The organism is Cupriavidus sp. GW822-FHT02D05 (genome assembly GCF_058802485.1).
This window is the reverse complement of sequence record NZ_JBXAOE010000002.1, coordinates 341,659-397,250: the sequence shown is the minus strand read 5'-3', so window position 1 is coordinate 397,250 and position 55,592 is coordinate 341,659. Positions and strand designations below refer to the sequence as shown.

General features: G+C 66.8%; 55 protein-coding genes (2 of these 55 only partly in view). 35 read left to right on the top strand and 20 right to left on the bottom strand.

The genetic code is table 11. The features are described 5' to 3' along the window. Positions 1–467, bottom strand: partial view of a single-stranded-DNA-specific exonuclease RecJ gene (gene recJ, locus AC1RQK_RS04250; protein ID WP_492807784.1) — the 5' portion only. It extends 1,231 nt beyond the left edge of the window; the window shows 467 of its 1,698 coding nt (coding positions 1–467); its start codon is at positions 465–467; its stop codon lies beyond the left edge, outside the window. Positions 468–494: 27 nt separating this feature from the next. After that, complete coding sequence (locus AC1RQK_RS04245) at positions 495–1,619, bottom strand: hypothetical protein (protein ID WP_492807782.1); 1,125 nt, start codon at positions 1,617–1,619, stop codon at positions 495–497. A gap of 160 nt (positions 1,620–1,779) precedes the next feature. Between AC1RQK_RS04245 and AC1RQK_RS04240 the strand changes: the two genes are divergently transcribed. The 4 genes from AC1RQK_RS04240 (at position 1,780) to AC1RQK_RS04225 (ending at position 7,182) form a co-directional block, all read left to right on the top strand. Next, positions 1,780–3,030, top strand: a complete 1,251-nt coding sequence (locus AC1RQK_RS04240) for a lipoprotein-releasing ABC transporter permease subunit (RefSeq protein ID WP_492807780.1) — start codon at positions 1,780–1,782, stop codon at positions 3,028–3,030. Beyond that, positions 3,023–3,772 carry a lipoprotein-releasing ABC transporter ATP-binding protein LolD gene (gene lolD, locus AC1RQK_RS04235; protein WP_416048080.1) on the top strand — a complete coding sequence of 250 codons (750 nt, stop codon included), beginning with the start codon at positions 3,023–3,025 and terminating at the stop codon, positions 3,770–3,772. Before AC1RQK_RS04240 ends, lolD begins: the two co-directional genes overlap by 8 nt. Positions 3,773–3,788: 16 nt before the next feature. Then, the gene (locus AC1RQK_RS04230; RefSeq protein ID WP_492372682.1) at positions 3,789–4,670 is read left to right on the top strand and encodes a TatD family hydrolase; all 882 of its coding nucleotides are present in this window, start codon (positions 3,789–3,791) and stop codon (positions 4,668–4,670) included. A 73-nt stretch (positions 4,671–4,743) separates the two neighbouring features. After that, positions 4,744–7,182 (top strand): DNA internalization-related competence protein ComEC/Rec2, encoded by a 2,439-nt coding sequence (locus AC1RQK_RS04225; protein ID WP_492807778.1) that lies wholly within the window; start codon positions 4,744–4,746, stop codon positions 7,180–7,182. On the opposite strand, the gene AC1RQK_RS04220 is transcribed toward AC1RQK_RS04225, so the two are convergent. Beyond that, the gene (locus AC1RQK_RS04220) at positions 7,094–8,032 is read right to left on the bottom strand and encodes a MurR/RpiR family transcriptional regulator (protein ID WP_416048083.1); all 939 of its coding nucleotides are present in this window, start codon (positions 8,030–8,032) and stop codon (positions 7,094–7,096) included. The two genes, AC1RQK_RS04225 and AC1RQK_RS04220, sit on opposite strands and share 89 nt — an antisense overlap. Positions 8,033–8,350: 318 nt before the next feature. Here AC1RQK_RS04220 and edd point away from each other — a divergent pair, with 318 nt between their 5' ends. The 12 genes from edd (at position 8,351) to ftsB (ending at position 21,291) form a co-directional block, all read left to right on the top strand. Continuing rightward, positions 8,351–10,237 carry a phosphogluconate dehydratase gene (gene edd / locus AC1RQK_RS04215; RefSeq protein WP_492807776.1) on the top strand — a complete coding sequence of 629 codons (1,887 nt, stop codon included), beginning with the start codon at positions 8,351–8,353 and terminating at the stop codon, positions 10,235–10,237. 188 nt (positions 10,238–10,425) lie between these two features. Next, entirely contained in the window at positions 10,426–10,935 is a 510-nt protein-coding gene (locus AC1RQK_RS04210) for a gluconokinase (RefSeq protein ID WP_492372697.1), read from the top strand. 263 nt (positions 10,936–11,198) lie between these two features. Beyond that, positions 11,199–12,671 carry a circularly permuted type 2 ATP-grasp protein gene (locus tag AC1RQK_RS04205; RefSeq protein WP_492372679.1) on the top strand — a complete coding sequence of 491 codons (1,473 nt, stop codon included), beginning with the start codon at positions 11,199–11,201 and terminating at the stop codon, positions 12,669–12,671. A gap of 95 nt (positions 12,672–12,766) precedes the next feature. Continuing rightward, positions 12,767–13,720, top strand: coding sequence for an alpha-E domain-containing protein (locus AC1RQK_RS04200; protein ID WP_441633667.1), 954 nt, complete (start codon positions 12,767–12,769; stop codon positions 13,718–13,720). 40 nt (positions 13,721–13,760) lie between these two features. Continuing rightward, positions 13,761–14,585, top strand: a complete 825-nt coding sequence (locus AC1RQK_RS04195) for a transglutaminase family protein (protein WP_492372678.1) — start codon at positions 13,761–13,763, stop codon at positions 14,583–14,585. A 142-nt stretch (positions 14,586–14,727) separates the two neighbouring features. After that, positions 14,728–15,549: a proteasome-type protease gene (locus AC1RQK_RS04190; protein WP_193692133.1), complete on the top strand. Its 822-nt coding sequence runs from the start codon at positions 14,728–14,730 to the stop codon at positions 15,547–15,549. A gap of 21 nt (positions 15,550–15,570) precedes the next feature. Continuing rightward, positions 15,571–16,392, top strand: coding sequence for an alpha/beta fold hydrolase (locus tag AC1RQK_RS04185; RefSeq protein WP_492807773.1), 822 nt, complete (start codon positions 15,571–15,573; stop codon positions 16,390–16,392). Positions 16,393–16,541: 149 nt separating this feature from the next. Then, positions 16,542–18,194: a CTP synthase gene (gene pyrG, locus AC1RQK_RS04180; RefSeq protein ID WP_043344927.1), complete on the top strand. Its 1,653-nt coding sequence runs from the start codon at positions 16,542–16,544 to the stop codon at positions 18,192–18,194. Positions 18,195–18,223: 29 nt separating this feature from the next. Next, positions 18,224–19,096 (top strand): 3-deoxy-8-phosphooctulonate synthase, encoded by an 873-nt coding sequence (gene kdsA / locus AC1RQK_RS04175; RefSeq protein WP_174422820.1) that lies wholly within the window; start codon positions 18,224–18,226, stop codon positions 19,094–19,096. Between the two features lie 90 nt (positions 19,097–19,186). Beyond that, complete coding sequence (locus AC1RQK_RS04170) at positions 19,187–19,477, top strand: DUF1330 domain-containing protein (RefSeq protein WP_006160203.1); 291 nt, start codon at positions 19,187–19,189, stop codon at positions 19,475–19,477. Between the two features lie 104 nt (positions 19,478–19,581). Further along, positions 19,582–20,871 carry a phosphopyruvate hydratase gene (eno, locus tag AC1RQK_RS04165; protein ID WP_043344931.1) on the top strand — a complete coding sequence of 430 codons (1,290 nt, stop codon included), beginning with the start codon at positions 19,582–19,584 and terminating at the stop codon, positions 20,869–20,871. 81 nt (positions 20,872–20,952) lie between these two features. Further along, the gene (gene ftsB, locus AC1RQK_RS04160) at positions 20,953–21,291 is read left to right on the top strand and encodes a cell division protein FtsB (RefSeq protein WP_174422818.1); all 339 of its coding nucleotides are present in this window, start codon (positions 20,953–20,955) and stop codon (positions 21,289–21,291) included. 123 nt (positions 21,292–21,414) lie between these two features. Here ftsB and AC1RQK_RS04155 read toward each other — a convergent pair whose 3' ends face one another. The 3 genes from AC1RQK_RS04155 to AC1RQK_RS04145 all read right to left on the bottom strand — a co-directional run bounded on the left by AC1RQK_RS04155 (position 21,415) and on the right by AC1RQK_RS04145 (position 23,543). Beyond that, entirely contained in the window at positions 21,415–21,816 is a 402-nt protein-coding gene (locus AC1RQK_RS04155) for a hypothetical protein (RefSeq protein WP_492372675.1), read from the bottom strand. Between the two features lie 126 nt (positions 21,817–21,942). Then, a complete protein-coding gene (hslO, locus tag AC1RQK_RS04150; protein WP_477133026.1) occupies positions 21,943–22,971 on the bottom strand; it encodes an Hsp33 family molecular chaperone HslO in 1,029 nt (342 codons plus the stop codon). 47 nt (positions 22,972–23,018) lie between these two features. Then, positions 23,019–23,543, bottom strand: a complete 525-nt coding sequence (locus AC1RQK_RS04145; RefSeq protein WP_416048089.1) for a gamma carbonic anhydrase family protein — start codon at positions 23,541–23,543, stop codon at positions 23,019–23,021. Between the two features lie 131 nt (positions 23,544–23,674). On the opposite strand from AC1RQK_RS04145, the gene AC1RQK_RS04140 reads away from it, so the two are divergent. Further along, the gene (locus AC1RQK_RS04140; RefSeq protein ID WP_492807771.1) at positions 23,675–24,595 is read left to right on the top strand and encodes a ferritin-like domain-containing protein; all 921 of its coding nucleotides are present in this window, start codon (positions 23,675–23,677) and stop codon (positions 24,593–24,595) included. Here the strand turns inward: AC1RQK_RS04140 and AC1RQK_RS04135 are convergent. Together AC1RQK_RS04135 and AC1RQK_RS04130 are read right to left on the bottom strand one after the other, a co-directional pair. Beyond that, complete coding sequence (locus AC1RQK_RS04135) at positions 24,568–24,924, bottom strand: YmdA family protein (RefSeq protein WP_492372673.1); 357 nt, start codon at positions 24,922–24,924, stop codon at positions 24,568–24,570. The two genes, AC1RQK_RS04140 and AC1RQK_RS04135, sit on opposite strands and share 28 nt — an antisense overlap. Positions 24,925–25,480: 556 nt before the next feature. Further along, a complete protein-coding gene (locus AC1RQK_RS04130) occupies positions 25,481–27,214 on the bottom strand; it encodes an acetate--CoA ligase (RefSeq protein WP_492807769.1) in 1,734 nt (577 codons plus the stop codon). A gap of 150 nt (positions 27,215–27,364) precedes the next feature. Between AC1RQK_RS04130 and AC1RQK_RS04125 the strand changes: the two genes are divergently transcribed. Next, positions 27,365–28,258 carry an alpha/beta fold hydrolase gene (locus tag AC1RQK_RS04125; RefSeq protein WP_492372671.1) on the top strand — a complete coding sequence of 298 codons (894 nt, stop codon included), beginning with the start codon at positions 27,365–27,367 and terminating at the stop codon, positions 28,256–28,258. Between the two features lie 27 nt (positions 28,259–28,285). Here AC1RQK_RS04125 and AC1RQK_RS04120 read toward each other — a convergent pair whose 3' ends face one another. Then, entirely contained in the window at positions 28,286–29,398 is a 1,113-nt protein-coding gene (locus AC1RQK_RS04120) for an NAD(P)/FAD-dependent oxidoreductase (protein ID WP_492807767.1), read from the bottom strand. Between the two features lie 214 nt (positions 29,399–29,612). On the opposite strand from AC1RQK_RS04120, the gene AC1RQK_RS04115 reads away from it, so the two are divergent. From AC1RQK_RS04115 to AC1RQK_RS04080, 8 genes are all read left to right on the top strand, one after another. Then, entirely contained in the window at positions 29,613–30,458 is an 846-nt protein-coding gene (locus AC1RQK_RS04115; protein WP_416048095.1) for a 3',5'-nucleoside bisphosphate phosphatase, read from the top strand. A gap of 141 nt (positions 30,459–30,599) precedes the next feature. Next, on the top strand, positions 30,600–31,223 hold the full coding sequence (locus AC1RQK_RS04110; protein WP_492372669.1) for an L-threonylcarbamoyladenylate synthase: 624 nt from the start codon (positions 30,600–30,602) through the stop codon (positions 31,221–31,223). A 48-nt stretch (positions 31,224–31,271) separates the two neighbouring features. Then, positions 31,272–31,937, top strand: a complete 666-nt coding sequence (locus AC1RQK_RS04105) for a site-2 protease family protein (RefSeq protein WP_492372668.1) — start codon at positions 31,272–31,274, stop codon at positions 31,935–31,937. An 88-nt stretch (positions 31,938–32,025) separates the two neighbouring features. Further along, positions 32,026–33,228: a tryptophan--tRNA ligase gene (locus AC1RQK_RS04100; protein ID WP_492807766.1), complete on the top strand. Its 1,203-nt coding sequence runs from the start codon at positions 32,026–32,028 to the stop codon at positions 33,226–33,228. Further along, positions 33,225–33,821, top strand: a complete 597-nt coding sequence (locus tag AC1RQK_RS04095; RefSeq protein ID WP_492807764.1) for a class I SAM-dependent methyltransferase — start codon at positions 33,225–33,227, stop codon at positions 33,819–33,821. Before AC1RQK_RS04100 ends, AC1RQK_RS04095 begins: the two co-directional genes overlap by 4 nt. 150 nt (positions 33,822–33,971) lie before the next feature. Then, positions 33,972–34,856, top strand: a complete 885-nt coding sequence (dapA, locus tag AC1RQK_RS04090; protein WP_492372665.1) for a 4-hydroxy-tetrahydrodipicolinate synthase — start codon at positions 33,972–33,974, stop codon at positions 34,854–34,856. A gap of 45 nt (positions 34,857–34,901) precedes the next feature. Further along, positions 34,902–36,110 carry an NlpB/DapX family lipoprotein gene (gene bamC, locus AC1RQK_RS04085; RefSeq protein WP_492372664.1) on the top strand — a complete coding sequence of 403 codons (1,209 nt, stop codon included), beginning with the start codon at positions 34,902–34,904 and terminating at the stop codon, positions 36,108–36,110. A gap of 79 nt (positions 36,111–36,189) precedes the next feature. After that, positions 36,190–36,978, top strand: coding sequence for an MBL fold metallo-hydrolase (locus AC1RQK_RS04080; protein WP_492807762.1), 789 nt, complete (start codon positions 36,190–36,192; stop codon positions 36,976–36,978). Positions 36,979–37,075: 97 nt separating this feature from the next. Here the strand turns inward: AC1RQK_RS04080 and AC1RQK_RS04075 are convergent, their stop codons facing one another. Further along, the gene (locus AC1RQK_RS04075; RefSeq protein WP_492372662.1) at positions 37,076–37,309 is read right to left on the bottom strand and encodes a hypothetical protein; all 234 of its coding nucleotides are present in this window, start codon (positions 37,307–37,309) and stop codon (positions 37,076–37,078) included. 199 nt (positions 37,310–37,508) lie between these two features. Continuing rightward, positions 37,509–38,717 carry a JmjC domain-containing protein gene (locus AC1RQK_RS04070; protein WP_492807759.1) on the bottom strand — a complete coding sequence of 403 codons (1,209 nt, stop codon included), beginning with the start codon at positions 38,715–38,717 and terminating at the stop codon, positions 37,509–37,511. An 11-nt stretch (positions 38,718–38,728) separates the two neighbouring features. Here AC1RQK_RS04070 and AC1RQK_RS04065 point away from each other — a divergent pair, with 11 nt between their 5' ends. Beyond that, positions 38,729–39,262, top strand: a complete 534-nt coding sequence (locus AC1RQK_RS04065; protein ID WP_441633715.1) for an FKBP-type peptidyl-prolyl cis-trans isomerase — start codon at positions 38,729–38,731, stop codon at positions 39,260–39,262. A 94-nt stretch (positions 39,263–39,356) separates the two neighbouring features. Here AC1RQK_RS04065 and AC1RQK_RS04060 read toward each other — a convergent pair whose 3' ends face one another. Together AC1RQK_RS04060 and mutS are read right to left on the bottom strand one after the other, a co-directional pair. Beyond that, complete coding sequence (locus tag AC1RQK_RS04060; RefSeq protein ID WP_492372660.1) at positions 39,357–40,409, bottom strand: hypothetical protein; 1,053 nt, start codon at positions 40,407–40,409, stop codon at positions 39,357–39,359. Next, positions 40,406–43,120: a DNA mismatch repair protein MutS gene (mutS, locus tag AC1RQK_RS04055; protein ID WP_492807757.1), complete on the bottom strand. Its 2,715-nt coding sequence runs from the start codon at positions 43,118–43,120 to the stop codon at positions 40,406–40,408. The genes AC1RQK_RS04060 and mutS overlap by 4 nt, the downstream gene beginning before the upstream one ends. Positions 43,121–43,426: 306 nt before the next feature. Between mutS and AC1RQK_RS04050 the strand changes: the two genes are divergently transcribed. Beyond that, positions 43,427–43,852, top strand: a complete 426-nt coding sequence (locus AC1RQK_RS04050; protein WP_492372658.1) for a universal stress protein — start codon at positions 43,427–43,429, stop codon at positions 43,850–43,852. Positions 43,853–43,861: 9 nt separating this feature from the next. On the opposite strand, the gene AC1RQK_RS04045 is transcribed toward AC1RQK_RS04050, so the two are convergent. Continuing rightward, entirely contained in the window at positions 43,862–45,829 is a 1,968-nt protein-coding gene (locus AC1RQK_RS04045) for an APC family permease (RefSeq protein WP_492807755.1), read from the bottom strand. Here AC1RQK_RS04045 and AC1RQK_RS04040 point away from each other — a divergent pair. Beyond that, positions 45,828–45,953 carry a hypothetical protein gene (locus AC1RQK_RS04040; protein WP_492372656.1) on the top strand — a complete coding sequence of 42 codons (126 nt, stop codon included), beginning with the start codon at positions 45,828–45,830 and terminating at the stop codon, positions 45,951–45,953. The genes AC1RQK_RS04045 and AC1RQK_RS04040 overlap by 2 nt on opposite strands. 42 nt (positions 45,954–45,995) lie before the next feature. Here the strand turns inward: AC1RQK_RS04040 and pdxR are convergent, their stop codons facing one another. Further along, a complete protein-coding gene (gene pdxR / locus AC1RQK_RS04035; protein WP_492372655.1) occupies positions 45,996–47,471 on the bottom strand; it encodes a MocR-like pyridoxine biosynthesis transcription factor PdxR in 1,476 nt (491 codons plus the stop codon). Between the two features lie 155 nt (positions 47,472–47,626). Here pdxR and AC1RQK_RS04030 point away from each other — a divergent pair, with 155 nt between their 5' ends. Continuing rightward, complete coding sequence (locus AC1RQK_RS04030) at positions 47,627–48,343, top strand: pyridoxamine 5'-phosphate oxidase family protein (RefSeq protein ID WP_492807752.1); 717 nt, start codon at positions 47,627–47,629, stop codon at positions 48,341–48,343. 14 nt (positions 48,344–48,357) lie between these two features. Continuing rightward, entirely contained in the window at positions 48,358–48,525 is a 168-nt protein-coding gene (locus AC1RQK_RS04025; protein WP_492372653.1) for a hypothetical protein, read from the top strand. 39 nt (positions 48,526–48,564) lie between these two features. On the opposite strand, the gene AC1RQK_RS04020 is transcribed toward AC1RQK_RS04025, so the two are convergent. Further along, positions 48,565–49,386, bottom strand: a complete 822-nt coding sequence (locus AC1RQK_RS04020) for an inositol monophosphatase family protein (protein WP_150983880.1) — start codon at positions 49,384–49,386, stop codon at positions 48,565–48,567. 137 nt (positions 49,387–49,523) lie between these two features. Here AC1RQK_RS04020 and AC1RQK_RS04015 point away from each other — a divergent pair, with 137 nt between their 5' ends. From AC1RQK_RS04015 to cysE, 3 genes are all read left to right on the top strand, one after another. After that, positions 49,524–50,525, top strand: coding sequence for an RNA methyltransferase (locus AC1RQK_RS04015; RefSeq protein WP_492372652.1), 1,002 nt, complete (start codon positions 49,524–49,526; stop codon positions 50,523–50,525). Positions 50,526–50,529: 4 nt separating this feature from the next. Next, positions 50,530–51,105, top strand: a complete 576-nt coding sequence (locus tag AC1RQK_RS04010; protein WP_492372651.1) for a PrpF domain-containing protein — start codon at positions 50,530–50,532, stop codon at positions 51,103–51,105. Between the two features lie 212 nt (positions 51,106–51,317). Beyond that, on the top strand, positions 51,318–52,061 hold the full coding sequence (cysE, locus tag AC1RQK_RS04005; protein ID WP_006163142.1) for a serine O-acetyltransferase: 744 nt from the start codon (positions 51,318–51,320) through the stop codon (positions 52,059–52,061). A gap of 42 nt (positions 52,062–52,103) precedes the next feature. Here cysE and AC1RQK_RS04000 read toward each other — a convergent pair whose 3' ends face one another. The 4 genes from AC1RQK_RS04000 to AC1RQK_RS03985 form a co-directional block, all read right to left on the bottom strand. Further along, entirely contained in the window at positions 52,104–52,892 is a 789-nt protein-coding gene (locus tag AC1RQK_RS04000; RefSeq protein WP_492372650.1) for a UDP-2,3-diacylglucosamine diphosphatase, read from the bottom strand. Between the two features lie 83 nt (positions 52,893–52,975). Then, positions 52,976–53,476 (bottom strand): peptidylprolyl isomerase, encoded by a 501-nt coding sequence (locus tag AC1RQK_RS03995; protein WP_150983882.1) that lies wholly within the window; start codon positions 53,474–53,476, stop codon positions 52,976–52,978. A 32-nt stretch (positions 53,477–53,508) separates the two neighbouring features. Continuing rightward, positions 53,509–54,093: a peptidylprolyl isomerase gene (locus AC1RQK_RS03990; RefSeq protein WP_006163145.1), complete on the bottom strand. Its 585-nt coding sequence runs from the start codon at positions 54,091–54,093 to the stop codon at positions 53,509–53,511. A gap of 70 nt (positions 54,094–54,163) precedes the next feature. After that, positions 54,164–54,862 (bottom strand): tetratricopeptide repeat protein, encoded by a 699-nt coding sequence (locus AC1RQK_RS03985; protein WP_492372648.1) that lies wholly within the window; start codon positions 54,860–54,862, stop codon positions 54,164–54,166. Positions 54,863–55,117: 255 nt separating this feature from the next. Between AC1RQK_RS03985 and cysS the strand changes: the two genes are divergently transcribed. Beyond that, positions 55,118–55,592, top strand: partial view of a cysteine--tRNA ligase gene (gene cysS / locus AC1RQK_RS03980; protein WP_492807749.1) — the beginning only. The gene runs 914 nt beyond the window's last position; only the first 475 of its 1,389 coding nucleotides appear in the window; the start codon lies at positions 55,118–55,120; the stop codon falls past the right edge of the window.

Genomic DNA, 55,592 nt, shown 5'->3' with positions numbered 1-55,592 from the left:
ACCACGTCGATGCCGAGCGCATTGGCCGCCGCCACGCCGTCGACGCTGGCGATGCCGTTGTCCACCGTCACGATCACATCAGGCTGCTGCTTGGCGGCCAGGGCCACGATCTCCGGGGTCAGGCCGTAGCCGTACTCGAAGCGGTTGGGCACGATGTAGTCGATGCGCGCCCCCAGCATGCGCAAACCGCGCACGCCCACCGCGCAGGCGGTGGCGCCGTCGCAGTCATAGTCCGCCACGATCAGCAGGCGCCGGCCCGCGGCGATGGCGTCGGCAAGGTAGGTGGCCGCGTGGTCGATGCCTTTCATGGCCGCCGGCGGCACCAGGCCGGGCAGCTCGGTGGCGAGCTCGGCCGGCTCGCGCACGCCGCGTGCCGAGAGGATGCGCGCCAGCGTGGGATGCAGGCCGAACCCGGCCAGCTTGCCAGCGTGCTCGGTGGAAAAAGAGCGAACAGCGATTTTTGTCATTGCGGGGTCTTGCGGAAAACCAGGGGATCAGGCGGCATAGGCGAGGTCGGACAGCAGCGCGCGCCAGTCGCCGCGCTGGCCCAGGCCGCGCCAGAACTTGCGCAGGTCGGCGCGGCGCACGGTGAACTCGGCGTAGTGGTTGTCGCCGGACAGCATGAGCGTGACCGCCTGCAACTGCCCGGCTTCGAGGGCGGCCAGGGCGGGCGCGAACCATTCGGCGTCGAGCGTGTGCATGCGCTCGATCCACAGGCCCCAGTCCTGGGCGATATGGGACTCGATGGCGTCGTCCAGCAGTACCATGGCGCTGCCCTGCATCGCCTGGATTGCCTTGAAGCACGGGGGCTGGGGCTGGCATGCCGCGCCGCCGGCCAGCGCCACGCCGCGCAGGAAGGCGTCGCCGGTCAGTACCGTGTCTGCCAGGCGCGGCACCGGCTGCAGGGTGCCGCCGCCGTGGAGCCAGACCGAATTGACGGAGAACTCTCCCGCAGCTTCCCTGGCCTGGTTCACCGGATGGTCGTACCAGGTCATCTGGATTTCGTTCTGGATCCGGCGCCAGTCGCGGGCGCGCTCGCCGGCCTGCATCCACACATCGATATTGCGGCCGGTGGCCCGCAGCGGGCTGGCGGCCACAAGTGGCCCGAACACGGCTTGCGGGATGTACCAGCGCGCCGGGTGCGGTGTTTCAAGCACAATGCCGGATTCCTGCAGCAGCGCCGCCACTGCGGCGTGCAGGGCGGCGGACTCCTCGGCCCGGATATGCAGCTGAGCCGGGTCGATCAGCACCAGGTGGTCGCGCGCGGCATGGATATGCACCGGCTGCAGGCAGGCCCAGGCCTGGCCATCGTCCGCCGTGGCACCGTTGCCGGCGGCGGTCGTGTCGGCCAGGCGCATGTACGGGGCGCTGGGCACACGGGCCGTGTCGAGCCCGGCGCGCCCGGCCAGCCAGCGCTCATGCGGCAGCGCGCGCAGGAAGGGGTCGTCGTGCCGCTCGCGCGGGCCGGGGCTGGCGCGCGTGAGCAACTTTCCCAGCGCCGGCAACTCCAACTGCCGCAGCAAGGCTTCGAGCATGGCGTCGTTACCCCCACCGTCGGCGTCGATCGCGGCGCCGGGCGGGACAGAAAAGGGCACAATCAGGGTCAGGTGCGTCATCATGGTGCCGAGATTGTAAACTTGCGGCTGGCTGGCGGCGGAAATATCGTCCCCGGCCCGGTTGCGACAGTGGCGCGAGCGGCGCCCCGGGTGTGCGGCCAGCAAGTCATCAGCGGCGTCGGCGGTGTGGCGCCGGCGTTTCTCCTTAACAACAGGAACCCTCTTGAACTTTCCTTACGAGTGGCAGATCGGTTGGCGATACACCCGCGCAAGCAAGCGCGCCAGCCGCAACACCTTTATTTCCTTTATCTCGATGATTTCCATGCTCGGCATTGCGCTGGGCGTGGCGGCGCTGATCGTGGTGCTGTCGGTGATGAACGGTTTCCAGAAAGAAGTGCGGGATCGCATGCTCTCCGTGCTGTCGCACATCGAGGTGGTCGGCCCCGGGGCGCTGCCCGACTGGCAGAAGACCGCCGCCGAGGCGATGCGCAACAAGGAAGTGATCGGTGCTGCGCCCTATGTGGCCGCGCAGGCCATGCTGACTCGCGAGGACGCCGTGCGCGGCGTGCTGCTGCGTGGGGTCGAGCCTTCGGAAGAACCCAAGGTTTCCGATATCGGCAAGCAGTTCCGGGGCGGCAGCATGGAGCGCCTGCTTCCGGGCGAGTTCGGCATCGCCCTGGGCAATGAGCTGGCCAACGCGATGGGCGTGCAGGTGGGCGACAAGGTCACGCTGGTGGTGCCGCAGGGCACCATCACGCCGGCCGGCGTGTTGCCGAGGCTCAAGCAGTTCACGGTGGTGGGCGTGTTTTCGTCCGGCCATTTCGAGTTCGACAACGCGCTGGCGCTGATCAATATCCGCGACGCCGAAGCCATGTTCCGCCTCGCCGGGCCCACCGGCGTGCGTTTGAAACTGACGGACATGCAGCGCGCCCCCCAGGTGGCCGACGAACTGGCCGGCACGCTCTCGGGCGAGCTTTACCTGCGGGACTGGTCCAAGCAGAACCGCAACTGGTTTGCCGCGGTGCAGACCGAGAAGCGCATGATGTTCATCATCCTGACGCTGATCATCGCGGTGGCGGCCTTCAACCTGGTGTCCACGCTGGTCATGACCGTGACGGACAAGCAGGCTGACATCGCCATCCTGCGCACCATGGGCGCCCAGCCGAGCTCGATCACCAAGATCTTTATCGTGCAGGGCGTTGCCATCGGCTTTATCGGCACGCTGGCGGGGGTTGCCGGCGGCGCCTTGATCGCCTTCAACATCGATGTGATCGTGCCCTTTATCGAACAGCTGCTGCATGTGCAGTTCCTGCCGCGCGACATCTATTTCATCAGCGAACTGCCCTCGGATCCCCGCGTGAACGACATTGCGACCATCGGTATCGTCTCCTTTGTGCTGTCCATCCTGGCCACGCTCTACCCAAGCTGGCGTGCTGCCCGCGTCAACCCGGCGGAGGCGCTGCGCTATGAGTGAAACCCTGATGCACGCCGCACCGGCCGGCAATGCCGCAGACGCCGCTGGCAAGGCCGGCTCGGATATGCCGGTGCTGCTGGCCGAGGGCCTGACCAAGCGTTTCCGCCAGGGCGGCCTGGACGTGACCGTGCTCAAGGGCGTGGATGTCCGGGTGGATGCGGGCGAGAAAGTCGCCATCGTGGGCGCTTCCGGTTCCGGCAAGAGCACGCTGCTGCATGTGCTGGGCGGGCTCGACAACCCCGACAGCGGGCGGGTCGCCTTGAAGGGCCGGCCTTTCACCGCGCTGCGCGAGAGCGAGCGCAATATCGTGCGCAACCGCGAGCTGGGCTTCATCTACCAGTTCCACCACCTGCTGCCCGAGTTCACCGCGCTGGATAACGTGGCGATGCCGATGCGCATCCGCGGGCTGCGCCAGCCCGAGGCGCGCGCGGCGGCGATGACGGTGCTGGAGCGCGTGGGCCTGGGCGACCGGGCGCAGCACCGGCCCGGCGAGCTGTCCGGCGGCGAGCGCCAGCGGGTGGCGATCGCCCGCGCGCTGGTGGGCGGCCCGGCCTGCGTGCTGGCCGACGAGCCCACCGGCAACCTGGACGACCATACCGCGGGCGGCGTCTACGACCTGATGCTGGAACTGTCGCGCACGCTGGGCACCAGTTTTGTGATCGTGACCCACGACCTCGACCTGGCCAGCCGCTGCGATCGCGTGCTGCGATTGCGCGATGGGCATATCCACCGCGAGCGCTGAACCAGCGGAACCCGCCATGTGGATCGATACGCATTGCCACCTCGACGCCGGCGAATTCGATGCCGACCGTGACACCGTTGCCGCCGCCGCTGCCACGGCGGGGGTGACGGGCATCGTGCTGCCGGCGGTGGCCGTGTCGAATTTTGCCGCGGTGCGGGCGCTGGCGCATCGCCACGCTAGCTGCGTCTACGCGTTGGGGATCCATCCGCTGTGCACGCCGGGTGCGGGGCAGGCCGACCTCGATGCGTTGCGCAACGAGGCGCAAGCCTCGCTGGCCGATCCGCGCTTCGTTGGCATCGGCGAGATCGGGCTCGATTTCTTCGTGCCCGGCCTTGATGCCGCGCACCAGGCCTGGATCTATGCCGAGCAACTCAAGATTGCGCGCGAGCTGGACTTGCCGGTGCTGCTGCATGTGCGCAAGTCGCAGGACCAGGTGGCGGCCCAGTTGCGCCGCATCGGCGTGCGCCAGGGTATTGCCCATGCTTTCAACGGCAGCGTGCAGCAGGCGCGGGGATTTATCGACCAGGGCCTCAAGCTGGGCTTCGGCGGCAACCTGACCTTCAGCCGCGCCAACCAGATCCGGCGCCTGGCGGCGGAGCTGCCGCTCGACGCCATCGTGCTGGAAACCGACGCACCCGACATCGCGCCCGCCTGGCTGTCCGACGACCAGTTCGGCGAGCAGCACAAGGCGCGCAACACGCCTGCCGAAGTGGCCGGCGTGGCGCGCGTGCTGGGCGAGTTGCGCGGGCTGGATGCCGCGCCGCTGGCGCAGGCGATGTGGCGCAACTCCGTGGCGGCCTTGCCGCGGCTGGGCGCGTTCGCGTCAACCATGTTTCCCCCGGCATTGCCTGCATTGGCCCCGGCCGAAACAATCGGCAACCAATCCGTTTCATCCTGACGAGTCTGGCGGCCGGTAACGGCCGTATAAGCAGACGCATCCGATATCCCATCTGCCCGTTGGGGGAGTCCGCATGCGTCTGTTCTTGCTCGCCTTCGTAGCGGGCTGCTGGTGGCTGCAGCAACAAGGCTCGCTGCCGCGTGGCGGCGCGGCGTGGGTGTTGGCGGCTGCCGGGCTGCTGGCGGCCGCGCTCGCGCTGTGCCTGCGCACGCGCCGGCCTGGCTGGGCGCGGGTGGCCTGGATCGTATTGTCGCTGCTGGCTGGTTTCGGCTGTTCGGCGTGGCGCGCCGAGGCTCGTCTGGCAGAGCGGCTGGCGCCTGGGCTGGAAGGGGTCGACCTGCAGGTGAGTGGCGTGGTGGCCGGGCTGCCGGCGCAGGCCGCGCGCGGCCAGCGCTTCGTGTTCGCGCTCGACGATGCGGCGGGCATGCCGCCCCGCGTCTTGCTGGGCTGGGACGATGCCCCGGCCGGCTTGCGCCCGGGCGAGCGCTACGTCTTCACCGTGCGCTTGCGGCAGCCCCATGGCCTGGCCAATCCGCATGGCTTCGATTACGAATTCTGGCTGATGGCGGCCGCGCTTGGCGCCACTGGCTACGTGCGCGATGCCATCGGCGAGCCGCAGGACGCTGTCGGCGAACGGCTCGCGTGGCGGATCGCGCGATGGCGGGCGCAGGTGCGCGATCACGTCTTGCAAAGCCTGCCAGCCGATGCCCGCTTCGCTCCGGTGCTGGCGGCCCTGGTGGTTGGCGATCAGCACGGCATCCAGCAGCGGGACTGGATCTTGTTCACACGCACCGGCATCGGCCACCTGATCAGCATTTCCGGCCTGCATATCACCATGATTTCCGGCCTGTTCTCCAGCTTCGTCCATTGGCTGTGGCGGCATTCGTTCGGGCTCGGGCGATGGCTGCCGCGGCCCTTGCCGCTGTGGTGGCCGGCGCGGCGCGCCGCGCTGGTGGGCGCGGTGATTGCAGCCCTCGTCTACGGCCTGCTGGCGGGCATGCAGGTGCCGGCGCTGCGCACCGTGTCGATGCTGGTGGTGGCGGCGCTGGCACTCTGGAGCGGGCGCACGCCGCCGGCCTCGCTGGTGCTGGCCTGGGCGGCGTTCGTGGCGATCGGGCTCGACCCCTGGGCTGTGCTGTCGCCCGGGTTCTGGCTTTCGTTCGGCGCGGTGGGCGTGATCTTCCTGGCCGCGGCGCAACCCGCCAATCAGTCCGCGCTGACGCGTTGGCAGCGTGTTCGCGCCAGCCTTGCGCAGGCGGCGCGCACGCAATGGTCCGTCACGATCGGGCTGGTGCCGCTGACCTTGCTGCTGTTCCAGCAGGTCTCGGTGATTTCGCCGCTGGCCAATGCGGCGGCGATCCCGCTGGTCAGCCTGCTGGTGACGCCGATGGCCTTGCTGGCGGCGGCGGTGCCCGCGCCGCTGGCGGGCTGGCTGCTCAGCCCTGCGCATCTGCTGCTGCACTGGCTGGTGCTGGGCCTGGAGTGGCTGTCGGCGCCGCCGTGGGCGGTGTGGCAGGCCGCGCGCGCCGGGCCGGCGGCGCTGGCGCTGGCGGTGCTCGGCTCGCTGCTGTTGCTGGCCCCCGTGCCCTGTGGCTTGCGCGCGCGCCTGCATGGCGTGGTACTGCTGTTGCCGATGGTGCTGGCGGGGCGGCAGCCGGTGGCGCACGGGGAGTTTCGCGCCACCGCGATCGATATCGGGCAAGGCACGGCGGTACTGGTGGAAACGCGCTCGCGCGTGCTGCTCTACGATGCCGGGCCGGCTTACGGCTGGGGTGCCGCGCGTGGCGAATTGGGCAACAGCGCCGGCGCGCGGGATATCGTGCCGTTCTTGCGCGGCGCTGGGGTGCGCAGGCTGGACACGCTGGTGATCAGCCATGAAGACGCGGATCATGCTGGCGGTGCGCGCGACATCATGGCGGCGCTGCCGGTGGACAGCCTGCTATCTGGCGCGCCGGCGGGACATCGGCTGCTGGTACCGCCGGCGAGCGCTGCGCACCTGGAAGCGCAGCCCTGCGAGGCGGGGCAGCAGTGGGAGTGGGATGGCGTGCGCTTTGCCATGCTGCATCCCTTGCCGGGCATCGCGCAGAATGCCGCCATCGACAGCAATGCGCGCAGTTGCGTGCTCAAGGTGGCGGGCAGCGCGCGCAGCCTGCTGCTGACCGGCGATATCGGCCGGCGTGACGAGGCGGCGCTGCTGGCACGCCTGTCGACGCAAGACTTGCGCGCGGATTTCCTGCAGGTGCCGCATCACGGCAGCAACACCTCATCGAGCGGCGCGTTCCTGGCCGTGGTGGCACCGGAGGTCGCGCTGTTCCAGGTGGGCTACCGCAACCGCCACCGGCATCCCCGGCCCGAGATCTGGGACCGCTACGGTTCGCACGAGATCGCCCGCTATCGCAGCGACGAGACCGGCGCGGTCCAGCTTACGACGCGCGGCGAGTCTTACGCGCTGCAGGCCTACCGCCAGCACGCGCGGCGCTACTGGCGCGCGGCGCCGCCTGCGCCTCGCTGAGATGCGCGGGCTCGGCCTGCGCGATGCGGCGCTCGCGCAGGTGCGCCTTGGCGCGCTGCAGGCCGGCGGAGACGGTGTCGGCGCGCTCAAGGGCGACGCCCGCTGCCAGCACGTCGCCCAGCACCAGGTGGCAGATGCGCGAGGTCATCGGCGTGTAGACCTCGCTGTCTTCCTCCACGTCCGAGAACACGCAGACGTCCGCCAGCGCGGCCAGCGGCGAGCCGCTGTGGGTCAGCGCCAGCACGCTGGCACCGCTGGCGCGGGCGAGCGTGGCGGCGGCCAGCATGTCCCACGTGCGCCCGCTGTTGGAGACCAGCACGGCCACGTCGCCGGGTCCGAGCAGCGCCGCCGACATGCTGAAGACGTGCGAGTCCGAGTAGGCAACGGTCGGCATGCCGAGGCGGAAGAACTTGTGCTGGATATCCAGGGCGACGATGCCCGAGTTGCCGCAGCCATAGAACTCGATGCGCCTGGCTGCGGCGAGCAGCTGGATGCCATGTTCGATCTGGTCTGCCGACAATGCGTTGCGCACGGTCATCAGGGTGGCGATGGTGCGGTCGAACACCTTGCCAGCGATATCGGCGGGGCGGTCCTCGGCTTTGACGTCCTGGTGCACGAAGGGTGTGCCGCCGCCCACGTTCTGGGCGAACTGGAGCTTGAACTCGCGAAAGCCGTCGTAGCCCAGCGCCGCGCAAAAGCGCGCAATGGTGGGCTGGGATACGCCTGCGCGCTCGGCCAGCTCGGGCATCGACAAGCGGATCACGCTGGCGCCGTGGCGGGCGACATAGTCGGCAAGGCGGCGTTCGGAGGGGCGAAGCGTGTCGTAGACGGCAAGAATTCGGTCGCGCATGGTAGGGCAGGGATGGGCTGTCTGTGCCGGGGAGTTGTTCTGGCTTTGGCCCCGGAATCCGTGGCTCGACGGATCGAGCGGCATGTAGATATTCTACATAATCAGGGGCGGGGTCATCGCGGCTTCAGCGTGACTACCGGGTAGGGATTTCACCTATGTGCGCTAAATATGCCATGAATAAAGCGCTTTGTGATGTGCGCGCATGGTGTTTTCAAATTGGCTTTCGATATAATGTAGAAAATCTACAAACAATAGCGACCGCAAGTCCCCCCAGTCCTCCCGGATACGATCAGGCATCACGACCAGGAACTCCCCCCAATGTCAAAAGCCCTCCACGCCGAAGTCCACGCCGTCACCGAGCGCGTGATCGCGCGCAGCCAGCGCAGCCGCGCCGCCTATCTCGCGCGTTGCGAACGCGCCCAGCAGGAGCTGGGCCCCTTGCGCGGGCTGTCCTGCGCCAACCTCGCGCACGGCCTGGCCGCGCTGCCCACGCACGACAAGCTCAAGCTGCGGGTCGAGCATGCTGCCAACCTCGGCATCGTTACCGCGTACAACGACATGCTGTCGGCCCACCAGCCGTACGAACGTTATCCCGGCGTGATCCGGGAGGCCGCGCGTGCCGTTGGCGCCGTGGCGCAGGTGGCGGGCGGCGTGCCGGCGATGTGCGATGGCATCACGCAGGGCAATGCCGGCATGGAACTGTCGCTGTTTTCGCGCGATGCCATTGCGATGGCCACGGCGGTCTCGCTGTCGCACAACACCTTCGATGCCGCGGTCATGCTGGGCGTGTGCGACAAGATCGTGCCGGGCCTGCTGATGGGCGCGCTGCAGTTCGGCCACTTGCCGGTGGTGTTCGTGCCGGCCGGGCCGATGTCGACGGGCTTGTCCAACAAGGAAAAGGCGCGCGTGCGCCAGCTATACGCAACCGGCCAGGTTGGCCGCGAAGCCTTGCTGGAGGCTGAGTGCGAGGCCTATCACGGCGCCGGCACATGCACCTTCTACGGCACCGCCAACAGCAACCAGTTCCTGATGGAAATCATGGGCCTGCATATGCCGGGCGCGGCCTTCGTGCATCCCGACAGCGGCCTGCGCGACGCGCTCACCGCCGCCGCCGCGCAACGCGCGCTGGCCCTGACGGCGCGGGGCGGCGACTACCTGCCTCTGGCGCGCATCGTCGACGAGCGCGCGGTGATCAATGCCGTGGTCGGCCTGCTGGCCACGGGTGGCTCGACCAACCACACCATCCACCTGGTGGCGATGGCGCGCGCGGCGGGCATCCTCATCGACTGGGATGATTTCGACCGCCTCTCGCGCATCACGCCGCTGCTGGCGCGTGTCTACCCCAACGGCTCGGCCGACGTGAATCACTTCCACGCCGCGGGCGGCGTGGCCTACGTGATTCGCCAGCTGCTCAGCGCCGGGTTGCTGCACGAGGACGTGGAAACCGTGGCCGGGCGTGGCCTGGCCCGTTACACGCAAGAGCCCGTGATGATCGACGGCGTGCTGCAGTGGCGCGACGGCGCCGCCGTCAGCGGTGATGCCACGGTGCTGGCCACTGCGGCCGAGCCGTTCTCCACCGAGGGCGGCTTGCGCCTGCTGCAAGGCAATCTTGGCCGCGGCATGATCAAGGTGTCGGCGGTGGCGGATGAGCATCGGGTGATCGAAGCACCGGCACGCGTCTTCGACTCGCAAGAGCAATTGCAAGCCGCGTTCGAAGCCGGCGAGTTCACGGGCGACATGATCGCGGTCGTGCGTTTCCAGGGACCCAACGCCAACGGCATGCCAGAACTGCACCGTCTCACCCCGGTGCTGGGCTCGCTGCAGGACGCCGGCTACAAGGTTGCGCTGGTGACCGATGGCCGCATGTCCGGCGCTTCTGGCAAGGTGCCGGCGGTCATTCATGTGGGGCCTGAGGCACTTGCCGGCGGCCCGCTGGCGCGCGTGCGTGACGGCGACCGGATCCGCGTGGACGCCGTGGCAGGCACGCTGGAATGGCTTGGCGCCGCGAATGGCGACGGCGACCTGGCCACGCGTGCTTCAGCCGTGCTGCCGGACGACGCCTTTACGAATTTCAGCGTCGGCCGGGGCCTGTTCGGGCTGTTCCGCCGCAACGCGCGGATCGCGGAGGAGGGCGGCAGCGCGCTGGACCTCTCCGAGGCCGACGCGCCCGGCGCTGTCCAAACGGGCGCGGCCGTCGCACAATAGGCAGCGCCCCTTAAATTTGTGTCATTTGTGTCCCCGGCAGCCGATGGCTGGCGGAGACGACCCCGAGCCGGCCCATGCGGGTCCTATCATGGCTTCATGGCTGAACGCTTGCGGAGCCGACCGGCCGCCGGCGCGGGGACTACCGACAAGGATGGGAAAACCATCCGAACATGATCATTGGAGCAGACATGATCTACATCCTGATGGGCGTTTCCGGCAGCGGAAAGACCACGGTCGGCCAGTTGCTGGCCAAGACCTTGCAATGCGGCTTCCACGATGCCGATGAATTCCACAGCGCCGCCAACAAGGCGAAGATGCACAATGGCATCGCGTTGACCGACGACGACCGCTGGCCCTGGCTGGCCGCGATGCGCGCGGCGATCGATGCGGCCCGCGCCGAGGGGCGCACCCACGTCTTTACCTGTTCCGCGCTGCGGCAAACCTACCGCGACCGCCTGACGCCCGCCGATGGCGGCGTGACCTTTGTCTACATGAAGGGCGATGCTACGGTCATTGGCGGCCGCCTGGCCGAGCGCAGCGACCACTTCTTCAATCCCGCCCTGCTGCAGAGCCAGTTCGAGACCCTGGAGGAGCCGCGCGACGCCCTGGTGCTCGATATCCGCCAGACGCCGGAGGCGCTGGTGCAGCGCATCCTGGCCGGAGTGCAGGCAGAAAAAAGCGCGGCGATCGCCCGCTGAACCGATGCCAAGGCTGGCCCGAAGCGAAGGCTGGCAGACATCTTGCTTATCCATGTTTGATGGCGCGAATGCCTGCCGCTTGCGGCTTTCGTGGTCATAGGTATCCTATAGGGACAGCACTTCGAAGCATGACGAGATGGTCCGCGGCCAAGCCGCCGGGCCTCGGGTGGTGATCTCAAGGTGCTGTGCCGGGAACAACAAGCCAATCAAAACGGGATAGCCGGCAGTTTGGGCGGCACCCAAATCATGGGGGAACGGCCATCATGGCGGCGCGGTTTTTCGACGAGATGCTCGATTGGCAAGATGGCGTGGCAGCAGCAATCCACGCGGGCGAGTCCCTGCCGGCAGGTGCCGTGCGGGGGCATTACAAGCAGTTCGCGGATTGGTTGGCGCGCCAGTCCGAAGGCACCATGGACAACAAGCGCGCCGAAGCGGATCTCATCTTCCGGCGCGTGGGCATCACGTTTGCCGTTTACGGTGAAAAAGACGAGTCCAACAGCGGCACCGAACGAACCATCCCGTTCGATGTCATTCCCCGCATCTTCCCCGCCAGCGAGTGGGCAACGCTCGAGCGCGGCCTGCGCCAGCGGGTGTCGGCGCTGAACCGCTTCATCCACGATATCTATCACGGGCAGGACATCATCCGCGCCGGTGTGATCCCGCCAGACCAGATCTACAACAACGCGCAGTACCGCCCCGAGATGCTCGGCATCGACGTGCCCCGTGATATCTACGCCCATGTGGCGGGCATCGATGTAGTGCGCGCTGGCGAGGGCGAGTTCTACGTGCTGGAAGACAACCTGCGCGTGCCCTCCGGCGTGTCCTACATGCTGGAGAACCGCAAGATGATGATGCGGTTGTTCCCGGACCTGTTCGCGCGCAATCGCGTGGCGCCGGTGGCGCACTATCCCGACCTGCTGCTCGACATGCTGCGCGGCGTCTCGCCGCAGAACATCGCCGATCCCACGGTGGTGGTGCTCACGCCCGGCATGTACAACTCCGCCTACTTCGAGCATGCCTTCCTGGCGCAGCAAATGGGCGTGGAACTGGTCGAGGGCAGCGACCTGTTCGTACAGGACGAGCACCTCTACATGCGCACCACCCAGGGGCCGCAGCGCATCGACGTGATCTACCGCCGGGTCGACGACGACTTCCTCGACCCGCTGGTGTTCCGCTCGGATTCCACGCTGGGCGCGGCGGGGCTGCTCTCGGTCTACCGCGCGGGCAACGTCACCATCTGCAACGCCATTGGCACGGGCGTGGCCGACGACAAGTCGATCTATCCCTACGTGCCCGACATGATCCGCTTCTACCTTGGCGAGGAAGCGATCCTCAACAACGTGCCGACGTACATGTGCCGCCGCCCGGACGACCTGCAGTACGTGCTGGACCACATGAGCGAACTGGTGGTCAAGGAAACCCACGGGGCCGGCGGCTACGGCATGCTGGTGGGGCCTGCCGCCACGCGCGCGGAGATCGATACGTTCCGCGAGGTCGTGCGCGCGCGTCCCGAGCAGTACATCGCGCAGCCCACGCTGGCGCTTTCCACCTGCCCGACGTATGTGGAGTCGGGGATCGCGCCGCGCCACATCGACCTGCGTCCGTTCGTGCTGTCCGGCAAGGATGTGCGCATGGTGCCGGGCGGGTTGACCCGCGTTGCGCTGCGCGAAGGCTCGCTGGTGGTCAACTCCTCGCAGGGCGGGGGCACCAAGGACACCTGGGTGCTGGAGCGCTGACGCGCGGCGCACGCAAGGATTGTTTGTGATTCCCGCGCTGGCAGCCGCGTTGCCGGCGGCGCGCGGGCGAACAGCGCTGTACGAGGGGACTGACCATGCTTAGCCGCACCGCCGACCATCTGTTCTGGATGGCGCGCTATACCGAACGCGCGGAGAACACCGCGCGCATGCTGGACGTGAACTACCAGACTTCGCTGCTGCCGCAATCCGCGGAAGTGGCGGAGCAAGGCTGGTGGGCCATGCTCGATATCTCCGAGCTGACCACGGTGTTCGACGAGAAGTACGGCCTGCTTACGCGCGACGACGTGATCGACTTCATGGTGCGCGACATGACCAATGTCTCGTCCATCATGAGCTGCCTGCGCGCGGCCCGCGAGAACGCCCGCGCCGTGCGCGGCTCGCTGACCACCGAGGTCTGGGAGACCATCAACACCACCTGGCTCGACGTGCAGCGCATGATCGCCGACGGCGTGCTGCGCGAGGATCCTTCGCAGTTCTTCGAGTGGGTGAAGTTCCGCTCCCACCTTGCCCGTGGCGTGCAGTTTGGCACCATGCTCAAGGATGATGCCTTCCACTTCATGCGGCTGGGCACGTTCCTGGAACGCGCCGACAATACCGCGCGGATTCTGGACGTGAAGTTCCAGGCCAGCACGGTCGACGATAGCGATCCCAATCGCGACGCCAACGATTTCTATCACTGGGCGGCTGTCCTGCGCTCGGTGTCGGGATTCGAGGTGTACCGCAAGGTGTATCGCACCGTGATCACGCCCGAGCGCGTGGCCGAACTGCTGGTGCTGCGTCCCGACATGCCGCGCTCGCTGGTGTCCAGCATGGACGAGGTGGTGTCGATCCTGGCGCTGGTGGGCAACCACCTTTCTTCGGAGACCGAGCGCCAGGCTGGTAAACTCCACGCCGATTTGAAATATGCGCGCATCGACGACATCTTCGCCGTCGGGCTGCATGCTTACCTGACCAGTTTCCTGGAGCGCATCGGCGACCTCGGCAACGGCATCAGCCGGGATTTCCTCGTGCCGCTGCTCGCTGCCTGACCTATATGAAGTGGGGAGGTTGTGCCGGCCTCGCCACATCATGAAATACAAGATTCACCACAAGACGGTCTACCGTTATGCCGAGCCGGTCCTGCGCAGCGTGCACGAACTGCGGCTCGCGCCGCGCTCGGGCCCGCTGCAGGCCGTGCAGGAATGGCAGTTGTCCGTTCCCGGCAACCTGTCCGAGGCGCGTGACGGTTTCGGCAATATCGTGCACAGCTTCACTGTGGCCGGGCCAGCACATACGCTGGTGATCGAGGCCAGCGGCGTGGTCGATGTCACGCCGCCAATGGATGCGGACGGGCCGTTCTTTTGCGATGCGCCGCCGGCTGGCGAGGCGCGTGTGTCGCCGCTGTATTACCTTGGCGGCACGCCGCTGACCGCCGCCAAGCCGGAGATGGTGCGTTTTGCCGCGCCCTACCTGGCGGCGGGGGCGACGGTGCCCGCGCTGCTGGCGCTGGCCAATGGCATCGCCGGGCGGGTGCGCTACCGGTCAGATAGCACCGATGTGGACACCTCGGCCAGCGACGCATTCGCACTGGGCAGCGGGGTTTGCCAGGACCAGGCGCAGGTGATGGTGGCATGCTGCCGGGCCCTGGGCGTGCCGGCGCGCTACGTCAGCGGCTATTTCTATGACCCGGCCGCGTCGGAATTGGCTAGCCATGCCTGGGCCGATGTCTGCGTGGATGCCGGCAAGGAGTTGTGGTGCAGCATCGACGTGACCCACGGCTGCCTGAGCGACGCGCGCCATATCCGGCTGGCGGTCGGGCGTGACTATCGCATGGCTGCACCGGTGCGCGGGATTCGCGAAGGTGGCAGCGGCGAGCGGCTGGCGGTCGAGATCGCCATTGCGCCGTTGCAGTGAATGAAGCGGTGCGCCGTGCACCAAAAACGGGCGTGCCGCACGTTTCCGGGCGCACCGGCGCGGCGCTAGAATGCGGCCTTGGCCCGGGCGACAGACTTGGCGAAGCGCCAGGCGTGAATGTGCACCATTACAAGACAAGATCATGACGTACTGTGTAGCCATGCGGCTGGATGCCGGGCTGGTGTTCCTTTCCGATTCGCGCACTAATGCCGGTGTCGATGCGATCTCGACCGCTCGCAAGATGACCGTGTTCGAGGAGCCGGGCGACCGGGTGATGGTCTTGCTGACCGCGGGCAACCTGGCGATCAGCCAGGCGGTGCGCCAGATACTGGCGGAGGGCCGCGATGAGAAGCGCTCGCTGTGGACGGCGCGCGATATGTTCGAGGCGGCCGCCATCGTTGGCGACGCGGTGCGCCAGGTGCACAAGCACGACGCCCACGCGCTGCGCGAGGCCGGCATCGAGTTCAATGTGAGCCTGATCTTCGGCGGCCAGATCCGCGGCGAACGCGTGCGCCTGTTCCATGTGTACGCCGCCGGGAATTTCGTCGAGGCCACCCCCGAGAACTGCTATTTTCAGATCGGCGAGGCCAAGTACGGCAAGCCCATCATCGATCGCGTGGTCGAGCCGACGCTGCCGCTGGGCGAGGCAGCCAAGTGTGCGCTGATCTCGATGGACTCCACGTTGAAGTCGAATATCTCGGTAGGCCTGCCGCTGGACCTGCTGGTCTACGAAGGCGATTCGCTGCGCGTGACCCGCTTTGTCAACATTGACGAGAAGAACGCCTACTTCCGCATGATCCGCGATACCTGGGGGCAACGCTTGCGCCAGGTCTTCGGCGAGATCAACGATCCGGAGTGGGATGCCAACGCGCCGGCCGAGTTTCCGCTGGCGCGCCAGGGCGCGGGCGACCGCTGGGGCCAGCCTGTGCGCGCCACGCGCGAACGTGCCGGCACGCAGGACTGAGGGCGCGCTGCGAATACCCCGATGCGCGACATTCTGCATTTTTCGCACGCCAATGGCTTTCCGGTCAGTACCTACCGCAAGCTGTTCGGAACGCTGGAAGACGATTTCGAGATCCGCGCCGTGGACCGTTATGGCCACGACCCGAAATTCCCGGTCACGCGCGAGTGGCCGCACCTGGTCGATGAGCTGCTGGCTTCGATCGAGCAGAAGTACCGCGAGCCGGTGTGGCTGGTGGGGCATTCGCTGGGTGGTTTCCTGTCGCTGATGGCCGCGCTGCGCCGCCCGCAGTGGGTGCGCGGCGTGGTGATGCTGGATTCGCCCGTGATTGCCGGGTGGCGCGCCGCCTTGCTCAAGGCCGGTCAACGCTTCGGCCTGGATGAGCGGCCCAGCCCGGCTGCCGCGACCCGGCGGCGGCGCACGCACTGGCCGGATGCCGAGGCGGTGTGGGCGCATTTCCGCTCCAAGCCGGTGTTCGCGTCGTGGGACGAGGAGGTGCTGCGCGACTATGCGATGCATGGCACGGAGCCGACCGGCAACGACGCCGAACGCCGCCTGCGCTTCGAGCGCGAGATCGAGTACCAGATCTACCGCACGCTGCCCACCAGCCTGGGCGCGCGCGTGGCGCGCGGCGCGCCGGTGCCGGTCAGCTTTGTCGCCGGCACGCGTTCGCGCGAAGTGCGGCAATGCGGGCTCGGCGCCACGCGCAAGCTGGTGGGCGAGCGCCTGCGCTTTATCGAGGGCGGGCACCTGTATCCGATGGAGCGTCCCGGGCAGACCGCCGGGCTGATCCGCGATCTGGTCGGGCAAATGCGGGGCGACGGCGCCACCTTCGCGCGTCCGTAGGCGGGGCAGGATCGGGCGGCGGCGCGGACGCGAGTGCGAAGCGGCGAAAGCGTCTCAGCGGCTGCCGGGCAAGGCGACTTGTCGCAAATGCGGCGCTGCAGCAGGCGGCCTCTCATGTATAATCCCGATTTCCCCGGCAAGCTCGGTTTATGACCAAATTCGTCTTCGTCACCGGTGGTGTCGTCTCTTCTCTCGGCAAGGGCATCGCTGCTGCTTCGCTCGCGGCCATTCTCGAGTCGCGCGGCCTCAAAGTCACCCTCCTCAAGCTAGATCCCTACATCAACGTCGATCCCGGCACGATGAGCCCCTTCCAGCATGGCGAAGTGTTCGTCACGGAAGACGGTGCGGAAACCGACCTCGATCTTGGCCACTATGAGCGCTTCGTCTCGGCCAAGATGCGCAAGTCGAACAACTTCACCACGGGCCAGATCTACGAATCGGTGATCCGCAAGGAACGCCGCGGCGAGTACCTCGGCAAGACGGTGCAGGTGATCCCGCACATCACCAACGAAATCCAGGCCTTCATCGAGCGCGGCGCGGCTGCGTCGCACGGTGGCAAGGCGGACGTCGCGCTGGTGGAGATCGGCGGCACGGTGGGTGACATCGAGTCGCTGCCCTTCCTGGAAGCCGCGCGCCAGATGAGCCTGCGCATGGGCCGCAACCACGCCGCCTTCGTGCACCTGACGCTGGTGCCGTTCATTGCCAGCGCCGGCGAGCTCAAGACCAAGCCGACCCAGCACTCGGTGCAGAAGCTGCGTGAAATCGGCATCTCGCCGACCGCGCTGCTGTGCCGCGCCGACCGCCCGATTCCGGACGAAGAGCGCGCCAAGATTTCGCTGTTCTCCAATATCCCGCAAGAAGCCGTGATCTCGGTGTGGGACGTGGACAGCATCTACAAGATCCCGCAGATGCTCAACGAGCAAGGCCTCGACCGCCTGATCTGCGAGGAGCTGCGTATCGATCCCAAACCGGCCGATCTCTCCATGTGGCAGCGCCTGGTCAATGCCCAGGAAAACCCGCAGCACGAGGTCACCATCGGCATGGTGGGCAAGTATGTCGACCTGACCGAATCCTACAAGTCGCTGATCGAAGCGCTGCGCCACGCCGGCATGCACACCGCCACCCGCGTGAACATCGAGTACATCGATTCGGAAGAGCTCGAATCCGGTCACCTCGAAGTGCTCAAGCCGCTGGACGCCATCCTGGTCCCGGGCGGCTTCGGCAAGCGCGGCACGGAAGGCAAGATCCGCGCGATCCAGTACGCTCGCGAGAACAAGGTGCCGTACCTGGGCATCTGCCTGGGCATGCAGCTGGCCGTGATCGAATTCGCGCGCCACGTGGCGGCGATGGCCGATGCCAACTCGACCGAGTTCAACCTGGAAACCGAACATCCGGTGGTTGCGCTGATCACCGAGTGGGTGGATCGCGAAGGCAAGGTCGAGCAGCGCTCCGCCGAGTCCGACCTGGGCGGCACCATGCGCCTTGGCGCGCAGCGCGTGCCGGTCAAGGCCGGGACCAAGGCCAGCCAGATCTATGGCCCGGAAGTCAACGAGCGCCATCGCCATCGCTACGAGGTCAACAATCACTACGTGCCGACGCTGGAAAAGGCGGGCATGGTGATCTCGGCCCGTACGCCGACCGAAGACCTGCCCGAGATGATGGAATTGCCGGAAAGCCTGCACCCGTGGTTCGTGGGCGTGCAGTTCCACCCGGAATTCACCTCCACCCCGCGCGATGGCCATCCGCTGTTCAAGGCCTACGTGGAAGCGGCGCTGGCGAGCCAGCAGAAGAAGGCGGGCTGAGCCCCGGCACCGCAAGCAGGAGATTAGCGATGAAACTCTGTGGATTTGACGTCGGCCTGGACCGGCCCTTCTTCCTGATCGCCGGCCCGTGCGTGATCGAGTCCGAGCAGATGGCGCTGGATACGGCCGGTGAGCTCAAGGCGATCACCAGCGAGCTTGGCATTCCCTTTATCTACAAGTCCTCGTTCGACAAGGCCAACCGCTCGTCGGGCCGGACCTTCCGTGGCCTGGGCATGGAGAAGGGGCTCGAGATCCTCGCCACCGTCAAGCGCGAGATCGGCGTGCCGGTGCTGACCGACATCCACGAGATCGACGAGGTCAAGCCGGTGGCGGCCGTGGTCGACGTGCTGCAGACGCCGGCCTTCCTGTGCCGGCAGACCGACTTCATCCGTGCCTGCGCGCAGAGCGGCCGCCCCGTCAATATCAAGAAGGGGCAGTTCCTGGCGCCGCACGACATGAAGAATGTCATCGACAAGGCGCGCGATGCCGCGCGCGAGGCCGGGCTGCCGGAAGACAGCTTCATGGCCTGCGAACGCGGCGTTTCCTTCGGCTACAACAACCTGGTCTCGGACATGCGCTCGCTGGCGATCATGCGCGAGACCGGCGCGCCGGTGGTGTTCGACGCCACCCACTCGGTGCAGCTGCCGGGCGGCCAGGGCACCAGCTCGGGCGGCCAGCGCGAGTTCGTGCCGGTGCTGTCGCGCGCCGCTGTGGCAACCGGCGTGGCGGGCCTGTTCATGGAAACCCATCCGGATCCGAGCAAGGCCATGTCGGACGGCCCCAACGCCGTGCCGCTGTCGCGCATGAAGGAACTGCTGTCGGTGCTCAAGGACCTGGACACCCTGGTCAAGCGCACCGGCTTCCTGGAAGACAATTTCGGCTGGCCGGCGGCTTGCGCCTGAGCTTGCCGTGCCACCGCGGTCATGGCCGTCATCGGGCGGCCATGATCAGCCAAGTAGAATCAACATCATAAGAACACACGGAGATACGCCATGGCCAGCGGCTATATCATTGCCCACGTCGATGTCACCGATCCCCAGCAGTATGAAGAGTACAAAGTGCTCTCCAGCCATGCCATGAAGGTGCATGGCGCCGAGGTACTGGTGCGCGGCGGCAAGACCGAGAAGCTCGAGGGCGACTGGGCCCCGACGCGCGTGGTCGTGCTGAAGTTTCCCAGCTATGACGCGGCAAAGTCGTTCCACGACAGCGAGGAATACCGCGCCGCGCGCAAGTCGCGCGAGCACGCCGCGCGCATGAACATGATCGTGGTGGAAGGCGCTTAAGGCTTAGGCGTCAGCCAGCTCGGTCAGCTGTAGCCAGCGGTAGTCCAGGGCATGGCGCCCGTGTAGTAAGAAGTCATCAAGCATCAACAGTCCAAGAGGAATCCATGAGTGCAATCGTAGATATCATCGGTCGCGAAGTTCTCGACTCGCGCGGTAACCCGACGGTCGAGTGCGACGTCCTGCTCGAATCCGGCGTGATGGGCCGCGCGGCAGTGCCGTCGGGCGCATCCACCGGCTCGCGCGAAGCCATCGAGCTGCGTGACGGCGACAAGTCGCGCTACCTCGGCAAGGGCGTGCTGAAGGCGGTCGAGCATATCAATACTGAAATCTCCGAAGCCATCATGGGCCTGGACGCTTCCGAGCAAGCCTTCTTGGACCGCACCCTGATCGACCTCGACGGCACCGACAACAAGGCCCGCCTTGGCGCCAACGCCACGCTGGCCGTGTCGATGGCCGTGGCCCGCGCCGCTGCCGAAGAAGCCGGCCTGCCGCTGTACCGCTACTTCGGCGGGTCGGGCGCGATGCAGATGCCGGTGCCGATGATGAACATCGTCAACGGTGGCGCGCACGCCAACAACAGCCTGGACATCCAGGAATTCATGATCATGCCGGTGTCGCAAACGAGCTTCCGTGAAGCCCTGCGTTGCGGCGCTGAAGTGTTCCACGCACTGAAGAAGATCCTGTCCGACAAGGGCATGTCCACGGCGGTTGGCGACGAGGGCGGCTTTGCCCCCAACTTTGCTTCCAACGAAGAGTGCCTGAACACCATCCTGCTGGCCATCGAGAAGGCTGGCTACCGTGCTGGCGAAGACGTGCTGCTGGCGCTGGACTGCGCGGCGACCGAGTTCTATCACGAAGCCGAAGGCCAGTACCACCTGGATGGCGAAGGCCTGAAGCTGACCTCGACCCAGTTCGCCGACTACCTGGCCAACCTGTGCGACAAGTTCCCGATCGTGTCGATCGAGGACGGCATGGGCGAAGGCGACTGGGACGGCTGGAAGGTGCTGACCGACAAGCTGGGCAAGCGCGTGCAGCTGGTGGGCGACGACCTGTTCGTCACCAACACCAAGATCCTGAAGGAAGGCATTGAAAAGGGCATCGGCAACTCGATCCTGATCAAGATCAACCAGATCGGCACCCTGACCGAAACCTTCGCCGCCATCGAAATGGCCAAGCGCGCCGGCTACACGGCCGTGATCTCGCACCGTTCGGGCGAGACCGAGGACAGCACCATCGCCGATATCGCGGTGGGCACCAACGCCGGCCAGATCAAGACCGGCTCGCTGTCGCGTTCGGACCGTATCTCGAAGTACAACCAGCTGCTGCGCATCGAGGAAGATCTCGGTGATATCGCCAGCTACCCGGGCAAGAGCGCGTTCTACAATCTGCGCTAAGCTCGTGCCATGCGCCGGCCGCGCACGATGCGTGGCCGGCGCATGACGCAACTTCCTTTTTTCGCTTAAGCGCCAGAATCCATGCGCCTGATCTCGTTGCTGTTGTTTGTGCTGTTGCTCGCCATCCAGTATCCACTATGGCTGGGCAAGGGCGGCTGGCTGCGTGTGTGGGATATGGACAAGCAGGTGCAGGAACAGAGCGCGCACAACCAAGCGCTCAAGCTGCGCAATGCCAAGCTGGAAGGGGAAGTGAAGGACCTGCAGGATGGCACCGGCGCCATTGAGGAGCGTGCCCGCTATGAGCTGGGCATGGTCAAGGATGGCGAGGTGTTCGTGCAGTTCGTGGCACCGGCCCCCAAGGTCAGCGCCACGCCGCCGCTGCCGCCTCCGGCGAACTCCCCGGCATTCAATCGCCACTGACTGGCGTCTTTCCCGTTTTCTATCTCGTAGCGTCTGCCGCCGTTGCTCCGCAACGGCATGGATGAAGCATGCTCGCGTCCTTGGTTGCTTGCCGCACCAGTTTCGTCGGCCGCTTACCGCTGCTTACCACCAGTACGGATAGCCACCGTAGCCCCAGCCCCGGTATCCCGGGCTGCTGAATCCGACTCCGCCGCCCCAGTGCCCGCCGCCCCAGCCGCCGTAATACAGGTTCCAGCTAGGCGAGGGATAGGCATAGTAGCTTGCCGCCCGCGCCATGGCTTGCGCCTGTTGCTGGCGGGCAATCGCGGCATCCTGCTCGCGCAGTACCTGGCGGTTCAGCTCGCCGATCTTCTGGATGTCTTCCGCGGTGACGGGAGGCGGCGGCACGGCGTTGGGCGCCAGGCGGGCCGTCGGCGGCGAGCCGTTGAGGTCGCGCGGCAACTGGGCGCAGCCGCCGCAGGCCAGCACGGCGCCAAGCAGCATGGCGCTGATTGTGGCGCACGGGTGAGAGGACAAAGCGGACATGATGATTCCCTGACTCTGGTGGGGCGCTGACGCTTGGACCCCGGCGCAGGGCAGAAAGGTTCCTGCCGTTGCGCTTCGCATCATGGTTCGCACCGTCGCTCGCATCGCCGTCCCGCGCGTTGCCGCTCAGTGCTGCTGGCCCGCGCCGTCGCCGGCGCCGGTAGCCACGGGGACCGGCGTGAACAGCTGCGCGCAATCGACCGGGTCGAAGTGGTACTGCTGGCCGCAGAAATCGCATTGGATTTCCACTTCGCCGCGTTCCACCAAGATGTCTTCAATCTCCACGCGGCCCAGGTTCTGCAGCATGCCCGCCACCTTGGCGCGCGAGCACGAGCATTGGAAGTGCGGGGTCAGCGGCTCGAACACACGCAGGCCGGTGGCTTCCAGGTCTTCCCAGAACAGGCGGCGCAGCAAGGTGTCCGGCGTCTCGGCCAGCAGTTCGGCGTCCTTCAGCGTGGCGCCGAGCTGGCAGGCACGGTCCCAGGTGTCGAGGTCCTGCGCGCGGGCTGTGTCCGCCAGCGGCGCGCCGGTTTCGCCCACTTGCGCGGGCTCACGCTCGGCGTGGCCTTCCAGCGTGCCACCGTAGGAGGGCAGCTTTTGCAGCAGCATGCCTGCAGCGACCTTGTCGTCGGCGGCCAGCCATAGCCGCGTGTCGAGCTGCTCGGACGTCTGCATATAGTGCTCGAGCACGGCGGTCATGGATGTCATCGGGCCATGCTTGTCGGCCAGCGGCACGATGCTCTGGTACGGCTGCTGCCCGGGCAGCTTGTCCTGCGGGTCCAGCGTGATGGCGAAGCGGCCGTGGCCGCTGACGTTGACGAGATCCGCCAACGTGGCGTCGTCGGCCAGCGTCACGCCTTCGGCCAGCTTGGCCGTTGCGCGCATCGACAGGTCGGACAAGCACTCCACCACCAGCATGCGCACCGGGCCATCGCCGTGCACTTGCATCACCAGCGCGCCGTTGAACTTCAGGTTGGCCGAAAGCAGGGCGGCGGCCGACATCATTTCGCCCAGCAGCCGGCGCACCGGCGTGGGGTAATGGTTGCGGCGCAGCACTTCTTGCCAGGTGGCCTGCATGCGTACCAGCTCGCCGCGCACGGGGGCCGCGTCGAACAGGAATTTCTGCAGGGTGTCAGGGGTGGTGGTGTCAGTCACGATGATCCGTCGGTAAATCGGAGCCGCTGGCGCGGCGCCTTGGTCGCTTAGTCGATGCGTTTGAGTTGTGTCTTGTACATGGCCTGGCGGGTGGCGTAGGTCTCGGCATTGCGATACAGGTTGGCTACGTCCTGCTCGGTGAGCTCGCGCACCACCTTGGCCGGCGCGCCGAGGATCAGCGAGCGGTCCGGGAACACCTTGCCTTCGGTGACCACGGCGCCGGCGCCGACAAGGCACTCCTTGCCGATCACCGCACGGTTCAGGATCACCGCCTGGATGCCGATCAGCGAGCCTTCGCCCACGGTGCAGCCGTGCAGCATGGCCTGGTGGCCGATCGAGACCTTGTCGCCGATGGTCAGCGGGCAGCCGGGGTCGGTGTGGAGCACGGTGCCTTCCTGCACATTGCTGGACTCGCCAACCACGATCGGCTCGTTGTCGCCTCGGATCACCACGCCTGGCCATACGCTGGCACGTGCCTTGAGCATCACGTTACCGATGATGGTGGCCTCCGGCGCCACGTAGGCATCCGGATCGATGGTGGGGGCAACGTCGCCGAGCTGGTAAAGCGCCATGGGGTCTCCTGCACAAGTTCGTATGGGTATATGGGGTTTGCCGCCGGGCTTTAAAGGGTCGTGGGCGGGCCTGCTGGCATAGGGTGTCACCTGCCGGGCCCTACAATGGCGGCAAACCGGATTTTACGCTTATGCCAGCAAACCTACCCGATGCCGCGTCTCCTGGCGCCCCTGACCCCGATCGCGGTGCCGCGCCTGGCGCTTTATCCGGCGTGGCGGCGCCGTCCTTGCGCCGCCAGGCGCTTGCCATCCTCTGCCTGAGCGACGCGCACGAGAAGGCCGCGGCCACGCGCCGGATGCGGCTGGCGGCCGAGGCCATGGCGCCGGAGGCCCTGGGCATCGGCGAGGCGATCGCGGCCGAGTTGCCGCTGCCCGGCCGGCCGCCGCTGCCCGAACTGGTGGCGCCGCAGCGGGTGGAGCGCAGGCGGTCCATCCATACGCCCGCCGGCCGCGCGGCGCTGATCCACGCGCTCGCGCATATCGAGTTCAACGCGATCAACCTGGCGCTGGATGCCATCTGGCGATTCGACGCGATGCCGGCGGCCTTCTACCTGGACTGGCTGCGCGTGGCCGACGAGGAGGCGCTGCATTTCAGCCTGCTCGCGCAGCACCTGGCCACGCTGGACGCGCGCTACGGCGATTTTCCGGCGCACAACAGCCTGTGGGAGATGGCGGACAAGACCGCCGGCGATGTGCTGGCGCGCATGGCGCTGGTGCCGCGCACGCTGGAGGCGCGCGGGCTGGATGCCTCGCCGCCGGTGCGCGCCAAGCTCGCAGCCGCCGGCGATCATGAGGCCGCCGCCATCATCGACATCATCCTGCGCGACGAGGTGGGTCACGTAGCCATCGGCAACCGCTGGTACCGCTGGCTGTGTGCCTGCCGTGGCCTGGACCCCGTCGCCACCTACGCCGAACTGGCCGCGCGCTACCAGGCACCGCGCCTGCGGCCGCCCTTCAACCTGGCAGCGCGCCGCGCGGCGGGTTTCGACGAGGATGAGCTGGCGTGGCTCGAGGGACAGGCCGCTCAGTTGTATTCCGTCACCACGACATAGCCCTGCTTGCCGGCGCTACCGGGGCCTGCTGTGAATTGCACGGGCACGACCGAGGCGCGCGCTGCCGCCAGTTGGACGACCCGGCCAGGCAGCAGCGGCAGGGAGGCGGACTCCGCGGCATGGGTGCCGTTTGCCGGGCAATTGACCGAGGCGGTCCCGCTCGTGCTGATTTGCGTATTGCAGGGCGGCGCGACGATGGCCCCCCGGAAGTAGATCACGCCATCCGCGGCCCACGCGGATACCGAAAGCAAAGCACTCGCCAGGGCCAACGGCAGCCGGAGCGCGAAGCGGTGGGAGGCGGCGCGGCCGGTGCTTGCAAACGTGCTCATCGTGATCTCCTGTTCGTCATTAACTTGAAGCACATTGGGAAATTTCTGCGTGCTCTTTGGGAACTTTATTTCCCAAGATTGGGAAAAACAATCAAGATAATCCGAGTTTTCCCAACCCTTTTTTTTGCACTACTCTGTTAGGTCAGGTTGCGGAATGTGCTGCTATCCACCGTGCTGATGCTACTGAGGGGTATAGGAATTACCCTTGTTAAAAGGGCGAAAATGGAATGGTTCCGATTGGCATTTATACGAATAATCTTATAAATTTTTCGGAAAAAATGAGCTGGCATGGATGCCCCCTCCTGCGACTGGAACGTGTGGTCTGATCTGCCGAATGGGATGCGCCATAGCGATGCGCTCCGCATGTCCTTGCTAACGTCAGATTCGGCGAAAACTTGACTGTCGGGAGGGCGACGCATATCGATGCGCGCGATCGGTTGTCCGTGGCGCGGCAGGTTGTGCCGGCCGGACGCTGGGAGGCGGGGCTTGGAGGGCGGGTTTGAGCGCCAGGGACAGGGGCGGGTGCGAGCCTTGCGGCCGCACCCGCCTGCCAGTGCTACGGGCGGGCTGGCGCGGCGCGCCGGGCTTCGATCTCGCGCAGCGCGCGCCGCTGGATCTTGCCAGTGGTGGTCATCGGCAACTGCGCGATGAATTCGATGATCTTGGGATATTCATACGGCGCTAGCTGGCCGCGCACATGCTGCTGCAGCTCGGCGACCAGCGCGGCGTCGGCCTGCGCCGAACGCACAATCGATGGCACCAGCACGATGAATGCCTTGACCACCGCGCCGCGCTCCGGGTCCGGCGAGGGCACCACCGCGCAGTTCGACACGGCGGGATGCTTGAGCAGGCAGTTCTCGATCTCGGTCGGGCCAATGCGGTAGCCGGAGGATTTGAAGACATCGTCGGCGCGCCCCTGGTACCACAGGTAGCCGTCTTCGTCGATGCGCGCCAGGTCGCCCGTGCGGCACCAGCGCAGGCCATCGCGCTCCAGGTACTTGCCGGCGGTGGCGTCCTCGTTGCGCCAGTAGCCGAGGAAGAACACGGGGTCGGGATGGCCGTGGGCGTCGGTGCTGCACACGGCCACCTCGCCGTCCTCGCCCGCCGCGCAGGGCCTGCCTTCGTCGTCGACCACGGCGATGCGATGGCCGGGGTAGGGCCTGCCCATCGAGCCCGGGCGCGCCGGCCAGCCTGGCTGGCCATCGTTGTTCTGCGCGGTGCAGTTGCCCACGATGTAGTTGATCTCGGTCTGGCCGAACATTTCGTTGACGACCACGCCGAGCGCGTCGCGGCACCAGGCGAAGACGGTTTCCCCCACGGCTTCGCCCGCGCTCATCAGCGCGCGCAGGTGCAACTGGTAGTGCTTGCTCGGCGCGGGGCAGGTTTTCATCATCTGCTTGAGCGCGGTGGGAAACAGGAAGGTATTGGTGACGCGATAGCGCGCCATCAGCGCGAAGGCGGTCTGGGCGGAGAACCTGCCCTGATAGCCCACGATGGTCTTGCCGAAATACAGCGTGGGCATCAGTGCGTCCCACAGCCCGCCGGTCCAGGCCCAGTCCGCGGGGCTCCAGAACACGTCGTCAGCCTGAGGAAACCAGTTTTGCGAACAGACGAAGCCGGGGAGGTTGCCTATCAGCGCGCGGTGCGGGATCAGGGCGCCCTTGGGCGGGCCGGTGGTGCCGCTGGTGTAGATCAGCACCGCCGCCTCGTCGGCCTTGGTCACGACTGCGGTGAACGCCGGCAGCTCGGCCGCCAGCAGCGCATCCCAGTCGTGCTCCGCGCGGCCCACGGCGGCACCGGCGCCGATCACCGTGGCCAGAGCCGGGCACTCCGCGCGCGCGGCCAGCACGTTGTCGATTGAGGATTCGTCGGCAATCGCCACGCACGCCTCGCTGTGCTGGAGGCGGTACGCCAGGGCTTCCGGGCCGAACAGCATCGACAACGGCATGGCGATGGCGCCGAGCTGGTAGATCGCCATATGCGCAATTACTGTCTCGATGCGCTGCGGCATGACGATGCCCACGCGGTCGCCCCGCGCCACACCCAGCGTGCGCAGCGCCCGGGAGAGGCGATCGGCCTCGGCCTGGATGAAGGCGTAGCTGTAGCTGGCGCGGCGCCCGTCCTCGTGCTCGGTGTGAACCGCGATGCGATCCATCGTGGCCGGGTCGCGCGCCCAGCGGCCGCAGCATGCGTCGGCCAGGTTGAAAAACTCGGGCACATGCCAGTGGAATTGCGAGTGTAGCGCGGGATAGTCGTCGCGCCGGCTGGCTGGCAGGGCGGATGCGGCCATGTTGGGTCTCCTGGGTTGCGTTCGGGATGCGGGCCGGGCCGGCTTGCCGCTATAATCCGCAAACGAACGATCGTTCTATTTTTAGGCTTCCCCGTTGCCACGGGTGAAAGCGTCCGCCACGATCAGGGAAAAGGCACCCGGGGAGACACCATGGCAATCAGAGAAACCTCGCGCTCGGAATTTATCACGTTGCGCGGCCTCAATATGCACGTGCGCCACTGGGGCGAGCCCGGTGCGCCCACCTTGTTCCTGCTGCATGGCTGGATGGACGTGGCCGCCTCGTTCCAGTTCATGGTGGACGCGCTGGAACGCGATTGGCACGTGATCGCCCCGGACTGGCGCGGCTTTGGCCAGACCGACTGGCCTACGCGCTACCCCGGCACCGAGTCCTACTGGTTTCCCGACTATGTTGCCGATCTCGAGGCCGTGCTCGACCACTACCAGCCGGACGCGCCGGTGAACCTGGTGGGGCACAGCATGGGCGCCAACGTGGCTTGCTTCTACGCCGGCATCCGCCCCGAGCGGGTGCGCCGCGTGGTTGACCTGGAGGGGTTTGGCATGACCGGCACGCGCGCCGAGCAAGCACCCGGGCGCTATGCGCGCTGGCTCGACGAGTTGCGCGAGCGCCAGCCGTTGCGCTCCTATGACAGCGTGGGGGCGGTGGCGGCACGGCTGCAGAAGACCAATCCGCGCCTGCCCGATGACCGCGCCGCCTTCCTGGCCGAGCACTGGTCAGCGCGCAATGCGCAAGGCCGCTGGGAGATCCTGGGCGATGCCGCGCACAAGATGGTCAATCCGGTGCTGTACCGGCTCGACGAGGTGATGGCGATCTGGGCGCAGGCCACCGCGCCGGTGCTGCACGTGGAAGCACGCAATTCGCAAACGCTCAGCCACATTGCAAAGGACCAGCCGCTGGCGGAGTTCAAGCAGCGCTTCAAGGCGTTTCGCGATTTCCGCGAGGCCATTGTCGATGACGCCGGCCATATGCTGCATCACGACCAGCCGCGGGTGGTGGCCGGGCTGGTCGAGTCTTTCTGCGTCTGAGGCTGTGGGCCGTGCAGGCTGTCGCGCTCAGGCGTGCGTCAGCTTTTCCTTGAGCGTGGCGTTGTTGCTGGTGTGCACATGAACCAGTGCCTTTTCCGGGAAGGCATAGTGATAGGCGCGCCGCAGGGCCAGGGCTGCCTCGTGGAAGCCCGAGAGGATGAGCTTTTGCTTGTTGGGGTAGAAGGCAATGTCGCCCGCGGCGAAAATGCCGCGGCGGGACGTTTCGTAGGTGGTGGTATCCACCATGATGCGCCCGGCGCGCATGTCGAGGTCCCAGTGGGCGATCGGGCCGGGCTCGGAGACGAGGCCGTACAGCGCGACGAGTTCGTCGGCAGGCAGGCTGATCGTGTCTTCCCGGGTACGAATGTCGACCCCGGCCAGGGAGCCACCCTCGGTTTTGAGCGCGCCCAGCATGCCCACCACGAAGTCCATCTCGCCGGCGGCCACGGCCGCGCGCATTTCGGCCACCGTACCGTCGGCCGCGCGAAAGCCTGCCCGGCGGTGCAGCAACGTAACGCGCGCCGCGGTCTTGCGCAGCGCCAGCGCCCAGTCCAGGGCGGAATCTCCGCCGCCGGCCACCACCACGCGCTTGCCGGCGAAGCGCGCGGTGTCGCGCACAGCGTAGTGCAGGTGGAGGTCTTCCAGCGCGGCGGCCTCGGGCAGCGCCACGCGTTGCGGGGCGAAAGCGCCAGCGCCGGCGCAGATCAGCACTGCGGCCACGTCGAAGCGCTTGCCGGTGTCGGTTGTGACCAGCAGGCGGTGCGGGTGCTCATGGCCGGCCGTGCCGTGAGCTTCGGGCGGGACCTCGGCCAGGCCGTTGGCGCGCTCGTTGAAATGCATGGGAAAAGCGAACGGCGCGCATTGCTCGAGCAGGCGGTCGACCAGGTCCTGTGCCAGGCACCCCGGCACCGCGGGGATGTCGTAGATCGGCTTTTCCGGGTAGAGCTCGGTGCACTGTCCGCCGGCGCGGTCCAGCACGTCGATGAGCTCGCACTTCAGCCCCAGCACACCCGCCTGGAAGGCGGCAAACAGGCCGACCGGGCCGGCGCCGACGATCAGCACATCGGTGCGGATCACGTCGGCCGGGACGGTTGGGGTGCGGGAATCAGGCGTGGCGCAAGCAGGGGTTTGGGTCGGCATGGCTTGGCGGGCGGCGCGCGTGGCGGCGCCCGGCAGGAGGGTCGTCAGGCCCCAACTATACCGCGCGGGGCCGGCCTCGCCGCCTACGCCAGCGTTGGCGGCAGGGCTATCGGCGCGGATGTGTGGGCCAGCCCACGCGGCGCGCATTGGCGCGGTATTAAAGTCGGATTGAAGTTGGATTAACGCGGAATTATCGCGAGAGTAGAATAGACGCATGCAAAATTCACACGCAATCAACGCAGATCTGCATTGCCATTCCACGGTGTCCGACGGCATGTTGTCCCCCGAGGACGTGGCCGCGCGCGCGCATGCCGGCGGCGTGGCGTTCTGGGCGCTGACGGACCATGACGAGGTCAAGGGCCAGGCCAGGGCGCGGGCCGCGGCCGAGGCGCTTGGCATGCGCTACGTGCCCGGGGTGGAGATCTCGGTGACGTGGGCCGGGCAGACCGTGCATATCGTTGGCTTGCAGATCGACCCCGGCAGCCAGGTGCTGGTCAATGGCCTGGCAGCCACGCGCTCCGGGCGGGCCGCCAGGGCGCAGGACATCGGTGAAGCGCTGGCCGCGATCGGCATCGAGGGCGCCTATGAGGGCGCGCTGCGCCACGTCGGTAATCCCGACCTGATCTCGCGCACCCATTTCGCGCGCTGGCTGGTGGAAGAAGGGCGGTGCAAGACCATCAGCGAAGTGTTTGACGACTACCTCGGCGAGGGCTGCCCGGGCTATGTCGGGCACCGCTGGGCCAAACTGGCCGATGCGGTGGGCTGGATCCAGGCGGCCGGCGGCATTCCTGTGATGGCGCACCCGGGCCGCTACAACTACACGCAACTCCAGCACGATGCGCTGTTCGACGAGTTCAAGCAGCTCGGCGGGGCCGCGGTCGAAGTGGTCACCGGCAGCCATACGCCGGAGCAGTACCGCCAATATGCCAATGTCGCGCATCACTATGGCCTGCTGGGCTCGCGCGGCTCGGACTTCCACGGGCCGGGCGAGGGACGGATCGAGCTGGGCTCGCTGCCGCCGCTGCCGTCGTCGGTCACCCCGGTCTGGCATGACTGGTAAGCCGCGCCGGCCAACGGCCGCCCCGCGCCCAGCCCGCCCGAACCCGCCATGCGCTCCCTTCGCTTCTCCCCATCGCAGAACTGGCCTGGAATGCGCGCGGCGTTTGCGCCCATCCCGCGGCCGGTCGCCCCAGGCCCGCACATGTCCCAATACTTCGAGATCCATCCGCTCAACCCGCAATCCCGCCTGATCAAGCAGGCCGCGCAGATCATCGGGCAGGGCGGGCTGATTGCCTTGCCCACCGACTCCAGCTATGCGCTGGCCTGCCGGCTCGACGACAAGGCCGCGGTAGAGCGGCTGCGCCGCTTGCGCGGGATCGACGACAAGCACCATCTGACCCTGATGTGCAGCGATTTGTCGGAGCTTGGCAACTTCGCGCGGGTGGACAACCGGCAGTACCGCTGGCTCAAGGGCGCCACGCCCGGGCCCTACGTCTTTATCCTCGAGGCCACCAAGGAAGTGCCGCGCCGGCTTTCGCATCCCGCCCGCAAGACCATTGGCGTGCGGGTGCCCGACCATCCCATTCCGCTGGCGCTGCTGGCCGAAGTGGGCGAGCCGCTGATTTCGGCTACTTTGCAGTTGCCGGGCGACGAAGCCCCGCTCAACGAGCCGGAGGTGATCCGCGCCCGGCTGGAAAAACTGCTGGAACTGGTGATCTGCGGCGGCGCCGCGCCCGCGCAGCCGACCACGGTGATCGACCTGACCGCCGGCGAGCCCGAGCTGGTGCGGCAAGGACGCGGCGATATCGAGCGTTTTGGACTGTGATTGCCACCGAACAGTCGCTTTGCCGCAGCCCCGGTACAATAGTGACCCATGGATTCTTCTCTGATTCAGACCCTAGCGGTCTACGCCCTGCCGGTCCTGTTCGCCATCACGCTGCATGAAGCCGCGCACGGCTACGTGGCCAAGCTGTTTGGCGACAACACCGCCTACTCGATGGGCCGCGTCAGCCTTAACCCGGCGCGCCATATCGATCCCATCGGCACCATCGCGGTGCCGCTGCTGCTCTATTTCATGACCAGCGGGCAGTTTGTCTTCGGCTACGCCAAGCCGGTGCCGGTCGCCTTCGACCACCTGCGCAATCCGCGCTGGCATGGCATGTGGGTGGCGCTGGCGGGCCCGGGCAGCAATGTGCTGCAGGCCTTCCTGTGGGCGCTGGTGGCGGTTGGCCTGGTGGTGGGCAGGGTGCAGGAGCCGTTCTTCACCCAGATGGCGCAGGCCGGCGTGCTGGTCAACCTGGTGATGGCTGCGTTCAACCTGTTCCCCGTGCCGCCGCTCGACGGCGGCCGCGTCCTGACCGCGTTGTTGCCGCAGCGGATCGCGCATGCGGTGTCGCGCATCGAGCCCTATGGCATCTTCGTGGTGCTGGCGCTGGTGGCGGCTGGCGTGATCACCAAAGTGTGGATGCAGCCGGTGATGGGGGCGCTCAGGAGCCTGGTGTTGCTGATGCTGCAACCCATCCTGGCGCTGGTGCAGTAAGCCGCGCCGCGGCGCCGGCGCCCATGCCGGCGCAGACCTCGAATACGCGTACCCGTACCTGCACCGATTCCCACAAATACAGATAGACATGTTTCCCGATCGCGTTCTTTCCGGCATGCGGCCTACCGGCGCGCTGCACCTGGGCCACTATCACGGCGTACTCAAGAACTGGGTCCAGCTCCAGGCCGAATATCCCTGTTTCTTCTTCGTGGCAGACTGGCACGCGCTCACCACGCACTATGAATCGCCGGAGGTGATCGGCGAATTCGTTTGGGAGATGCTGATCGACTGGCTCGCCGCCGGCGTCGATCCCGAGCGCGCCACACTGTTCATCCAGAGCCGCGTGCCCGAGCATGCCGAGCTGTTCCTGCTGCTGTCGATGGGCACGCCGCTGGGCTGGCTGGAGCGGGTGCCGACCTACAAGGACCAGATCGAGAAGCTCAAGGACAAGGATCTCTCCACCTACGGCTTTCTCGGCTATCCGCTGCTGCAGGCCGCCGACATCCTGATCTACCGCGCTGGCCGTGTGCCGGTGGGCGAGGACCAGGTGCCGCATGTGGAGATCACGCGCGAGATCGCGCGCCGCTTCAACTACCTGTACGGGCGCCAGCCGGACTTCGAGGCGCAGGCGCAGGAGGCCGCCAAAAAGCTGGGCGGCAAGCGCACCAAGGCTTATCTGGAACTGCGCCGCGCCTATCAGGAGCAGGGCAAGGCAGAGGCGCTCGAGGAGGGCGGCGCGCTGGTGGCGCAGTCGCAGAGCCTGGCCGCCGAAGACCGTGAATTGCTGCTGGGCTACCTGGGCGGTTCGCGCAAGACTATCCTGGTCGAGCCGCAGGCGCTGCTGACCGCGGCATCGCGCATGCCCGGGCTGGACGGCCAGAAGATGTCGAAGTCCTATGGCAACACCATCCGCATGCGCGAGGACAAGGCGTCGGTGGAAAAAAAGGTGCGTACCATGCCGACCGATCCGGCGCGCGTGCGCCGCACCGATGCCGGCGACCCGGCGCGTTGCCCCGTGTGGCAACTGCACCAGGTCTATACGGACGCGCCCACCCGCGAGTGGGTCGAGAAGGGCTGCCGCAGCGCTGGCATCGGCTGCATCGAATGCAAACAGCCGGTGATCGAGGGCATCCTGCGCGAGCAGCAGCCCATGCTGGAGCGGGCGCAAAAATACATGGACGATCCGGCGCTGCTGCGCGCCATTGTCGACCACGGCTGCGACCGGGCCAGTCAGGTGGCGCGCGAGACGATGCGCGACGTGCGCACCGCCATGGGCCTGGGGTACCGGTGAGCACGGCGGCGGGCATCCCCCACGCGCCGCTGGGCGCACCGTCACCCTGGGTGGCGCGCTGGGCGCATCTGGTGCGCCCGGGCGGCCGCGTGCTCGACCTGGCCTGCGGCAATGGCCGGCACGCCACCTGGTTCGTGCGCCGCGGCCATGCGGTGCTGGGCGTCGATCGCGATGCGGCGGCATTGGCCGCGCTGGCGGCTTTGCCCGAAGGCGTCGCCACGCGCGCGGCCGACCTGGAGCAGGGCACGTGGCCGCTGGCGGATGAGCCGGGCTTCGACGCGATCGTGGTCACCAACTACCTGCACAGGCCGCTTTGGGCGCATTTGTTCGCTGCGCTGGCGCCGGGTGGCGTGTTTCTTTACGAAACCTTCGCGGCTGGCAACGAGACCGTGGGCAAGCCTTCGAACCCGGATTTCCTGTTGCAGCCGGGCGAGTTGCTGGATGCCGTGCACGGCATCTTGCGGGTGATTGCCTACGAAGATGGTGTGCTGGAAGTGCCTAAAGCTGCCTTTGTGCAGCGTATTTGCGCGATTCGCGAAGATATAGGCAAAACGGGCGGCGGAGCGCCGCCGCGGTATCCTTTGCCGGGCTGAAGTGCGGCCCCGGTTATTTGCGGGCCCGGTCGGCGAGACCTGGGCTTCACGCGTTGAACTGCCTTGGGTTTTCCCCGGTCGAAGGTGCGGTCGGAAGGCCTTGGGTATCCGGTACAATCGCGGTATTCGTTTCTCGAATTCTCAAACGTTATGACACAGATTAACGGCAGCATCGTCGCTATCGTGACGCCGATGCAGGAAGATGGCAGCCTGGATTTCCCCGCGCTGCGCGCCCTGGTCGACTGGCACGTGGCCGAGGGCACCGATGGCATCGTGATCGTCGGCACCACCGGCGAGTCGCCCACGGTGAACGTGGATGAGCATTGCGAGCTGATCCGCGTCGCCGTGGAGCAGGCCGACAAGCGCATCCCGATCATCGCCGGCACCGGCGGCAACTCGACCAAGGAAGCGATCGAGCTGACCGCGTTTGCCAAGCAGGTCGGCGCCGATGCGTCGCTGCAGGTGGTGCCCTACTACAACAAGCCCACCCAGGAGGGCATGTATCGCCATTTCCGCACGATCGCGGAAGCGGTGGACCTGCCTGTCGTGCTGTACAACGTGCCGGGCCGTACCGTGGCCGACATGCAGCACGACACCATCCTGCGCCTGGCGCAGGTGCCGGGCATCATCGGCGTCAAGGAAGCGACCGGCAATATCGACCGTGCCGCGCAACTGATCAAGGATGCGCCGCAGGGCTTCTCCATCTACAGCGGCGATGATCCCACGGCGATTGCCCTGATGCTGCTGGGCGGCCATGGCAATATCTCCGTCACGGCCAACGTGGCGCCGCGCAAGATGCACGAATTGTGCGTGGCTGCCCTGAAGGGCGACGCGATTACCGCGCGTCGCATCCATATGGAACTGGTTGCGCTGAACAAGGCGATGTTCGTCGAGGCCAACCCGATTCCCGTCAAGTGGGCGCTCCAGCAAATGGGCAGAATGCAGGGTGGCATCCGCCTCCCGCTTACTCCGCTGTCACCGGAATACCACGATGTGGTGCGCAAGGCGCTGTCGGCGGCCGGCCTGCTCGGCTGATCGCACTGTGTTTTGCCGTCATCCCTCAACTAGGATTGCGTGTCAATGAAACTCAAGCTTAACCGCCACGGTGCAACGCAAGTTGGCCGTGCCGCCCTGGTCTTGCCCGTGCTTGTGGCAAGCGCGTTGTCCGGTTGCAGCAGCATCAACGACGCGATGGCGCCCGACAAGATCGACTACAAGTCCGCTGCCAAGCGCACCTCCACGCTGGACGTGCCGCCGGACCTGACCAAGATCGAAGGCGACCGCCGCTACTCCGTGCCGGATCAGAACGGCACGTCCACCTTGTCGACCTACAACCAGTCGAACAAGGTCGTGCAGCAGCAGGTGGGCGCCGAGAACGTGCTGCCCTCCACGCAAGGCATCCGCATGGAGCGCGACGGCAACCAGCGCTGGCTGGTGATCAGCAACGGCATGCCGGCGGACAAGCTGTGGCAGTCGATGCGCGAATTCTGGCAGGAGAGCGGTTTCCTGCTGGTGCAGGACTCGCCCGAGACCGGCATCATGGAAACCGACTGGGCCGAGAACCGCGCCAAGATCCCGCAGGATTTCATCCGCAACACGATCGGCAAGGTCTTCGACGGGCTGTACTCGACGTCCGAGCGCGACAAGTTCCGCACGCGCGTGGAGCGCTCGCAGAACGGCAACCTGGAAGTCTTCATCAGCCACCGTGGTGCGCAGGAGCAACTGACTGGCATCGACAAGTCGACCACGACCTGGACGCCGCGCCCCTCCGATCCGGAGCTGGAGGCCGAATTCCTTTCGCGCTTCGCGCAGCGCCTGGGCGTGCAGAAGGAGCAGGCCGACCGCATGGCCAAGAACCCCGCTTCGCCGGCAGCCGCCGCTGCGGGCGCCACTGCCGCAAAGGGTGCAGCGCCTAGCGCCAATGCTAACCTGACCCAGGTCAATGGCAGCCAGGCACTGCAGTTGTCCGAGCCGTTCGACCGCGCCTGGCGCTCGGTCGGCCTGGCGCTGGACCGCGTGAATTTCACGGTGGAAGACCGGGACCGCGCGCAAGGCCTGTACTACGTGCGCTATGTCGACCCGCGCGACACCGTGGACAATCGCGGTTTCTTCTCCAAGCTGTTCACCAAGACCGGCACCGAGGACAGCAAGAAGGCGAAGAAGTATCGCGTGGCACTGAAGGGTGATGGCACTGGCACGACCGTGACGGTGCAGAACGATGCGGGCCAGCCGGAAGGCACCGAAGTCGGCAAACGCATTCTTTCGCTGCTCGACGAGCAACTGCGCTGACCGGCATGCGGGTCACGCAAACCACCCCGCGGCGCCCTGCCGCGAGGTGGCTCGCCGGGCTGCCAGGGGAGGCAGGCGCATGATGCGCTTTGCCTTCCTCGGTAGCGGCAGCGAGGGCAATTCCCTGTTGATCGAGTCGCAAGAGGGCACCACCACGACCAGGGTGTTGCTCGATTGCGGCTTCGGCATTCGCGAAACCGCGCGGCGGCTGGAGCGGCTCGGCATCACGCCGGATCAGCTCGATGCCGTGCTGGTTACCCACGAGCACGGCGATCATGTCGGCTCGGCTTACGCCTTTGCTTCCCGTTACGACCTGCCGGTACATACCAGCCACGGCACCTGGCTTGCCACCTCGCACATGCGCGGGGCGGACAAGGCCGACGTGCGCGTGTGTGGTGCCGACCATCCGTTGGCGATCGGCAACCTCCACATCCTCCCATACACCGTGCCGCACGATGCGCGTGAGCCGTTGCAGTTCGTGCTCAGTGACGGCGACGCCCGCCTGGGCGTGCTGACGGATGCAGGCATGGAGACGCCTTACGTCACCGCGCGGCTGGCGGGGGTGCATGCTCTGGTGCTGGAATGTAACCACGATCGGGAGATGCTGCGCAATTCCGCCTACCCGTATTCGCTGAAGCAGCGCATTGGCGGCGATTTTGGCCACCTTGCCAATGAAGTGGCGGCCGGCATCCTGGAGCGAGTGGCGCATGCGGGGCTGCAGCGCGTGGTGGCCGCGCACCTGAGCCAACAGAACAATACCCGGGAGCTGGCCACCCAGGCACTGGCCACGGCGCTGGGCGTGTCGTCAGACGAAATCCTGGTGGCGGACCAGCACGAAGGACTGGGCTGGCAGCCGGTCAGGGCCTGAGACGCGGCGGGCAATGCGCCGGCGAAGCCTGCAGACGTAAAGCTACAGACGTAAAAAAGCCGACCCGAAGGTCGGCTTTTTTATCGGTCGAGACCGATTACTGCTTAGCAGCAGCAGCCGATGCGTCAGCAGCCGGTGCCGAAGCGTCAGCGGCAGCGGCCGGAGCCGATGCGTCAGCAGCGGGAGCAGCAGCCGGAGCCGATGCTTCAGCCGGAGCAGCAGCAGCCGGAGCCGAAGCTTCCGGTGCCGGAGCAGCGGCTTCTTCTTTCTTGCCGCAAGCGGCGAGAGCAACGGCGGCGAGCAGCGATGCGATCAGGAGAGACTTCTTCATTGTTCGTCCTTTAACTTTAATAACAGAAAAACAGGCGATGAATAATTACCGGTAATTATCGCTCTTGAACTGCAAAATAGAGGCTCTCCCGGGTGCCGACAAATGCAGTGGTACACAGTACTAGCCAGCCGGTGATTATATCCGCGTTTTCCCGGCTTGTGTAGCGCTGTCTTTTCCTGTTTTTGGTTGTTACGGATTATTACAGCGAAGCAGGTCCGAATTGCAGCCAGCCCTCCAGCGCCCAGTGATGGAAAGTCTCCATCAGATCCGGCAGGTCCGCGCAGGCCGCCACTTCCACGGCGCTCAGGCAGCGCCGGTCCGCCAGCAGGCGCAGCCAGCGCGCCAGCGCCGAGGGCGGCTCGTAAGCTTCGCCATTGATAAAGAAATGCGTGCGGTCATACAACGCGATGGATCCCGGCGCAAGCACGACGCCATGAGCCAGGGCGAGTTTGTTGTATTTCTTCAGCGTGATTTCGGATATTTCCGCAAACTCCACGCTTGGCTTGGGCTCGGAGAGATGCGCGCCCAGAAACTCCGAAACCATGCTACCCGACCAACGGAGGGCGCTCAGTTTCTCGGTCACCGCCCGCACCATCTGGGCAGGCAGTTGGGCTGGATGTGATGTTGCCGGCTCGCCGGCATCCGCGTAGCGCCCGCTCAAATCCTCGTTGTCCTCGACCGTTTCCGACAGCCAGGCCAGGAAGTGCCCCGCCAGTTCGCGGTAGGCCGGTGCGCGAAAGCCGATCGAGTACGTCATGCACTCGCCGTCGGCCACGCCGTCGTGGGCGTACTGAGGTGGCAGGTACAGCATGTCGCCTGGCTCCAACACCCATTCTTCTTCGGCCGTGAAGTCCGACAGGATCTTGAGCGGCAGGTCCGGGACCAGGTCGAGCTTGGTCTGGGACGAGATGCGCCAGCGGCGCCGGCCCGATACTTGCAACAGAAAAACGTCGTAGGAATCGAAGTGCGGGCCCACGCCGCCGCCGTCGGTGGCGTAGCTGACCATCAGGTCGTCCAGGCGCGCATCCGGGACGAAACGGAATTGCCCCAGCAAGTCCGCGGCTGCACTATCGTGGAGGTTAACGCCCTGCACCAGCAGCGACCATTGACGGGCTTTCAGGGAGGGCAGGTTGTCGGCGGCGAAGGGGCCTTGTTCGAGCTTCCAGCGGTTGCGAAAGTGCGACACCAGGCGCGACTCGACGTCGTCGCGGTCGGCCAGTTGGAAAAGCGACTCGCGCGATACCGGCGGCACGATTCCCGGTACGGCTTGTCGAATCAGCAGGGGTTTGCGGTGCCAGATATCGCGCATGAAAGCAGCTGGCGTCATGCCACCCAGGAGGGTGAGCGGCGCGTCAGGATCGACGGGGCCGGGGGGCAAGGCCTGCGCGTATAATGCGGAATCGTTCATGGAGTCAAGAATTGAAAATCGCTAAGAACACGGTGGTATCCGTGGTGTACAAGCTGTCGGATGCGCAGGGCAATCTGATCGAGGAGTCGGATGAGCCGATGGTTTACTTGCACGGCGGATATGATGGCACGTTCCCCAAGATCGAGGAAGCGCTGGAAGGCCATGAAGCCGGCTTCGAAACCCAGTTGCAGCTCGAGCCCGAGGAAGCCTTCGGCGATTACGACGCCGATATGGTCAAGGTAGAGCCGCGCGACCGTTTCCCCGAGCCGCTGGAAGTCGGCATGCAATTCGAAGGCGTGCCCGAAGACGGCGACGACGAAGACTCGATCATCTACACCGTGACCGACGTGGCCGAAGACAAGGTGGTGCTGGATGGCAACCACCCGCTGGCCGGCATGGCGCTGCGTTTCTGGCTGCAGGTAGCGGAAGTCCGCGAAGCCACGGGCGACGAAGTGCAGCACGGCCACGCGCATGGCGCCTCGGGCATCGAAGTCGTCGACGAAGATGAGGACGACGAAGGCGACGGCAGCCGCACGCTGCACTGAGTGCGCCACGCGCGCGCGCCCTCGCGGAAGGTCCCACGAATAAAGCCGGCATCGCCGGCTTTTTCTTTGTGGTGCGGGGTTGGGCTGACGCTATTCATTCCGCCTCGGGGCCATCCTTGAGCGTGACCTCAAACAGCGACGGCGACCCCGGCGTGATCACCAGTTCGGTGTACTGGCCGGGCGCGCCGCCTGGCAACACCACGCGGGAGACGTTGCGCAGCGTCTTGCCGCTGGCATCTTTCAGTGGCGTATCGATGCCGAAGCCGCCCAGGCCGGTATGCACCAGCAGGACCTGGCCCCGGTAGCGCCCGGCCAGCTCGCGCAACTGGCGCTTGAACTCCAGGAAGCCATCGCGCGCGCGCCGGCGCAGGAAGCCATCGAGCAGGGAGGGCTTGCCGCGCTGCTCCCAGCCGTTGCCGAACTGTGGGTCGGCATGCATGAGCAGCACGATGCCGGGCAGGTTCTGCTGCTGCGCCAGCGAAAACGCGCGCGCCAGCCATTGGCGGTTGGCCTCGCGGCGATCCTCGAACTCGCCGTTGCGCCCGCCTTCCGAGCGATAGTGATTGTTGTCGCCCGGCAGGTTCAACCCCACCAGCATGACGCGCCCAGCGTGCCAGCGCACGTTTTCCCGATAGCTGCGAAAGGTAGCCTGTTCGGACTGCCGCATCAGCGGCAGTACCCGCTGGCCCAGCGTGGTATCGGCCGGATAGAACAGCTCGCGCAGGCGGTTCAGCCGCTCCACCGCATCGAAGCGCCCGTTGGCGGCGCGAGCGCATTCCGCCCAGTCGGTTTCGCCAGGCAGGTAGACGAGCGGCAGCGGCGACTGGTCGAGCAACCGCTGGCGAGCGGAAAGCAGGGTGTCGCCGCAGGATTCGGTATCGCCCTTGATGCCGCCCAGATGGACGACAAACTCCAGCCGGCGCGCGGCCAGGAAATCGAGCAGGCGGGCGGTGCCCGCTTCGGCGGCCGGCCACTGCGGCTGGTCGGCGATCAGGGCCACGCGTATCGTTTCGGCAGCCGGAGCTGGAGCTGGAGCCGGAGCCCGGGCACGGTTCGCCGCCTGGCCCGGCAGCGCCAGCAACACGCCAAGCATGGCCAGTCCGGCCAGGAGCAGCCAGCGCTGGCGCACGATCCCGGTTGGCGTCATGCGGTGGCTACGGCATCCTTGGCGAGCGCACGCAGCCGATAGAGCGCGTCGAGTGCATCGCGCGGCGTCAGGCTGTCCGGGTCGAGCTCGGCCACCGCGTCTAGCAAGGCGGCCTGCTGCACGGAAATCGCATTGACCGGCTGGCCATTGCCAAAGGTCCCGTCTTTGCCTTCGCCTTGTTCCAGGTAGTCGTCGTCATCGTCCGGGGGCGAGGGCGGCGCGGCGAACAGATCCAGCTGCGGCGTGGGCGTGGCATCCGCCGACTGTTGCTCCAGCCAGGCCAGGTGCTTGCGCGCGGCGCGGATCACCGGCTGCGGCACGCCCGCCAGCTGCGCCACCTGCAGGCCGTAACTCTGGCTGGCAGGCCCATCCTGTACGGCATGCAGGAAGACGATGCCATCGCCATGCTCGACCGCGGACAGGTGGACATTGGCCGCCTGCGTGAACTCCTGCGGCAGTTGCGTCAACTCGAAATAATGGGTGGCAAACAGTGTATGGCTGCGGTTATGCGCCAGCAGGTGGCGCGCGATCGCCCACGCCAGCGCGAGGCCGTCGAAGGTCGACGTGCCGCGGCCGATCTCGTCCATCAGCACCAGGCTGGCAGGCGTGGCGTTGTGCAGGATGCTGGCGGCCTCGGTCATTTCCACCATGAAGGTGGAGCGCCCACCCGCGAGGTCGTCGGCGGCGCCGATGCGGGTGAAGATGCGGTCGATCGGGCCGATCACCGCGCGCCGCGCCGGTACATAGGCGCCCACGCAAGCCAGCAGCACGATCAGCGCGGTCTGGCGCATGAAGGTCGATTTACCGCCCATGTTCGGGCCGGTGATCAGCAGCAGCTTGCGCGCTTCGGTCAACTGGCAATCATTGGCGATGAACGGCACGGATTCCGCGGCGAGCTGGCCCTCCACGACCGGATGGCGGCCCTGGGTCAGGTCGATCACGTTCTCGGCTACGCGCTCGGGCTGGGTCCAGTCCAGCGTCTGTGCACGCTCGGCCAGCGCCGCGAGGACGTCCAGGCGGGCCAGCGCGCCGGCCACCCGCTGCAACTCGCCGATATGCGGCAGCAATTGCTGGAGCAATGCGTCGTACAGCTGCCTCTCGCGTACCAGCGCGCGGTCTTGCGCGGACAGGGCCTTGTCCTCGAAGACCTTGAGCTCGGGCGTGATGTAGCGCTCGGCGTTCTTCAGCGTCTGGCGGCGGCGGTAGTCGTCGGGGACCTTGTCGGCCTGGCCGTTGGTCACCTCGATGTAGAAGCCATGCACGCGGTTGTATTCCACGCGCAGGTTGGCGATGCCGGTGCGAGTGCGCTCGCGGGCTTCCAGGTCGACCAGGAACTGCCCGCAGTTCTCTGAGATATCGCGCAGCTCATCGAGCGTGGCATCGTAGCCACGGGCGATCACGCCGCCATCGCGGACCACGGTGGCCGGCTCCGGCGCCACCGCGCTGGCCAGCAGGGCATGGCATTCCCAGGGCACCGCCAGTTCCGTCAACGTCTGGTTGAGCAACGGCGCGGCATCGTCAGCGCGCAGGCAGGCCTGCACGTCGGGCAGGGCGGTCAGCGTGTCGCGCAGCGAGGACAGGTCGCGCGGGCGCGCATTCATCAGGGCCAGGCGCGCGGTAATGCGCTCCACGTCGGACAGCCGGCGCAGCGCCGCGCGCAGCGCATCGGTGCCCTGGCCGATCAGCGCGCCGATGGCCTGCTGGCGCGCCTGCGGGATGGCGCTGTCGCGCAGCGGATGGTGCAGCCAGTGGCGCAACAGGCGGCTGCCCATGGCGGTGGCGCAGGTGTCCAGCAGCGAGAACAGCGTCGGTGACTCGCCGCCGCGCAGGGTCTCGGTCAGTTCCAGGTTGCGCCGCGTGGCGGTGTCCAGCCCAACGAATTCGGATTCGCGCTCGACCGTCACGCCCTTCACATGGCGCAGCGACTGCCCCTGGGTGGAAGCCGCGTAGTTCAGCAGCGCGCCGGCGGCGCCGAGCGCCGCGCCCAGCCCGGCACAGCCAAACGGATCGAGGCTGGCCACGCCGAGCTGCTCGCGCAGGCGGCGGGTGCCGGCTTCCTGGTCGAAATGCCACTCCGGCAGCCGGGTGCGCGCGCACTCCAGCGCAGGCAGCTCGATGCCATCGGCATACAGCAGCTCCGCCGGGCGGATCCGTTCCAGTTCGCGGCCGAGCTGCGCCACCTCGCACTCCATCAGGCGCAGCTCGCCGCTAGCCAGGTTGAGCCAGGCCAGCCCGGTCTTGCTCACGCCGCGGCGCGTGGTTTGCTGGTGCACCGCCATCAGGTAGGTATCGACCTTGTCCGGCAGCAGTGCCGCGTCGGTCAGCGTGCCCGGCGTGACGATGCGCACCACCTTGCGTTCCACCGGCCCCTTGCTGGTGGCCGGGTCGCCGATCTGCTCGCAGATTGCCACCGATTCACCCAGCTTGACCAGCCGCGCGAGGTATTGGTCCACCGAATGGAAGGGGATCCCGGCCATGCGGATCGGCACGCCGTTGGAGCTGCCGCGCGACGTCAGGGTGATGTCGAGCAGGCGCGAGGCCTTCTCGGCATCGTCGTGGAAGAGCTCGTAGAAGTCGCCCATCCGGTAGAACAGCAAGGTGTCCGGATGGTCGGCTTTCAGGCCGAGGTACTGCGCCATCATGGGCGTGTGCTTTTCCGCGCTGCCGGCCTTGGGCTCGGTCTTGGCGGACTGTCGGGGTTCTACGGACATGCAATCCTCTCGGGCGGCTTTGGCGAAGCCGCCTGTTTTCGGGTACTCCGGCGGCCCGGAGGCCTGGCGCGGATAAAACCCGCATTTTACTGCGAGCCGGCCCCCGAAGGGGGCGAGAAGAGGGCGGAAGGGTGCAGGAAGGGTGGCAGGAACCGAGCCGGCCGGGCGTTTACAAAAAAAATACGCGGCCATCCGTCTCTTTACAGCATCTTTGCGGGATCCGAACTTATATGGAATCGAGATGACCAGCGCGATACGCGCCGGTAGCGAAACGATCGAGGATCGAGACAACGCAAGGGGTTCGACATGCTGAGAGTTCTGGTACCCGTCAACGGCTCCGTGCACGCGCTGGATGCGGTGCGTCATGCCGCCTTCATGTTCCGGGACCGCTGTGTGTCCGAGGTGGTTCTGCTCAATGTCCAGCCGCCGCTGGAATTTGGCCGCGCCTCGGCCTTTCATTCGCTGGACTCGTTGCGCAAGCTGGAGGAGGCCAGCGGCGAGGCTGCGCTGCGCGATGCACGCAGCATCCTGGACGACGCCGGGGCCAGCTATGTCGCGCAGATCAAGGTGGGCGATGTGGCGCAGACCATCGCGCAGGCCGCAGCGGCGAACGACTGCGATGCCATCGTGATGGGCACGGCCGGGCGCACGGCTGTTGGCGCGCTGCTGGCGGGCAGGCTGACCAACAAGCTGATACGCATGTCGCGCGTGCCAGTGACGCTGGTCAAATAGGCCGCGCCATCACGCTACTTTCATTGGCAGCAGCACCATCTGCTTGCCTTGCAGGTGTAGCCGCTCCTGCAACTCACCGGGTGTCTGGTTATGCAGCCAAGCTGTCAGGAAACTGACGTGCTGGAAGATCAGCTTGCTGGCAAAGCAGACGCTGTTCGGGTACTCGGCCGTCACCGCATCGACCAGCTTCATGAACTCAAGCACCGGGTTCGTGCCGAATGCCGCGCGCGAATCGGCCGCCAGGCCGTGGCGCTGGCAATTGGCGACGTAATAACGCAGTGACTCACCAATCGTCTGTTGAAGGCGATGCAGCGTTTCCTGGCCCTCGTAGCTTTGCGCATCGACCTCTCCCACGGCCAGGAAGAGCATGTTCTTGAAGTGTCCGGGAAATAATCGCTCGACCCAGAGCAGCGCATGCATGCTGGCGCCGCGGTGCTTGCCCACCAGGACGATCGCCGTGGGCAGGCTGCGGTCGAGGGGCCGCACGCGGCTCGCATCGAACAGGGGTGGGCTGCCGGCGAAGAGAGCATCCGCCCGGGCCAGCTCGGCGCGGGTTGTCGTGTAATGCCGCTTGATGAAGACGCACAGCGCAACCACCAGGCCCGTTACCAGCACGGTTAGCCAGCCGCCAGCGGTGAATTTCTCCACCAGCGTGATCATCAGGACCGTGGCGGTGACCGACAAGCCCAGCAGGGACAGGCCGAAGCGCACGATCCAGCGCGGCTCGCCGCGATGGCGCCACCAGTAGATGCACAGGCCAAGCAAGGAGAGGCTGAAGGTCAGGAAGACATTGATGCTGTACAGCACCACCAGTACCGCGACCTGGCCGTGCGTCCACAACAGGATCAGCAAGCTGGCCAGGCCCATGACGATGACGCCGTTCTGCCGCACCAGCCGGGCGGAGAGATCGCGGAAATGCCGCGGCACCCAGTAGTCCGCCGCCATGTTCGACAGCACCGCCGGGCCGTCCAGGAAGCCGGTCTGCGCGCCCACCAGCAGCAGCCCGGCCTCGGAGGCCAGCAGCGCCGCGAGCAGCGCATGGCGGGACCATGCCGAGCCGAAGCCTAGATGGTCGATGATGCGGTCGAAGACCACGGCGTTCAGCGTCTTGCCTTCCACCGGCGCCGCGTTCCACAGCATGTACAGCAGGATGATGCCGCCCGCCGTGAAGGCCAGCGACGTCGCCATGTAGAACATCGTCCACTTGCCGTTCGGCACCCGCGGCTCGGCCAGCATGTTCACGTTGTTCGAGACCGCCTCCAGCCCGGTGTAGGTACCGCCACCCAGCGAGAACGCGCGCATCAGCAGCGCCGCCACCACGATCGGACCCATCGCTTGCGACATGCCGGAGGCCTCGCCGATGGCGTTGGGCACGACCGCGCCGAGATGGTCGCCGTGCGCGGCAACGCCATAGACGATCAGCCCGAGATGCAGTACCACGAAGGCCAGGAAGATGGGCATCAGCACCAGGATCGATTCCTTCATGCCGCGGAAATTGAGCCCGGTCATCATGATCACGATTACCAGTTCGGTGGCCAGCTTGAAGGCTTGGGCCTCTACCGGCAGCAGGCTGAAGAACGCGTCGACGCCACTGGCCAGCGACGTCGCGACGGTCAGCACGTAATCGACCAGCAACGCCGCGCCCGACACCAGTCCGGGACGCGGTCCCAGCAAGGCCGTGGCCACGCGGTAGCCGCCGCCGCCGGTGGGGAACAGCTCGATGACCTGGTTGTAGCCGACCGCGATGATGAATACCGTGCTGGCGGTGGCCAGGGCAAGGAAGAGCGCCAGCGGCGTATGGGTGCCAAGCGCCAGGAAAGCCTCTTCGGGTCCATAGCACGAAGAGGAAAGTCCGTCGGCGCCTAATCCCACCCAGGCTAGCACCGGCACCACGGCGATCGCGTGGCGGGTTTCCGGGGCGAGCGGGTCGAGCGGTTTGCCGGCCAGGTGCCTCCACCACTTCGACAGTGCCGTCATGTTCGCCACCCTGGACGCGATTGCGGCGCAGCGCACGAAAGCGCGGCGCCGGAAATTGCAGCCGGCGGCGCCGCTGCCCGCGCGCCAGCACCGGGAGCTTGGCACTCCCATGGAAGTAATGTAGGCGGCGAGTGGGCAGATTCGCAAGAACGGGCTCAACACCGTGCTACGACACCGGCTCTCGCGGCAGCGCGTCAATTACCTGTGCCAGCCGCGCGATCAGCCCGTCGAAGGCGCCGGCCGGCACGCCGGCGTAGCCGAACACGAAGCCGTTGTACTGCGCCAGCGGCGTGCCGGCCAAGCGGTAGGTGCTCAGCGGCTGCACGATCAGTCCCTGCGCGCGCGCCGCGCGGGTGACCACGGTGTCGGCAAGCGGCAGTTCCAGGCGCGCGGACAGGTGCATGCCGCCGGCGCTGGCCGATACCGTCACGCTACCGCGCAGGTGGCGCGCCAGCGCCGCCTCCAGGGCGTCGCGGCGCTGCCCGTAGCGCTGGCGCATGCGGCGCAGGTGGCGGGCGAACTGGCCGCTGTCGATAAATTCCGCCAGCGCGATCTGCTCGGCCACGTGGCCGCGCCGGGAGATTTCGCCAAGCGTGCCGGCAATGGTCGCGGCCAGGTAGCGCGGCACCACCATGAAGCCCAGGCGCAGCGCCGGGAACATGGTCTTGCTGAACGTGCCCAGGTAGATCACCGGCGCGTCCTCACTCAGCCCCTGCACGGCCGAGAGCGGCACGCCGCCGCGGCGGAACTCGCTGTCGTAGTCGTCCTCGACAACCCAGGCACCGGCGGCGCGGGCATCTTCGATGAGCTTGAGGCGCCGTTCCAGGCTGAGAATGGAGCCTAGTGGATATTGATGGGATGGCGTGATGTAGATCAGCCGGGGCGGGGCGTCGCGCCACTGCTCCGGGCGGGGCGCCAGGCCGTCTGCGTCCACCGCCACGGGCTCGAGCACGAGGCCGGCCGACTGGAAGGCGGCCCGCGCGCCGCCGTAGCCGGGATTCTCGATCCAGGCCGTGTCGCCGGCATCGGCCAGGATGCGCGCGCACAGGTCCAGACTGGTCTGCGTGCCGTCGGTGATGAAGACCTGGTCCATGTCGCAGCGCACCCCGCGCGAGACCTTCAGGTACTCGGCGATGGCGTGGCGCAGCGCGGGCTGCCCCTCGACCTTGCCGTAGCCAAGATGGCGCGGGCCGAGCTGGCGCCAGGCGCGTTCGATGCAGCGCCGCCACGCGGCCAGCGGAAAGCCATCCAGGTCGGGCACGCCGGGCACGAACGGCAACAGGTCGTGCATACCGTCGGCATCGCGCTGCAGCCCGCGCACGCGGCGCGACAACTCGGCGACGCGCTTGACCGCCTCCGTGCTGTGGCCGGCCTGCGCCAGGCCCACGCGCGCCACCGTGGTGCCGTGCCGCGTCGGCACCACGAAGCCTTCCGCCGCCAGGCTCTCGTAGGCGTAGATCACCGAGTTGCGTGCCATGCCGAGCTCCGCTGCCAGCGTGCGCGTGGCGATCAGCTGGCTGCCCTGGGCGATTCGCCCGTCGAGGATGGCGCCGCGCAAGCACTCGTACAAGAGCCGCTGCTGGGTGAGCTTGCGGCCATCGAGCTGGCGCGTGAAGGTCGAGACCAGCAGGCCGTAGTCCATGTCGTCGCTTCCGTGGTTTCTGTGGTTTCCGTGGTTCTAAAAACCGTGCATTGGATGGGTCTAGTCATGGTGCCACGAAATCCCTATCTTGGCGGCATCGCCGTAACGCAACGAGATTGCCGCCGGCACCCACAACCCCAGGACAAGGAGCCACCATGAGCCAGAAACCCATGCCGCCGAGCGAACGTACCCGCGTGCGGCGCGTCGCCGATCGCGGCCACTATGATCGCGCGACACTGCATGCGATCCTCGACGATGCCTACCTGTGCCACCTGGCCTTCACCGACGATCACGGCACCCACTGCATTCCCACCGCGTGCTGGCGTGAGGGCGAGCACCTCTACATCCATGGCTCCAATGGCAGCCGCATGCTGAAGCTGGCCGCGGCAGGCAGCCAGGTCTGCGTAACCGTGACGCACCTCGACGGCCTGGTGATGGCGCGCTCCGCATTTCATCATTCGATGAACTACCGCTCGGCGGTGATCTACGGCAGTTTTGAAGTGGTGGCTGGCGCAGCGAAGGCGGCGGCGATGGATGCCTTCCTGGAGCGCATTGCGGTGGGGCGTTCGGGCGAAGCAAGGCCAGGAGATGCCAATGAGCTGGCGGCGACCACGGTGTTGCGCATCGGGCTGGAGGAAGCCGCCACCAAGATCCGCAGCGGCGGGCCCAAGGATGACGAGGCCGATATGGCGCTGCCGGTATGGGCGGGCGTGCTGCCGCTGCGCCTCCAGGGGCAGCGGCCGGCGCCGGATGGCATGCAGCCCAGCGTGCCGGACTATGTGCGAAGCTGGGGGCAGGGTGTTTGTACCGAGGCGATGGCAGGGGCGGTCGGCGAGACGATGCCGGGCAGGGCGGTCGCGGTGGATGCTTGAGGCGGCAGCGCGCCATGGCCATCCCAGCAGCGCTTTCACGTCGTGACGCCATCGCGCTGCTGGCCCTGGTGCCGGGTGAACCGCCTGTGCGGCCGCTGCCGGGCGCGATGGCGATGATCGTGGGCGGCGTGGCGCTCGGCATATGGCATCCTGCCGGGGCGCCGCCGCGTCCGTCACGCTGAGCGCGGCCAGGCGGCCGCGCTGCGTCGTTGCCGGGGTCCTTAGCGGGCCGGCTTGGCGTTGTCCACCGAGAACGGCGACAGCAGGCGAACCATCTGCGCAAACGCCTTGGGGTTGCCGGCCAGCACTTCGCCTTGTTCGAGCTGGCGCGCTTCGCCGGCGTAGTTGCCCACCAGGCCACCGGCCTCGGTCACCAGCAGCATGCCGGCGGCCATGTCCCACGGGTGCAGGCCTTGCTCGAAGAAACCATCGGTGCGGCCGCAGGCCACGTAGGCCAGATCGAGCGCCGCGGCACCCGGGCGGCGCAGGCCGGCGCAGCTTTGCGTCATCAGCGCGAACAGTTCCATGTACTGGTCCAGGCCTTCCATGTCGCGGTAGGGGAAGCCGGTGCCGATCAGGCAGTCGGCCAGCTTGTCGCGGCGCGACACGCGGATGCGGCGGTTGTTCAGGAACGCGCCGGCGCCCTTGCTGGCTGTGAAGAGTTCGTCACGCGACGGGTCGTAGACGACGGCTTGTGCCGGCACGCCCTTGTGCAGCTGGGCGATCGAGACCGCGTACTGGGGAAAGCCGTGGATGAAGTTGGTGGTGCCGTCGAGCGGGTCGATGACCCAGACGTATTCGCTGGTGGGTTCTTCGCCCTCGGCCCAGGACTGGCCGGACTCTTCCGCTAGAATGGCGTGATCCGGATAGGCCGTGCGGATGATCTCGACGATCGCGGCCTCGGCGGCGCGGTCGACTTCGGTGACGAAATCGTTGTGCTGCTTGCGCGATACCTGAACCCGGTCGATGTCCATCGACGCGCGGTTGATGACGGAACCTGCCTTGCGGGCTGCCTTGACGGCAATATTTAGCATCGGATGCATGAATCTCTCCAGGCCGGCCAAAGGTGCGCGGCCTGGCGCAAAAGGCCGGCGCGCTGCCCTTTGGGGCGGCTGACAACACAACGGATTGTAGAAGAACGGGCGCGTCGCTACCGCATAAAACGGGCGGCGCACCGAAGATGAAGCCTGAATTGTATATGAACCCGCAGAACCAGACGAGCGCCGACGCCAACGGCGCCCCAGCCGCAGCCCCCGCCACCCAGGCCGGCCAGGACCTTGATCCGCCATCTGGCGCGCCTTGCCAGGCAGTTTCCACTATCGCTCCGGAGGCTGCAGCCGATGCGGCCCTGATGGCCCCCGCCGCGTTTGCCGCAGTGCGTTTCGTGCTGGTCGAGACCAGCCATCCCGGCAATGTCGGCGCCGTCGCGCGGGCCATGAAGACCATGGGCTTCGGCACCGTGCCGGGCAGCTTGGTGCTGGTTTCGCCACGTGAGCCGGCGGTGCGCGAGCATCCGGATGCCATCGCCATGGCCAGCGGCGCCGACGACGTACTGGCAGGCTCGGTGATCGTCGACAACATCGAGGCCGCGCTGGCCGGTACCGCCTACGCAGTGGCGCTCACCGCGCGCCAGCGCGAGTTCGGGCCGCCTCGTTTGCTGCCGCGCGACGCGGTGGCGCAGGCCGGCGCCCGCATTGCCGCCCTGCAAGCCACCCTGCAAGGCGCGCAAGCCGCCGGCGCCCACATTGCCTTCGTGTTCGGCAATGAGCGCTTCGGCCTGCCCAACGAGGTGGTCGACCGCTGCTCGGCAGTCACCCACATTCCCGCCAATCCCGCCTACACCTCGCTCAATCTTGCCCAGGCCGTGCAACTGGTGGCCTACGAGATGCGCCTGGCACTGCTGGAGGTGAGGGCGACGCCGCTCGCCGAGATCGGCTATGCTGGCGAACCGGCCACGGCCGAGCAGATCGAGGCCATGTTCGGCCACCTGCAGTCTGGGCTGGAAGCCATCGGCTTCCTTGATCCGGCCAGCCCGAAGAAGCTGATGCCACGCTTGCGCCGGCTGCTCGCGCGCAGCGGGCTGGAGCGCGAGGAGGTCAATATCCTGCGGGGCATTGCCAAGCACATGCTGGCAGCCACGCAAGGCCAAGGCGCACGGGCGCCAACCAAACAGGAGAAGTGAGCAGGTGGAGATTCCGGCCTACTACATGCGTGGCGGCACCAGCAAAGGGGTCTTCTTCCTGGCTGACGACTTGCCCACCGATCCGGGTGACCGCGATGCCGTGCTGCTGCGCGTGATCGGCTCGCCCGATCCGCATGGCCGGCAGAGCGATGGCATGGGTGGCGCCACCGCCAGCACCAGCCATGTCGTGCTGGTGGGCCCCTCGCAGCGTCCCGATTGCGATGTGGACTGCCTGTTCGGCGCGGTGGCCATCGGCGAGCCGCGGATCGACTGGGCCGGCAATGGCGGCGAGCTGCTGGCGGCGGCAGCGCCGTTCGCGATCTGGCGCGGTTTCGTGCCGGCGCGCGATAGCATCACCACGGTGCGCATCTGGCTGCTGAACGTGAGCCAGGCCGTCGTTGCCCGCGTGCCTTGCCGCAATGGCCATCCGCTCGAGGATGGCGATTTTGCCGAGGACGGCTTGCCGTTCGCGGCGGCCAGGATCGTGCTTGACTACCTCGCGCCGGCCAGTGGGTCGTTGCCCCCCACCAGCGCGCGCCGCCTGATGACCGGCCTGGTGCACGTGCCCGAGCGATGTTGATGGCAGGCGCTGCCCGTCCCGCCGATCCGGCATGTCCAACATGTTCCGCGGGGCGGCCGGCGTCATTGCAGCCAATGTCCATGGCGGCAGCAGGGCAGCAAATCTCTTACACTCCCTGATCCCGTTTTCACCGGCCAATGACCATGCCGGCGATCGCGCCAGCCCTGGCCCAGGGCGCGCGGCGCACGGCGTGGCAACACGACACGACCAAGATGTTCACTCGCCTGAAGGAAGATATCGACGCCATCATGCGGCGCGACCCCGCCGCACGCAGCCGTCTGGAGGTACTGACCTGCTATCCCGGCTTTCACGCCGTGGTGTTCCATCGCTTCGCGCACGCCTGCTGGAATGCGGGGTTTCACTGGCTGGGCCGCTGGATCTCGCACTGGGCTCGCTTTTTCACCGGTATCGAGATCCACCCTGGCGCCAAGGTGGGGCGGCGCGTGTTCATTGACCACGGCATGGGCGTGGTGGTGGGCGAGACCGCCGAGATCGGCGACGACTGCACCATCTACCAGGGCGTGACCCTGGGCGGGACCTCGCTCTACAAGGGGGTGAAGCGTCACCCCACGCTAGGTGCGAACGTGGTGGTGAGCGCCGGGGCCAAGGTGCTCGGCGGCTACACCATCGGCGACGGCGCGCGCATCGGCTCCAACGCCGTGGTGCTCAAGCCGGTGCCGCCGGGCGCCACCGCGGTCGGCATCCCGGCGCGCATCATCCTGCCGGACGCACCCAGCGGGCAGCAGGGCGCCAAGCAGGAGTTCTCGGCCTATGGCATCACGCCGAACGCGGACGACCCGGTCTCGCTGGCGCTCAAGAGCCTGATCGACAACGCGGCGCAGCAGCACGAGCGGCTGGAGACCGTGATGGCCGCGCTGGATCGGCTCGGCGAGCATCTCGAGAACACGCCGAACGACCGCTTCGATGCGAGCGAGCTGCGCAAGCTGATGAAGTAGTTTGATGCAGAAGGTCGATGAAGCGTAGAGGGGGATTCGGCGTCAGCTTACTTGCGGCAGCACGTTGAATCCGCCCGCGTCGAGTTGCAGCACGGCGGCGCGCGGCCGCTTGCCGTCGAGGTCCCAGTCGGTCAGCACCCAGCGCACGCCTTCCGGGCTTTCGTGCCGGGCGGGGCGGTGCGTATGGCCATGCACCAGGGCCGGCGCCTGGCTGGCGCGCAATAGCGCGGCCACGGCTTGCGGCGTGGTGTCGCCGTAGTCTGGCGGTGCGTCGCGGCGGGCCTGCGTGCGGCCCGCTTCGCTATCGGCGCGCAGGCGGCGCGCCACGCGCAGCCGCAGCGCCAACGGCAGCGACAGGAATACCCGCTGTACCCAGCGCTTGCGGGTCCAGTGGCGAAACCGCATATAGCGCTCATCGTCGGTGCACAGCATGTCACCGTGGCTGAGCACCACGCGCTGGCCGGCGCAGTCGATCACGGTGGGGTCGGGCAGCAAGGTGGCGCCCGCGGCGCGCGCAAAGCGCTGCCCCAGCAGGAAGTCGCGGTTGCCGTGCATCAGGTAGACCTGGACGCCGCGTCCGGCAAGCTGGCGCAACCTGGCGGCCACCTGCGCCGCGAAGGGGCTGTCGGTTTCTTCGTCGCCAACCCAGAATTCGAAAAAATCACCCAGGATGAACAGGGCGCGCGCCTCTTGCGCCGCGCGTTCGAGCACGTGCTCGAAGGCGGCCAGCGTGCGCGGCATGCCGGGGGTGAGATGCAGGTCGGAAATGAACCACGCCGGCGCTGGCACCGCGAGGGCACCGGCGGCCGGCGTGGATGGGGTCACAGTCATGCGGTTGGAAAGAGATGCTGGCCTGACTTCATGGTGCGACCCCGCGGGGCTCGGTGGAACGTGTCCCGGTGATGGCCCGTGGCTTATTCGACCACTACGGCCTTTTCGATGACCACGTCCTCGAGCGGCACGTCCTGGTGGAAGCCAGCGCTGCCGGTACGCACGCCCTTGATCTTCTCGACCACGTCGGTGCCGTCGGTCACCTTGCCGAACACGGCGTAGCCGAAGCCTTGCGGGGTCGGCGAGGTGAAGTTCAGGAAGTCATTGTCGACCGCGTTGATGAAGAACTGCGCGGTGGCCGAGTGCGGTGCGTTGGTACGCGCCATGGCAACCGTGTAGCGATCGTTCTTCAGGCCGTTGCCGGCTTCGTTCTCGATCGGGGCATCGGTGCCCTTTTGCTTCATGCCGGGTTCGAAGCCGCCGCCCTGGATCATGAAATTCTTGATCACGCGGTGAAAAATGGTGTTGTCGTAGTGACCCTTGCGCACATACGACAGGAAGTTCTCAACCGACTTCGGTGCCTTTTCGGCGTCGAGTTCGATGGTGATGACACCCTGGTTGGTGTGGAGCTCTACCTTGGACATTTGCGTTCCTTTGTTCGGTGTTTGTTCGGCGGTTATTTGACGACAGTAGCCGACTCGATCACGATCGGCGTGGCCGGCACATTACGCATCGGGCCATACGAGGTGGTGGGCGCGTTCTTCATCTTGTCGACGGTATCCATGCCTTCCACCACCTTGCCGAACACGGCATAGCCGTTACCGTCCGGCGACGGATAGTCGAGACTGGAATTATCCACCACATTGATGAAGAACTGGGCGGTGGCGGAGTTCGGATCGCTGGTGCGCGCCATGGCCACCGTGCCGGCCTTGTTCTTCAGCCCGTTCTGGGCTTCCAGCGGGATCGCCGCGCGCGTGGGCTTTTGCTTCATGTCGCGGTCGAAGCCGCCGCCTTGCACCATGAAGCCATTGATCACGCGGTGGAAGATGGTACCGCTATAGAAGCCGCTCTTCACGTACTCCATGAAGTTCGCGACAGTCTTGGGCGCGGCGTCCGGATAGACCTCGAGCGTGAACTTGCCGGCGCTGGTGACGAACTGCACCCGTTCGGTTTTCGTCTGCTGTGCCTGTGCGGCCAGCGGCGAGAGCGCCATCGCGGCGGCGGCGATGCCGGCAAGGACTAGGCGACGCGAAAAGATCATGCTTGACTCCGTGGATCGGGGAAACGATAGGGCCGGGCAGGGTAGCGGTCCGGCCCGTTGGGCAAGGTAATTAAGGCTTGGGCGCCGTGGCTGGCTCGCTGGCGGCCGTGCCTGGCTTTCGGGTGCCGTCGGCCGGCGGCTGGATGGCCGCGACAGGCTGCAGTTGCTTCAGGCCGGCAGCGGCGCCCGCATCCTTGGGATTGCGCCGCAGCGCGTTGCGGTAGGCATTCTCGGCCAGGCGGCGGTAGACGTCGCCAAGGTTGGCATAGCCCACGGCGAAATCAGGTTTGACATCGATCGCGATCAGCAATTCCGCTTCGGCGCGCTTCAAGTCCCCGCGCTTGGCGTACAGCAGCGCCAGGTTGTTGTGCGGCTCGGGCAACTCAGGGAAGTCCTGGGCCATGGATTGCAACGCCGCGATGGCCTCGTCCTCGCGCCCGGCCTGGGCCAGGGCCCATGCCCGCTCGAAGCGGGCCTGGGCATTGCGCGGGTTGGTGGCCAGCACGCGGTCGAAGCGGTCGATGGCCTCGCCATATTTCTTCTGCGCTGCCGCCTTCTCGGCGTCCGCCATGCCAGGGTCGGCCGAGCGCACGCCGCCTGGCGTCGTGGCCGGCACCGCGAGCGATAGCGGACCGTTCTGCGCTCGCGCAGGCCCCGCTATGGCAAGCAGGCCTGCCAGGATCGCCGCCAGGGCGAATGAGGCGGCCGCAATGCGTTGGCGCGCGGGCTGGGATGACACGGTTGCTATGGTGGGCAGGAACAGGCTCATGTATGGGCGGTCCGTTATACTCCGCGGCATTCTAGCAAAGCGCGGCCATGCCGGCCCGGGTATCGGCGCGCCGGCCTGCGCTGGCCCGGCCCGAGCCGGCTTGTCCGTGGTGCGGTGCAAGGCGGGCGACGACCTGCCGCGCTCGGGCGCTTCCGGTAAGATATGGGTCGCGCCAGGCTTTGCGTTGGCGCCAAGTTGCCGGTCTCGCGAATGGCGCGACAATGGCGCCAATCCCTCATCCATTCACCTCGTTTCATGCATCCTCTGAATATCTACAACACGCTCGCGCGTGAAAAGCAGCCTTTCGTGCCAATCGAACCCGGCCGTGTACGCATGTATGTCTGCGGCATGACGGTGTACGACTATTGCCACGTCGGCCATGCGCGCGTGATGGTGGTATTCGACATGGTGCAGCGCTGGCTGCGCACCGCCGGCTACGACGTGACGTATGTACAGAACATCACCGACATCGATGACAAGATCATTCGCCGCGCCGCGGAGAATGGCGAGACCATCGGCGCGCTGACTGACCGCTTCATCCGCTACATGCACGAAGACGCCGACGCACTCGGCATCCAGCGCCCGGACCATGAGCCGCGCGCCACCGACTACGTGCCGCAGATGCTCGACATCATCAGCAAGCTCGAAGCCCGCGGCCTGGCCTACCACGCCAGCGATGGCGACGTGAACTACGCCGTGCGCAAGTTTCCCAACTACGGCCGCCTGTCGG

Bases quoted from the DNA above. Each gene is read 5' to 3' on its own strand.
- AC1RQK_RS04245 (WP_492807782.1), bottom strand. From the start codon at position 1,619: ATGATGACGCACCTGACCCTGATTGTGCCCTTTTCTGTCCCGCCCGGC.
- lolD (WP_416048080.1), top strand. From the start codon at position 3,023: ATGAGTGAAACCCTGATGCACGCCGCACCGGCCGGCAATGCCGCAGAC.
- AC1RQK_RS04230 (WP_492372682.1), top strand. From the start codon at position 3,789: ATGTGGATCGATACGCATTGCCACCTCGACGCCGGCGAATTCGATGCC.
- AC1RQK_RS04225 (WP_492807778.1), top strand. From the start codon at position 4,744: ATGCGTCTGTTCTTGCTCGCCTTCGTAGCGGGCTGCTGGTGGCTGCAG.
- AC1RQK_RS04220 (WP_416048083.1), bottom strand. From the start codon at position 8,032: ATGCGCGACCGAATTCTTGCCGTCTACGACACGCTTCGCCCCTCCGAA.
- edd (WP_492807776.1), top strand. From the start codon at position 8,351: ATGTCAAAAGCCCTCCACGCCGAAGTCCACGCCGTCACCGAGCGCGTG.
- AC1RQK_RS04210 (WP_492372697.1), top strand. From the start codon at position 10,426: ATGATCTACATCCTGATGGGCGTTTCCGGCAGCGGAAAGACCACGGTC.
- AC1RQK_RS04205 (WP_492372679.1), top strand. From the start codon at position 11,199: ATGGCGGCGCGGTTTTTCGACGAGATGCTCGATTGGCAAGATGGCGTG.
- AC1RQK_RS04200 (WP_441633667.1), top strand. From the start codon at position 12,767: ATGCTTAGCCGCACCGCCGACCATCTGTTCTGGATGGCGCGCTATACC.
- AC1RQK_RS04195 (WP_492372678.1), top strand. From the start codon at position 13,761: ATGAAATACAAGATTCACCACAAGACGGTCTACCGTTATGCCGAGCCG.
- AC1RQK_RS04190 (WP_193692133.1), top strand. From the start codon at position 14,728: ATGACGTACTGTGTAGCCATGCGGCTGGATGCCGGGCTGGTGTTCCTT.
- AC1RQK_RS04185 (WP_492807773.1), top strand. From the start codon at position 15,571: ATGCGCGACATTCTGCATTTTTCGCACGCCAATGGCTTTCCGGTCAGT.
- pyrG (WP_043344927.1), top strand. From the start codon at position 16,542: ATGACCAAATTCGTCTTCGTCACCGGTGGTGTCGTCTCTTCTCTCGGC.
- kdsA (WP_174422820.1), top strand. From the start codon at position 18,224: ATGAAACTCTGTGGATTTGACGTCGGCCTGGACCGGCCCTTCTTCCTG.
- AC1RQK_RS04170 (WP_006160203.1), top strand. From the start codon at position 19,187: ATGGCCAGCGGCTATATCATTGCCCACGTCGATGTCACCGATCCCCAG.
- eno (WP_043344931.1), top strand. From the start codon at position 19,582: ATGAGTGCAATCGTAGATATCATCGGTCGCGAAGTTCTCGACTCGCGC.
- ftsB (WP_174422818.1), top strand. From the start codon at position 20,953: ATGCGCCTGATCTCGTTGCTGTTGTTTGTGCTGTTGCTCGCCATCCAG.
- AC1RQK_RS04155 (WP_492372675.1), bottom strand. From the start codon at position 21,816: ATGTCCGCTTTGTCCTCTCACCCGTGCGCCACAATCAGCGCCATGCTG.
- AC1RQK_RS04145 (WP_416048089.1), bottom strand. From the start codon at position 23,543: ATGGCGCTTTACCAGCTCGGCGACGTTGCCCCCACCATCGATCCGGAT.
- AC1RQK_RS04140 (WP_492807771.1), top strand. From the start codon at position 23,675: ATGCCAGCAAACCTACCCGATGCCGCGTCTCCTGGCGCCCCTGACCCC.
- AC1RQK_RS04135 (WP_492372673.1), bottom strand. From the start codon at position 24,924: ATGAGCACGTTTGCAAGCACCGGCCGCGCCGCCTCCCACCGCTTCGCG.
- AC1RQK_RS04130 (WP_492807769.1), bottom strand. From the start codon at position 27,214: ATGGCCGCATCCGCCCTGCCAGCCAGCCGGCGCGACGACTATCCCGCG.
- AC1RQK_RS04125 (WP_492372671.1), top strand. From the start codon at position 27,365: ATGGCAATCAGAGAAACCTCGCGCTCGGAATTTATCACGTTGCGCGGC.
- AC1RQK_RS04120 (WP_492807767.1), bottom strand. From the start codon at position 29,398: ATGCCGACCCAAACCCCTGCTTGCGCCACGCCTGATTCCCGCACCCCA.
- AC1RQK_RS04115 (WP_416048095.1), top strand. From the start codon at position 29,613: ATGCAAAATTCACACGCAATCAACGCAGATCTGCATTGCCATTCCACG.
- AC1RQK_RS04110 (WP_492372669.1), top strand. From the start codon at position 30,600: ATGTCCCAATACTTCGAGATCCATCCGCTCAACCCGCAATCCCGCCTG.
- AC1RQK_RS04105 (WP_492372668.1), top strand. From the start codon at position 31,272: ATGGATTCTTCTCTGATTCAGACCCTAGCGGTCTACGCCCTGCCGGTC.
- AC1RQK_RS04100 (WP_492807766.1), top strand. From the start codon at position 32,026: ATGTTTCCCGATCGCGTTCTTTCCGGCATGCGGCCTACCGGCGCGCTG.
- dapA (WP_492372665.1), top strand. From the start codon at position 33,972: ATGACACAGATTAACGGCAGCATCGTCGCTATCGTGACGCCGATGCAG.
- bamC (WP_492372664.1), top strand. From the start codon at position 34,902: ATGAAACTCAAGCTTAACCGCCACGGTGCAACGCAAGTTGGCCGTGCC.
- AC1RQK_RS04080 (WP_492807762.1), top strand. From the start codon at position 36,190: ATGATGCGCTTTGCCTTCCTCGGTAGCGGCAGCGAGGGCAATTCCCTG.
- AC1RQK_RS04075 (WP_492372662.1), bottom strand. From the start codon at position 37,309: ATGAAGAAGTCTCTCCTGATCGCATCGCTGCTCGCCGCCGTTGCTCTC.
- AC1RQK_RS04070 (WP_492807759.1), bottom strand. From the start codon at position 38,717: ATGAACGATTCCGCATTATACGCGCAGGCCTTGCCCCCCGGCCCCGTC.
- AC1RQK_RS04060 (WP_492372660.1), bottom strand. From the start codon at position 40,409: ATGACGCCAACCGGGATCGTGCGCCAGCGCTGGCTGCTCCTGGCCGGA.
- mutS (WP_492807757.1), bottom strand. From the start codon at position 43,120: ATGTCCGTAGAACCCCGACAGTCCGCCAAGACCGAGCCCAAGGCCGGC.
- AC1RQK_RS04050 (WP_492372658.1), top strand. From the start codon at position 43,427: ATGCTGAGAGTTCTGGTACCCGTCAACGGCTCCGTGCACGCGCTGGAT.
- AC1RQK_RS04040 (WP_492372656.1), top strand. From the start codon at position 45,828: ATGTTCGCCACCCTGGACGCGATTGCGGCGCAGCGCACGAAAGCGCGG.
- AC1RQK_RS04045 (WP_492807755.1), bottom strand. From the start codon at position 45,829: ATGACGGCACTGTCGAAGTGGTGGAGGCACCTGGCCGGCAAACCGCTC.
- pdxR (WP_492372655.1), bottom strand. From the start codon at position 47,471: ATGGACTACGGCCTGCTGGTCTCGACCTTCACGCGCCAGCTCGATGGC.
- AC1RQK_RS04030 (WP_492807752.1), top strand. From the start codon at position 47,627: ATGAGCCAGAAACCCATGCCGCCGAGCGAACGTACCCGCGTGCGGCGC.
- AC1RQK_RS04025 (WP_492372653.1), top strand. From the start codon at position 48,358: ATGGCCATCCCAGCAGCGCTTTCACGTCGTGACGCCATCGCGCTGCTG.
- AC1RQK_RS04020 (WP_150983880.1), bottom strand. From the start codon at position 49,386: ATGCATCCGATGCTAAATATTGCCGTCAAGGCAGCCCGCAAGGCAGGT.
- AC1RQK_RS04015 (WP_492372652.1), top strand. From the start codon at position 49,524: ATGAAGCCTGAATTGTATATGAACCCGCAGAACCAGACGAGCGCCGAC.
- cysE (WP_006163142.1), top strand. From the start codon at position 51,318: ATGTTCACTCGCCTGAAGGAAGATATCGACGCCATCATGCGGCGCGAC.
- AC1RQK_RS04000 (WP_492372650.1), bottom strand. From the start codon at position 52,892: ATGACTGTGACCCCATCCACGCCGGCCGCCGGTGCCCTCGCGGTGCCA.
- AC1RQK_RS03995 (WP_150983882.1), bottom strand. From the start codon at position 53,476: ATGTCCAAGGTAGAGCTCCACACCAACCAGGGTGTCATCACCATCGAA.
- AC1RQK_RS03990 (WP_006163145.1), bottom strand. From the start codon at position 54,093: ATGATCTTTTCGCGTCGCCTAGTCCTTGCCGGCATCGCCGCCGCCGCG.
- AC1RQK_RS03985 (WP_492372648.1), bottom strand. From the start codon at position 54,862: ATGAGCCTGTTCCTGCCCACCATAGCAACCGTGTCATCCCAGCCCGCG.